The sequence below is a fragment of the Rhizobium ruizarguesonis genome, assembly GCF_017357285.1.
GTDB classification, from domain to species: domain Bacteria; phylum Pseudomonadota; class Alphaproteobacteria; order Rhizobiales; family Rhizobiaceae; genus Rhizobium; species Rhizobium ruizarguesonis.
Genome location: NZ_CP071678.1, coordinates 4,760,687 through 4,816,912, shown reverse-complemented (window position 1 = coordinate 4,816,912; position 56,226 = coordinate 4,760,687). Strand labels below are relative to the sequence as shown.

54 protein-coding genes (2 of these 54 only partly in view) are annotated in these 56,226 nt (G+C 61.3%); 28 read left to right on the top strand and 26 right to left on the bottom strand.

Translation table 11 applies throughout. The features are described 5' to 3' along the window. Positions 1 to 373, top strand: partial view of an aldo/keto reductase gene (locus J3P73_RS23540; RefSeq protein ID WP_075224969.1) — the end only. 458 nt of this gene lie to the left of the window's left edge; only the last 373 of its 831 coding nucleotides appear in the window; the start codon falls outside the window, past its left edge; it ends in the stop codon at positions 371 to 373. A gap of 78 nt (positions 374 to 451) precedes the next feature. Here J3P73_RS23540 and J3P73_RS23535 read toward each other — a convergent pair whose 3' ends face one another. The 10 genes from J3P73_RS23535 to ffh form a co-directional block, all read right to left on the bottom strand. Then, complete coding sequence (locus J3P73_RS23535) at positions 452 to 799, bottom strand: hypothetical protein (RefSeq protein ID WP_018497632.1); 348 nt, start codon at positions 797 to 799, stop codon at positions 452 to 454. Positions 800 to 1,257: 458 nt separating this feature from the next. Beyond that, positions 1,258 to 2,667 carry a 3-isopropylmalate dehydratase large subunit gene (leuC, locus tag J3P73_RS23530; RefSeq protein WP_018481797.1) on the bottom strand — a complete coding sequence of 470 codons (1,410 nt, stop codon included), beginning with the start codon at positions 2,665 to 2,667 and terminating at the stop codon, positions 1,258 to 1,260. A 285-nt stretch (positions 2,668 to 2,952) separates the two neighbouring features. Beyond that, positions 2,953 to 3,765: an amino acid ABC transporter permease gene (locus J3P73_RS23525; protein ID WP_075224970.1), complete on the bottom strand. Its 813-nt coding sequence runs from the start codon at positions 3,763 to 3,765 to the stop codon at positions 2,953 to 2,955. A gap of 16 nt (positions 3,766 to 3,781) precedes the next feature. Further along, on the bottom strand, positions 3,782 to 4,579 hold the full coding sequence (locus tag J3P73_RS23520; protein ID WP_075224971.1) for a basic amino acid ABC transporter substrate-binding protein: 798 nt from the start codon (positions 4,577 to 4,579) through the stop codon (positions 3,782 to 3,784). Between the two features lie 145 nt (positions 4,580 to 4,724). Next, a complete protein-coding gene (rplS, locus tag J3P73_RS23515) occupies positions 4,725 to 5,279 on the bottom strand; it encodes a 50S ribosomal protein L19 (RefSeq protein WP_018072042.1) in 555 nt (184 codons plus the stop codon). 335 nt (positions 5,280 to 5,614) lie between these two features. After that, positions 5,615 to 6,298: a tRNA (guanosine(37)-N1)-methyltransferase TrmD gene (gene trmD / locus J3P73_RS23510; protein WP_075224972.1), complete on the bottom strand. Its 684-nt coding sequence runs from the start codon at positions 6,296 to 6,298 to the stop codon at positions 5,615 to 5,617. Then, on the bottom strand, positions 6,298 to 6,867 hold the full coding sequence (gene rimM / locus J3P73_RS23505; protein WP_029767597.1) for a ribosome maturation factor RimM: 570 nt from the start codon (positions 6,865 to 6,867) through the stop codon (positions 6,298 to 6,300). Before rimM ends, trmD begins: the two co-directional genes overlap by 1 nt. A 113-nt stretch (positions 6,868 to 6,980) precedes the next feature. Continuing rightward, positions 6,981 to 7,352 carry a 30S ribosomal protein S16 gene (gene rpsP / locus J3P73_RS23500; RefSeq protein WP_003543667.1) on the bottom strand — a complete coding sequence of 124 codons (372 nt, stop codon included), beginning with the start codon at positions 7,350 to 7,352 and terminating at the stop codon, positions 6,981 to 6,983. Positions 7,353 to 7,401: 49 nt separating this feature from the next. Next, complete coding sequence (locus J3P73_RS23495; protein ID WP_003543666.1) at positions 7,402 to 7,722, bottom strand: chorismate mutase; 321 nt, start codon at positions 7,720 to 7,722, stop codon at positions 7,402 to 7,404. 16 nt (positions 7,723 to 7,738) lie between these two features. Further along, positions 7,739 to 9,325, bottom strand: a complete 1,587-nt coding sequence (gene ffh / locus J3P73_RS23490; protein WP_018481790.1) for a signal recognition particle protein — start codon at positions 9,323 to 9,325, stop codon at positions 7,739 to 7,741. Positions 9,326 to 9,806: 481 nt separating this feature from the next. Here ffh and J3P73_RS23485 point away from each other — a divergent pair, with 481 nt between their 5' ends. The 6 genes from J3P73_RS23485 to J3P73_RS23460 all read left to right on the top strand — a co-directional run bounded on the left by J3P73_RS23485 (position 9,807) and on the right by J3P73_RS23460 (position 15,175). Then, positions 9,807 to 10,031, top strand: a complete 225-nt coding sequence (locus J3P73_RS23485) for a hypothetical protein (protein ID WP_017989736.1) — start codon at positions 9,807 to 9,809, stop codon at positions 10,029 to 10,031. A 115-nt stretch (positions 10,032 to 10,146) separates the two neighbouring features. Continuing rightward, a complete protein-coding gene (gene dapF / locus J3P73_RS23480) occupies positions 10,147 to 11,052 on the top strand; it encodes a diaminopimelate epimerase (RefSeq protein WP_130692969.1) in 906 nt (301 codons plus the stop codon). Then, positions 11,049 to 12,323, top strand: coding sequence for a tRNA (N(6)-L-threonylcarbamoyladenosine(37)-C(2))-methylthiotransferase MtaB (mtaB, locus tag J3P73_RS23475; protein WP_130692968.1), 1,275 nt, complete (start codon positions 11,049 to 11,051; stop codon positions 12,321 to 12,323). Before dapF ends, mtaB begins: the two co-directional genes overlap by 4 nt. A 16-nt stretch (positions 12,324 to 12,339) precedes the next feature. Continuing rightward, positions 12,340 to 13,872: a signal recognition particle-docking protein FtsY gene (ftsY, locus tag J3P73_RS23470; RefSeq protein ID WP_130692967.1), complete on the top strand. Its 1,533-nt coding sequence runs from the start codon at positions 12,340 to 12,342 to the stop codon at positions 13,870 to 13,872. 74 nt (positions 13,873 to 13,946) lie between these two features. Beyond that, positions 13,947 to 14,591: a septation protein A gene (locus tag J3P73_RS23465; RefSeq protein WP_024320432.1), complete on the top strand. Its 645-nt coding sequence runs from the start codon at positions 13,947 to 13,949 to the stop codon at positions 14,589 to 14,591. After that, entirely contained in the window at positions 14,588 to 15,175 is a 588-nt protein-coding gene (locus tag J3P73_RS23460) for a DUF2585 domain-containing protein (protein ID WP_024320431.1), read from the top strand. Before J3P73_RS23465 ends, J3P73_RS23460 begins: the two co-directional genes overlap by 4 nt. Positions 15,176 to 15,203: 28 nt before the next feature. On the opposite strand, the gene J3P73_RS23455 is transcribed toward J3P73_RS23460, so the two are convergent. Genes J3P73_RS23455 through ccmA form a run of 5 tightly spaced genes read right to left on the bottom strand, consistent with a single transcriptional unit; the run spans position 15,204 to position 18,162 of the window. Next, positions 15,204 to 15,812 (bottom strand): DsbE family thiol:disulfide interchange protein, encoded by a 609-nt coding sequence (locus J3P73_RS23455; RefSeq protein WP_024320430.1) that lies wholly within the window; start codon positions 15,810 to 15,812, stop codon positions 15,204 to 15,206. After that, a complete protein-coding gene (gene ccmD, locus J3P73_RS23450) occupies positions 15,809 to 15,988 on the bottom strand; it encodes a heme exporter protein CcmD (RefSeq protein WP_024320429.1) in 180 nt (59 codons plus the stop codon). The genes J3P73_RS23455 and ccmD overlap by 4 nt, the downstream gene beginning before the upstream one ends. A 4-nt stretch (positions 15,989 to 15,992) precedes the next feature. Beyond that, positions 15,993 to 16,754 carry a heme ABC transporter permease gene (locus J3P73_RS23445; RefSeq protein ID WP_024320428.1) on the bottom strand — a complete coding sequence of 254 codons (762 nt, stop codon included), beginning with the start codon at positions 16,752 to 16,754 and terminating at the stop codon, positions 15,993 to 15,995. Positions 16,755 to 16,802: 48 nt separating this feature from the next. Next, positions 16,803 to 17,462 (bottom strand): heme exporter protein CcmB, encoded by a 660-nt coding sequence (gene ccmB, locus J3P73_RS23440; RefSeq protein ID WP_024320427.1) that lies wholly within the window; start codon positions 17,460 to 17,462, stop codon positions 16,803 to 16,805. 52 nt (positions 17,463 to 17,514) lie between these two features. Further along, positions 17,515 to 18,162 carry a heme ABC exporter ATP-binding protein CcmA gene (ccmA, locus tag J3P73_RS23435; RefSeq protein ID WP_024320426.1) on the bottom strand — a complete coding sequence of 216 codons (648 nt, stop codon included), beginning with the start codon at positions 18,160 to 18,162 and terminating at the stop codon, positions 17,515 to 17,517. A gap of 262 nt (positions 18,163 to 18,424) precedes the next feature. Here ccmA and acnA point away from each other — a divergent pair, with 262 nt between their 5' ends. From acnA to J3P73_RS23420, 3 genes are all read left to right on the top strand, one after another. Next, the gene (acnA, locus tag J3P73_RS23430) at positions 18,425 to 21,115 is read left to right on the top strand and encodes an aconitate hydratase AcnA (protein WP_024320425.1); all 2,691 of its coding nucleotides are present in this window, start codon (positions 18,425 to 18,427) and stop codon (positions 21,113 to 21,115) included. Between the two features lie 233 nt (positions 21,116 to 21,348). Beyond that, the gene (locus J3P73_RS23425) at positions 21,349 to 22,089 is read left to right on the top strand and encodes a DUF1223 domain-containing protein (RefSeq protein ID WP_012759356.1); all 741 of its coding nucleotides are present in this window, start codon (positions 21,349 to 21,351) and stop codon (positions 22,087 to 22,089) included. A 383-nt stretch (positions 22,090 to 22,472) separates the two neighbouring features. After that, positions 22,473 to 22,874 (top strand): DUF2794 domain-containing protein, encoded by a 402-nt coding sequence (locus J3P73_RS23420; RefSeq protein WP_018448249.1) that lies wholly within the window; start codon positions 22,473 to 22,475, stop codon positions 22,872 to 22,874. A 7-nt stretch (positions 22,875 to 22,881) separates the two neighbouring features. On the opposite strand, the gene J3P73_RS23415 is transcribed toward J3P73_RS23420, so the two are convergent. The 5 genes from J3P73_RS23415 to J3P73_RS23395 all read right to left on the bottom strand — a co-directional run bounded on the left by J3P73_RS23415 (position 22,882) and on the right by J3P73_RS23395 (position 28,113). After that, positions 22,882 to 23,439: a GNAT family N-acetyltransferase gene (locus J3P73_RS23415; protein WP_024320424.1), complete on the bottom strand. Its 558-nt coding sequence runs from the start codon at positions 23,437 to 23,439 to the stop codon at positions 22,882 to 22,884. Between the two features lie 121 nt (positions 23,440 to 23,560). Next, the gene (locus J3P73_RS23410; RefSeq protein ID WP_018072059.1) at positions 23,561 to 23,881 is read right to left on the bottom strand and encodes a hypothetical protein; all 321 of its coding nucleotides are present in this window, start codon (positions 23,879 to 23,881) and stop codon (positions 23,561 to 23,563) included. A 75-nt stretch (positions 23,882 to 23,956) separates the two neighbouring features. Continuing rightward, the gene (locus tag J3P73_RS23405) at positions 23,957 to 24,685 is read right to left on the bottom strand and encodes a Bax inhibitor-1/YccA family protein (RefSeq protein WP_011653891.1); all 729 of its coding nucleotides are present in this window, start codon (positions 24,683 to 24,685) and stop codon (positions 23,957 to 23,959) included. 180 nt (positions 24,686 to 24,865) lie between these two features. Further along, complete coding sequence (locus tag J3P73_RS23400) at positions 24,866 to 27,409, bottom strand: ABC transporter permease (protein ID WP_024320423.1); 2,544 nt, start codon at positions 27,407 to 27,409, stop codon at positions 24,866 to 24,868. Next, positions 27,406 to 28,113 carry an ABC transporter ATP-binding protein gene (locus J3P73_RS23395; protein WP_018072061.1) on the bottom strand — a complete coding sequence of 236 codons (708 nt, stop codon included), beginning with the start codon at positions 28,111 to 28,113 and terminating at the stop codon, positions 27,406 to 27,408. Before J3P73_RS23395 ends, J3P73_RS23400 begins: the two co-directional genes overlap by 4 nt. Positions 28,114 to 28,185: 72 nt before the next feature. Between J3P73_RS23395 and J3P73_RS23390 the strand changes: the two genes are divergently transcribed. Next, the gene (locus J3P73_RS23390; RefSeq protein ID WP_018072062.1) at positions 28,186 to 28,830 is read left to right on the top strand and encodes an arylesterase; all 645 of its coding nucleotides are present in this window, start codon (positions 28,186 to 28,188) and stop codon (positions 28,828 to 28,830) included. A 68-nt stretch (positions 28,831 to 28,898) separates the two neighbouring features. Beyond that, positions 28,899 to 29,492, top strand: a complete 594-nt coding sequence (gene thpR / locus J3P73_RS23385; protein WP_003543644.1) for an RNA 2',3'-cyclic phosphodiesterase — start codon at positions 28,899 to 28,901, stop codon at positions 29,490 to 29,492. Here thpR and J3P73_RS23380 read toward each other — a convergent pair. After that, on the bottom strand, positions 29,399 to 29,899 hold the full coding sequence (locus J3P73_RS23380; protein WP_075224977.1) for a low molecular weight protein-tyrosine-phosphatase: 501 nt from the start codon (positions 29,897 to 29,899) through the stop codon (positions 29,399 to 29,401). The genes thpR and J3P73_RS23380 overlap by 94 nt on opposite strands. Positions 29,900 to 29,934: 35 nt before the next feature. Between J3P73_RS23380 and J3P73_RS23375 the strand changes: the two genes are divergently transcribed. Both J3P73_RS23375 and J3P73_RS23370 read left to right on the top strand, forming a co-directional pair. Beyond that, positions 29,935 to 30,240: a 4a-hydroxytetrahydrobiopterin dehydratase gene (locus J3P73_RS23375; RefSeq protein WP_018072064.1), complete on the top strand. Its 306-nt coding sequence runs from the start codon at positions 29,935 to 29,937 to the stop codon at positions 30,238 to 30,240. A gap of 80 nt (positions 30,241 to 30,320) precedes the next feature. Continuing rightward, entirely contained in the window at positions 30,321 to 30,713 is a 393-nt protein-coding gene (locus J3P73_RS23370; RefSeq protein WP_018072065.1) for a YkvA family protein, read from the top strand. Between the two features lie 80 nt (positions 30,714 to 30,793). On the opposite strand, the gene J3P73_RS23365 is transcribed toward J3P73_RS23370, so the two are convergent. Continuing rightward, on the bottom strand, positions 30,794 to 31,354 hold the full coding sequence (locus J3P73_RS23365) for a sigma-70 family RNA polymerase sigma factor (RefSeq protein ID WP_075224978.1): 561 nt from the start codon (positions 31,352 to 31,354) through the stop codon (positions 30,794 to 30,796). A 336-nt stretch (positions 31,355 to 31,690) separates the two neighbouring features. Here J3P73_RS23365 and J3P73_RS23360 point away from each other — a divergent pair, with 336 nt between their 5' ends. From J3P73_RS23360 to J3P73_RS23340, 5 genes are all read left to right on the top strand, one after another. After that, entirely contained in the window at positions 31,691 to 32,200 is a 510-nt protein-coding gene (locus J3P73_RS23360) for an invasion associated locus B family protein (RefSeq protein WP_003543638.1), read from the top strand. Between the two features lie 246 nt (positions 32,201 to 32,446). Further along, on the top strand, positions 32,447 to 33,676 hold the full coding sequence (gene rlmN, locus J3P73_RS23355; RefSeq protein WP_075224979.1) for a dual-specificity RNA methyltransferase RlmN: 1,230 nt from the start codon (positions 32,447 to 32,449) through the stop codon (positions 33,674 to 33,676). Between the two features lie 93 nt (positions 33,677 to 33,769). Continuing rightward, a complete protein-coding gene (locus J3P73_RS23350; protein WP_130692966.1) occupies positions 33,770 to 34,723 on the top strand; it encodes an ABC transporter substrate-binding protein in 954 nt (317 codons plus the stop codon). Positions 34,724 to 34,853: 130 nt separating this feature from the next. Beyond that, on the top strand, positions 34,854 to 35,732 hold the full coding sequence (locus J3P73_RS23345; RefSeq protein ID WP_011653881.1) for an ABC transporter permease: 879 nt from the start codon (positions 34,854 to 34,856) through the stop codon (positions 35,730 to 35,732). Beyond that, positions 35,729 to 36,523: an ABC transporter ATP-binding protein gene (locus J3P73_RS23340; RefSeq protein WP_130692965.1), complete on the top strand. Its 795-nt coding sequence runs from the start codon at positions 35,729 to 35,731 to the stop codon at positions 36,521 to 36,523. Before J3P73_RS23345 ends, J3P73_RS23340 begins: the two co-directional genes overlap by 4 nt. Before the next feature lie 73 nt (positions 36,524 to 36,596). On the opposite strand, the gene J3P73_RS23335 is transcribed toward J3P73_RS23340, so the two are convergent. From J3P73_RS23335 to J3P73_RS23325, 3 genes are all read right to left on the bottom strand, one after another. After that, positions 36,597 to 36,962 carry a hypothetical protein gene (locus J3P73_RS23335; RefSeq protein WP_130682578.1) on the bottom strand — a complete coding sequence of 122 codons (366 nt, stop codon included), beginning with the start codon at positions 36,960 to 36,962 and terminating at the stop codon, positions 36,597 to 36,599. Between the two features lie 276 nt (positions 36,963 to 37,238). Next, complete coding sequence (locus J3P73_RS23330; protein WP_130692964.1) at positions 37,239 to 37,880, bottom strand: LysE family translocator; 642 nt, start codon at positions 37,878 to 37,880, stop codon at positions 37,239 to 37,241. 85 nt (positions 37,881 to 37,965) lie between these two features. Beyond that, positions 37,966 to 38,817 carry an SDR family NAD(P)-dependent oxidoreductase gene (locus J3P73_RS23325; RefSeq protein WP_130692963.1) on the bottom strand — a complete coding sequence of 284 codons (852 nt, stop codon included), beginning with the start codon at positions 38,815 to 38,817 and terminating at the stop codon, positions 37,966 to 37,968. A gap of 177 nt (positions 38,818 to 38,994) precedes the next feature. On the opposite strand from J3P73_RS23325, the gene J3P73_RS23320 reads away from it, so the two are divergent. The 7 genes from J3P73_RS23320 to J3P73_RS23290 all read left to right on the top strand — a co-directional run bounded on the left by J3P73_RS23320 (position 38,995) and on the right by J3P73_RS23290 (position 52,150). Then, positions 38,995 to 40,218, top strand: coding sequence for an argininosuccinate synthase (locus tag J3P73_RS23320; protein ID WP_130692962.1), 1,224 nt, complete (start codon positions 38,995 to 38,997; stop codon positions 40,216 to 40,218). 300 nt (positions 40,219 to 40,518) lie between these two features. Next, a complete protein-coding gene (locus tag J3P73_RS23315) occupies positions 40,519 to 41,427 on the top strand; it encodes a tyrosine-type recombinase/integrase (protein ID WP_130691464.1) in 909 nt (302 codons plus the stop codon). Positions 41,428 to 41,430: 3 nt separating this feature from the next. After that, a complete protein-coding gene (locus J3P73_RS23310) occupies positions 41,431 to 42,624 on the top strand; it encodes an IS91 family transposase (protein ID WP_130691466.1) in 1,194 nt (397 codons plus the stop codon). Positions 42,625 to 43,053: 429 nt separating this feature from the next. Further along, positions 43,054 to 43,962, top strand: a complete 909-nt coding sequence (locus tag J3P73_RS23305; RefSeq protein WP_130691464.1) for a tyrosine-type recombinase/integrase — start codon at positions 43,054 to 43,056, stop codon at positions 43,960 to 43,962. A gap of 3 nt (positions 43,963 to 43,965) precedes the next feature. After that, positions 43,966 to 45,159 carry an IS91 family transposase gene (locus tag J3P73_RS23300; RefSeq protein ID WP_130691466.1) on the top strand — a complete coding sequence of 398 codons (1,194 nt, stop codon included), beginning with the start codon at positions 43,966 to 43,968 and terminating at the stop codon, positions 45,157 to 45,159. Between the two features lie 781 nt (positions 45,160 to 45,940). Continuing rightward, positions 45,941 to 51,265 carry an AAA family ATPase gene (locus tag J3P73_RS23295; protein WP_207579709.1) on the top strand — a complete coding sequence of 1,775 codons (5,325 nt, stop codon included), beginning with the start codon at positions 45,941 to 45,943 and terminating at the stop codon, positions 51,263 to 51,265. Positions 51,266 to 51,508: 243 nt separating this feature from the next. Then, entirely contained in the window at positions 51,509 to 52,150 is a 642-nt protein-coding gene (locus J3P73_RS23290; RefSeq protein WP_012759334.1) for a LysE family translocator, read from the top strand. A gap of 5 nt (positions 52,151 to 52,155) precedes the next feature. On the opposite strand, the gene J3P73_RS23285 is transcribed toward J3P73_RS23290, so the two are convergent. Continuing rightward, positions 52,156 to 52,587, bottom strand: coding sequence for a hypothetical protein (locus tag J3P73_RS23285; protein ID WP_075224988.1), 432 nt, complete (start codon positions 52,585 to 52,587; stop codon positions 52,156 to 52,158). Positions 52,588 to 52,816: 229 nt separating this feature from the next. Between J3P73_RS23285 and J3P73_RS23280 the strand changes: the two genes are divergently transcribed. Both J3P73_RS23280 and typA read left to right on the top strand, forming a co-directional pair. Beyond that, complete coding sequence (locus tag J3P73_RS23280) at positions 52,817 to 54,904, top strand: M3 family metallopeptidase (RefSeq protein ID WP_130673234.1); 2,088 nt, start codon at positions 52,817 to 52,819, stop codon at positions 54,902 to 54,904. Between the two features lie 157 nt (positions 54,905 to 55,061). After that, a protein-coding gene (typA, locus tag J3P73_RS23275; protein ID WP_018072079.1) for a translational GTPase TypA crosses the window boundary here: on the top strand, positions 55,062 to 56,226 show its 5' portion. 656 nt of this gene lie beyond the right edge of the window; 1,165 of the gene's 1,821 nt are visible here — the first part of the coding sequence; its start codon is at positions 55,062 to 55,064; its stop codon lies beyond the right edge, outside the window.

The following is a 56,226-nucleotide window of genomic DNA, read 5'->3' as shown; positions in this document are numbered from 1 at the left end:
GACCGGCGTCGTTCCCGTCATCAACCAGATCGAGCTGCATCCCGATTTCCAGCAGAAGGCGGCGCAGGCGGCTCACCGGAAGCTGAACATTGCCACCGAATCCTGGAGCCCGCTCGGCCAGGGCAAGTTCATCTCGAACGCTGTGATAGGCGAGATCGCCAAAAAGCATCAGAAGACGCCGGCTCAGGTCATCATTCGCTGGCACATCGATACCGGCCTCGTCGTCATCCCGAAATCCGTGACGCCGTCGCGTATCGAGGAGAATTTCCAGGTGTTCGACTTCAAGCTCGATGCCAATGATATGGCTGCGATCGCCAAACTCGACAGCGCCAGCGCCCGCATGGGACCGGATCCGATGACGGCAGCCTTCTGATTAAGCAAGCCAATGAGCGGCCGCGCGAGTGAGATCGCCCGTAGCGGCCGTTTCATCAAGGAGGCATGCAGCCTTCAGTCAATAATTGCAATTGGACGATCCGTTGGTCGGGGCGAAGCCGTAACTGCAGCTATTGCCCAGGCTCTGCGGTCTTCCAATTGAGCCGGTATAATCGTCGAAGGCGCGTGAGGGATACCAATAACCGTTCGCGCTCTTGACATAGCCTGGCCGGCCGCTGCTGTAGCCGCGGTATCCGTTGAGTGACGGTATCTTCTTCTGTGCGACCTGCAGCAGTTGGCCCGAGGCGACCGTGACCGGCGGTATGGCTGGATGCATCGGCGCGGCGCCGACGGCGTCGATCGATGCCAGCGGTGCAAACATGATCAGGCTGGCTCGCAGTAAACTCGCTACTAATTTCTGCCTCATGGCGCTTCCCCGATGGCGCGGTGTTCGCCGAAGCCTGAACGGTATCTGTCGCGTGTCGCGCCTGATTATCGATGAGGCCACAGGAATTTATCGATGTCGATTGCCCGAAAGGATGAAATTGGGAAGGCGGGCGATGCACAAACGGGCTCGCCCGCCACGACTTAGTTAAATCGGAAGCAATTTACAGAATTAGAGCATGTCGCGCAAAAATGTGCAGCGGTTTTGCGACAGCGACATGTGCAAAAACAAAGGCCTAAAGCGCGAGGAGTGAATCTGAAAGATCGCGACGCGCGTTTTGGTGCGGCAATTCAGAGGGCTGGAGAGCACTTTGCGCGTCGGAGAAGGCGCGGGGCTGTGCAGGTCGCAACATCTGGGCGTCGAAGCGACAGACGTCATAAATACAAAGCCGCCCGATGCGCATCGGGCGGCTTTCAATCTCATCCGTTGGCCGGATCAGATCAGTTCCACTCGCGGATATCGACGAAGTGCCCGGCGATCGCGGCTGCGGCTGCCATTGCCGGCGAGACGAGGTGCGTGCGGCCCTTGAAGCCCTGACGACCTTCGAAGTTGCGGTTCGAGGTCGAAGCGCAGCGTTCGCCCGGCTTCAGGCGATCGTCGTTCATGGCAAGGCACATGGAGCAGCCCGGCTCGCGCCAGTCGAAACCGGCGGCCTTGAAGATCTTGTCGAGACCTTCGGCTTCCGCCTGTTCCTTGACGAGGCCGGAGCCCGGCACGATCATCGCGTCGACGGTCGCGGCAACCGTCTTGCCTTCGACGACCTTGGCGACTTCGCGCAGATCCTCGATGCGGCCGTTGGTGCAGGAGCCGATGAAGACGCGGTCAAGCGTGATGTCGGTCATCTTCGTGCCGGGCTTCAGGCCCATATAGTCGAGCGCACGCCACTTGGAGGTGCGCTTGGTTTCGTCCTGGATATCGTCCGGGTTCGGAACGATGCCCTGGACGGAGATGACATCCTCGGGCGAAGAGCCCCAGGAAACGATCGGCGGCAGGCTGGCGGCATCGAGTACGACGACGCGGTCATAATGAGCGCCCTCGTCGGTCTGCAGCGTCTTCCAGTAGGCGATCGCCTGTTCCAGTGCCTCGCCCTTCGGCGCGCGCGGCTTGCCCTTGATGTATTCGAAGGTCTTTTCGTCAGGGGCGATCAGGCCGGCGCGGGCGCCGCCTTCGATCGTCATGTTGCAGACGGTCATGCGGCCTTCCATCGACAGCGCGCGGATCGCTTCGCCGGCAAATTCGATGACGTGGCCGGTGCCGCCGGCGGTGCCGATCTCGCCGATGATGGCAAGGATGATGTCCTTGGCGGTGACGTGCGGCGGAAGCTGGCCGTCGACCCGCACCAGCATGTTCTTTGCCTTCTTCTGGATCAGTGTCTGGGTCGCCAGCACATGCTCGACCTCGGAAGTGCCGATGCCGTGCGCCAGCGCGCCGAAGGCGCCATGCGTCGAGGTATGGCTGTCACCACAGACGATGGTCATGCCGGGCAGGGTGAAGCCCTGTTCCGGACCGACGATGTGGACGATGCCCTGGCGCTTGTCGCTTGCCGAATAATATTCGACGCCGAATTCGGCGGCATTGGTCGCCAGAGCTTCCACCTGGATGCGGCTTTCCTCGTTCTTGATGCCGAGATGGCGGTCGGGCGAGGTCGGAACGTTATGGTCGACGACGGCGAGCGTCTTTTCCGGCGCGCGAACCTTGCGGCCGGTCATGCGCAGACCTTCGAAAGCCTGCGGTGAGGTGACTTCGTGAACCAGGTGGCGGTCGATGTAGAGAAGACAGGTGCCGTCTGGCTGTTCGTCGACCAGATGATCGTCCCAGATCTTGTCGTAGAGGGTACGCGGTGCGCTCATGGCGTTAAGTCCGTTTTTCTAAAGCTTTTGGAAAATCGAGAAATGGCAGATCAGGCTCCGCCGGCCGTCATTCGATCAACGAAGTCGGCTGTTGAGCGCGCCGGACACGCATGCAAAGAACCGCGCCGGCAGGCGATAATGGTCCTGCAGCACGAAAATATGCGCACCAATGCATCTGAACTTGGATTCCATGGCCCTGCATATAGCGATTTTTCGCGGCGGCTTCAATTTGAATCATCAGCAGACGCTCTGCGGCCTCTCAGCGGCGCGGCGGGTATTGATCGCTTACCGCGACTTCATCCATTTCTCCGTCCGCCGCAGCGCCAGTGACAGGCCGATCGTCAGGATCAGGTAGATATAGGTGACGATCGAATAGGTCTCGAAGAAGCGGAAGGAGCCGGCGGCATAGACCTTGCCCATCTGAGTGATGTCGGCGACACCGAGCACGGAGACGAGCGAACTGTCCTTCACCATAGAGACGAAATCGTTGGAGAGCGGCGGGAAGATTACCCGGATCGCCTGCGGGAAGACGACGGAGCGGAAGCGCCGATAGCGCGAGAGACCGAGAGCCTTGGCCGCCTCGATCTGGCCGAGATCGACCGACTGGAAACCGGCCCGGAAGATCTCGGCGATGAAGGAGGAATACCCGACCGTCAGCGCGATGATCGCGCGCCACATCAGCGACAGGTCGCGCACCAGGATGGGCTCGGCCACGCCTGATGTCACCAGCGGCGAAATTAGGAAATTATAGGCTGCGACCAGAGCCGGCGCGCCGACGAAGGCGACGTAGAACAGCAGCACGAGGATCGGTATGCCGCGGATAATCTCGATGTAGAATCGCGCAATCTGACGCAACACCTGGCTGTCAGCCATGCCAAGCAGGCAGATGCCGAGGCCGAGCACGGTGGCGAGCACGAAGGCGACTAGCGTGACGAAGACGGTAATGCCGACACCGTTGACGACGGTGCGGAAAACCTGGGCATAGATATCGTTGGCGACGATGACGGCGGCAAGGACAAGGCCGATCGCGACAAGCGCGACCAGCCACCAGGGATAGTCGTCCTTGACGTGTCTGTCGGGAGATGGTCGCAACGCCATTAGTGGCTGCTCGGCGTCATTCGCCCATCTTGTAGTCGAGGAACCACTTCTTGTTCAGCCCATCCAGCGTGCCATCGGCCTTGAGAGCGGCGATGGCCGCATTGACCGGGGCGACAAGGTCGGACCCTTTCGGGAAGATGAAGCCGAAATCCTCGGTGCCTAGCGGTTCGCCGACCAGCTTCAAGGCGCCGTTCGAGGCATCGACATAGCCCTTGCCGGCGGTGCCGTCGGTCAGCACCACGTCGACGTCGCCGGCCTTCAGGGCCTGGACGGTGGCGCCAAAGGTTTCGAAGAGCTTGATGCGCGGGTTCTGTTCGTTGCCGTCGAGCACTTCGTAGACGGCGGTGTAGAAAGGCGTGGTGCCGGGCTGCGCGCCGACCAGGCCGTCCTTGAATTCGCCGAAGGACTTGGCGTCGGTGAAGCGCTTCTCGTCGCCGCGCACCAGCATGAACTGCTGCGAGCGCATGTAGGGGTCGGAGAAATCCACTTTCTGCTTGCGGTCTTCCTTGATGGTGATGCCGGTCATGCCGATGTTGTACTGGCCGTCGGAAACCGCCTGGATCATCGCGTCCCAGCTGGTGTTCTGGTATTCAACCTTGAAATTCAGCCGCTTGGCGATCTCGTTCATCGCATCATATTCCCAGCCGATCGCCTTGCCGGATTTCGGATCGACGAACTGCAGCGGCGGATAGGCATTCTCGGTCACGACGACGACGCTCTTGCCGCCGAGATCAGGCAGTTCGGCGGCCGATGCGGCCAGGGGCAGAAGAGCAAGGGCGGCGAAGCTCGCAAGAACGGTACGGCGAAACAACATTGAACGGTTCCCTAAAATTGAACGGCAAAAACTGTCACGGAAGATAGGCCTGAGGCAAGGCCGCCGGCTGCGTGCTGAAACAAAAAATAGAAAAGGCGACCCGAAGGCCGCCTTTCCAAGCAAAGAATTTTGCGTAGCGCAGATCTTATTCTGCTGCCGGTTCCGCTGCAGCGGCGGCTGCTTCTGCGGCAGCCTTTTCAGCAGCGGCCTTGGCTTCCGCAGCTTCTGCTGCTGCCTTCTCGGCGGCGAGCGCCTGGGCTGCTGCAACCTTTTCAGCTTCGATGCGTGCCTTTTCCTCGGCAATGGCGGCGCGCTCGGCGTCGTTGAGCTTGCGGGCGCGGACGCCGGTGTCTTCAACGATACGGGCAGACTTGCCGCGACGGTCGCGCAGGTAATAGAGCTTGGCGCGACGGACCTTACCGCGGCGAACGACGTCGACGCTTTCGATCATCGGCGAGTAGACCGGGAATACGCGCTCGACGCCTTCGCCGTAGGAGATCTTGCGGACCGTGAAGTTTTCCTGCAGGCCGCCGCCGCAGCGGGCGATGCAGACGCCTTCATAGGCCTGAACGCGGGTACGGGTGCCTTCCGTGACCTTCACGTTGACACGGACGGTGTCGCCCGGGGAAAATTCCGGAAGCGTGCGCTTGGCTTCGATCTTGGCGGCCTGTTCGGCCTCAAGCTGCTGAATGATGTTCATCGTCTTAACCTTTGGTTCTTCTGAAACAGCCAGAGCGCTCAACACTGATCCTTCGGAACTGGCCTCAGGACTTTGCCCGTCAAGGGCGGGAGCGGATTCGCCATTCTTTGTTTGCTGGCAGACGGGGATAAACCCCATTTCCGCGTGCGCCAATACACGAAAGGCCAGGGCTTGTCATCCCTTGGGCGGCATTTTTGTGAAAGGGGCTGCGAAATCAGCCGTTTTTCTCACTTTACAGCGCCGCGCGCCTTTTCAGACGCGCAAAGGACGCTGTAAAACTTTAAATCTACGTGTCGTGCTTTCCGAAAATCGATCCCGATTTTCGAGTCGATACGCTAGTCCTTTTCGAGCAGATCCGGCCGCCGCTCCCGCGTCAGCCGCACCGCTTCCTGATGCCGCCATTTCTCGATGGCGCCGTGGTTGCCCGAGGTGAGGATCGCGGGGATTTCCCGGCCTTCCCATTCCTGCGGGCGGGTGTAATGCGGATGTTCCAGCAGTCCGCCTTCGAAGCTTTCGTGCAGGCCGGAAAGGTCGTTGCCCATGACGCCGGGCAGGATGCGGACGATCGCATCGAGCACGGTCAGCGCCGCCGGCTCGCCTCCTGATAGCACGTAGTCGCCGATCGAGACCTCTTCCAGTCCGCGCGCCTCGATCACCCGCTGGTCGACGCCCTCGAAGCGGCCGCAGACGATAGTGACGCCGTCGCCGGCCGCGAGCTCGCGCACACGCTCCTGCGTCAGCGGCCGGCCGCGCGGGCTCATCAGCAGCCGCGGGCGGGTATCGTTTTCTGAGGCGCTGTCGATCGCACGTGCAAGGACGTCGGCCTTCAGCACCATGCCGGCGCCGCCGCCGGCCGGGGTGTCGTCGACGGTGCGGTGTCTGTCGGTGGCGAAGTCGCGGATCTGCACCGTGTCCAGCGACCATTGCCCCCGCTCCATCGCCTTGCCGGCGAGCGAGAAGCCCAGATGCCCCGGAAACATTTCCGGATAAAGTGTCAGCACGCTCGCCCGGAAAGCCATCACTTCTTCTTTTTCGGCTTGTCGGGAGTGAATTTAGAAAGCTCTTCCGGATCGTCGACCAGCCCCGCCGCCAGCGGATCGATCAGCAGCGTGCCGGCCTCGAGGTCGATTTCCAGCACCGAGGCTTCGGAGAAGGGGATCAGCACCGGGCGCTTGCCCGGACCTTTGAGCTCCAGCAGGTCGCCGGCGCCGAAATCGAAGACGCCGGTGACCGTGCCATAGCTGACACCCTTGTCGTCTCGCGCCTCGAGCCCTTCGAGATCGGCATAGTAGAACTCGTCGTCCTCCAGCTCCTCGTCCGGCAGGTTGTCCCGCTCGATATAGAGTTCAAGCCCGTTCAGAGCCTCGGCGGCATTGCGGTCGTTGACGCCGCGGAAACGGACGACGACGACATTCTTCATCTCGCGGATTTCGAGGACTTCGAAACTGCGGCCGTCCATGCTGTGCAGATGGCCGTAGTCGCCAAGCGCGCCGGGATCGGCCGTATAGGCCTTGGCGCGCACCTCGCCGCGGAGGCCTTGCGCGCCACCGATCGTCGCCATCAGAACGGGGTTTTCAAGCTTTGTCATGGGTTCCTTCATGTGAAGCCGAAAGACAGGTTTCTCATAAACGAAGTGTGGGCGATTGGAAACGAAAACGGGCGGCATGTCGCCATGCCGCCCGCTCGAAGGGAATGTCGCGATTATTCCGCGGCGTCGGCAGCAGCAGCCGCAGCGTCGGCGACCTTCTGAGCCTTTTCGGCGGCGCGTTCCTGGGCGCGCTTGCCGGGCTTTGCCTTGACCGGGTTGTTCTTGACTTCGCGCTTGGCAACGCCTGCTTCATCGAGGAAGCGCAGAACGCGGTCGGTCGGCTGGGCGCCGTGTTCGATCCAGTGCTTGATGCGCTCGGCGTTCAGCTGAACGCGCTTCTCATCGTCCTTGGCAAGCATCGGGTTCCAGGAACCGAGGTTTTCGAGGAAGCGGCCGTCACGCGGGCTGCGCGCATCGGCGAGAACGACGTGGTAATACGGGCGCTTCTTGGAACCACCGCGGGCGAGACGAATTTTCAGTGCCATGTTCTTTAACTCCTTGGGCTTTTCTTGACCGCTTTCTTGAGCGGTACGGTTATCGGGCTGCAGCGCTTTGTTCAGCGTGATCCGCAGCGATCTGCTCATGATGCCGGATGACTTCCTTGATGACGAAGTTCAGGAACTTCTCGGCGAAATCCGGGTCCAGATTGGCGGCTTTCGCCAGCTGGCGAAGGCGTTCGATCTGGTATTCCTCGCGCGCCGGGTCGGCCGGCGGCAGATTGTATTTGGCCTTCAGCACGCCGACCTCTTTGGTGCAGCGGAAGCGTTCGGCCAGCATGTGCACGAGAGCGGCATCGATATTGTCGATCGACTGACGATAGCTCGCGAGCTGGGCTTTGACGTTTGGATCAATCATGGGGCAAGCGATCCTTTCACTTCTTCTTCGGCAATCCGGGCAACCCCGGGAAACCACCGCCAAGGCCCGGCAGCTTGGCGCCGCCGAGGCCCGACAAACCACCCGGCAGACCGCCGAGACCGGGCATACCCCCACCCGGTTTTCCAAGCCCCGCCGCTTCCGCCTGCTTCTGCAAGGCCTCGAGCTGCCGGGGATCGATATTCGAGAGATCGGGCATGCCGCCACCCATGCCGCCCATGCCGCCGCCGAGCCCCATCTTGCCGGCAAGGCCGCCCATCATCTGCTTCATCATGCCGCCTTTGCCCTTGCCGCCCATCATCTTCATCATGTCCGCCATCTGGCGGTGCATCTTCAGAAGCTTGTTGATGGCGGCGGCATCGGTGCCGGAGCCGGCGGCGATGCGCTTCTTGCGCGAATGCTTGAGCAGGTCGGGATTGGTGCGCTCGGCCTTGGTCATCGACTGGATGATGGCGATCTGGCGACCGAAAAGCTTGTCGTCGAGGCCGGCTGCGGCCATCTTGTCCTTCATGCCGGCCATGCCCGGCATCATGCCCATGATGCCGCCCATGCCGCCCATCTTCTGCATCTGGCGCAGCTGGTCGGCGAGGTCGTCGAGGTCGAACTTGCCCTTGGCCATCTTGGCGGCCATAGCGGCCGCCTTTTCGGCGTCGATGTTTTCGGCCGCGCGCTCGACGAGCGAGACGATGTCGCCCATGCCGAGGATGCGGTCGGCGATGCGGCGGGGATGGAATTCCTCCAGCTCGCTCATCTTCTCGCCGACGCCGATCAGCTTGATCGGCTTGCCGGTGACGGCGCGCATCGAAAGGGCGGCGCCGCCGCGGCCATCGCCGTCCATGCGGGTCAGCACCAGACCGGTGATGCCGACGCGTTCGTCGAAACTGCGGGCGAGGTTGACGGCGTCCTGGCCGGTGAGGCTGTCGGCGACCAGCAGGATTTCATGCGGGTTCGACCGCTTCTTGATGTCGGCCATCTCGACCATCAAGGGCTCGTCGATATGCGTGCGGCCGGCGGTATCGAGGATGACGACATCATGGCCGCCAAGCTTGGCCGCCTGCACGGCGCGGGCGGCGATATCCGTCGGCGACTGGCCTGATATGATGGGCAATGTGTCGATATTGGCCTGCGCGCCGAGCTGGCGAAGCTGCTCCTGGGCTGCCGGACGGCGCGTGTCGAGCGATGCCATCAGCACCTTCTTCTTCTCGCGCGTCGACAGGCGATGGGCGATCTTCGCCGATGTCGTCGTCTTGCCGGAACCCTGCAGGCCGACCATCATGACGACGACCGGGGCCGGTGCATGCAGGTCGATGCCGACGCCTTCGCCGCCCAGCATCTCGATCAGTTCGTCATGCACGATCTTGACGACCATCTGGCCGGGCTTGATCGACTTCAGGATCTCGGCGCCGACGGCCTTTTCACGCACGCGGTCGGTGAAGGAACGCACAACGTCGAGCGCGACGTCGGCCTCCAGCAACGCACGGCGAACCTCGCGCAGCGCTGCGGAAACATCGGCTTCCGAAAGCGCGCCACGGCCTGTCAGTCCATTCAGAATGGATCCAAGACGGTCCTGGAGGTTTTCAAACATCGGCTCTTCCTTGATACGTTTCGGGCGGGTTCTTACCTGCCCGGAAACGTCGTGCTTTTCCTTGACGAAAACAAGACGCAAAGCCAAAAAGCACCCGAGGGCGCGTCGCGCTGTCGGGTGTTGACCTCCGGGATCTCAGGTCCCGGTCGGCGGCTCGGAGTCATGTGGCTCGTCGCGGATTGGGCGCGATAAACAGGAAAGCCGCGCGAAAGTCAAGGCAATGCGGACAAATGACCACATGGCAGCTAGGTGACGAGAGGACGCTAGTGTCTCATCCAGCGGTTGCAGCAAAAGTACATACTCAAACGAAGTGATGTATTGGCTTGCGCAATCTGCCAGCGTTTCGGGTTTTGCCGATAAATATTGCCACTCCGGCGGCCGAATTCGCTGTCAACGCCAGTTGCAAATTATTCTGCTTATGATTCTATTTTTCTACTTAAGTGCGTCCTGTAAAATGATTCGTGAATATCCTTGATGCCGAATGAATCGGCGGAGATATCGAATGCTAAATCCTGATATTGAGAGCTGGGCGCTGGCGCGGGCCCATCATATTGTCCTGAACGAAGGCCTGAATCTTGCGAAGGCGGCACAGGATCTGGATCGCAAGCGGTCCCGCTCGCTGGTCTACGAGCTGAGAAAGGTCATCACCGCAGCTATTGTCGAAGCCCATGCTGCGTCTTTCGATCCCGACGGTGCACAGCGGTAAAAGCCAAACTGCCTCGAAAGGGTCGGCAGACCGCAACGCCTGCCCAGCACTCACCCACTGGTAATTCCTTCGCATTTCCGCCATATACACCGGAAAGACAGACGGAATGATACCCATGAGCGCAACGGTCGAATTCGCGAGGATGAACGGGCTTGGCAACAAGATCCTGGTCGTCGACATGCGCGGCCGGCCGGACAAGGTGACGCCGGCGGCGGCGGTCGCACTCAATGCCGATCCGCAGACTGAGTTCGATCAGATCATGGCGATCCATGATCCGAAGGCCGAAGGCACCGATGCCTTCATCGATATCCTGAATTCCGATGGCTCGAAGGCGCAGGCTTGCGGCAACGGCACGCGCTGCGTCGTGCAGGCGCTTGCTGCCGAGACCGGCAGGAAGGTCTTCACCTTCCAGACGGTCGCCGGCATCCTCAACGCCGTCGAGCACGGGGACGGGACGATCTCCGTCGATATGGGCCGGCCGGTGTTCGATTGGAACAGGATCCCGCTGGCGGAAGAATTCCACGACACCAGCCGCATCGAACTGCAGATCGGCCCGATCGACAAGCCTGTGCTGCATTCGCCGTCGGCGATGTCGATGGGCAATCCGCATGCGATCTTCTGGGTGGACAGGGATGTGATGTCCTATGATCTCGCCCGCTTCGGACCGCTGCTCGAAAACCATCCGATGTTTCCTGAGCGCGCCAATATCACTCTGGCACAAGTGACCTCGCCGACATCGGTGACGACACGCACCTGGGAGCGCGGCGCGGGACTGACGCTTGCCTGCGGTTCGGCCGCCTGTTCGGCTGCCGTCAGCGCTGCGCGCACCGGCCGCACCGGCCGCAAGGTGACGATCAATGTGGCAAGCGCCAAGCCGCCGGGCGTGCTTTCCATCGAATGGCGCGAGCACGACGATCACGTCATCATGACCGGCCCTGCCGAATGGGAATGGTCGGGCAGGCTCGATCCTTCGATGGGTCTCTGGTCGCGCGATGGTACCCGAGAGGCGGAGGCGCAGTGAGCGGCATCGAGGTCATTACCTTCGGCTGCCGCCTCAACACATATGAATCCGAAGTGATGAAGGCGCAGGCTGAAAAGGCCGGGCTCAACAACGCCATCCTGGTCAACACCTGTGCCGTGACCGGCGAGGCCGTGCGCCAGGCCCGCCAGGCGATCCGCCGGGCACGGCGCGACAATCCGCATGCCCGCATCATCGTCACCGGCTGCGCCGCGCAGACGGAAAAGCAGACTTTCGCCGCCATGGCGGAGGTCGATGCCGTGCTCGGCAACGAGGAGAAGCTGACGAGCGCCTCCTATCGCAGCCTGCCGGATTTCGGCGTTTCGGCCGAAGAAAAGCTCCGGGTCAACGACATCATGAGCGTCAAGGCGACGGCGCCGCAGATGGTCAGACACATCGACGGCCATGTGCGTGCCTTCATCCAGGTACAGAATGGTTGCGACCACCGCTGCACCTTCTGCATCATTCCCTATGGCCGCGGCAATTCCCGCTCCGTGCCGATGGGAGCTGTCGTCGACCAGGCTCGCAATCTCGTCGACGGCGGTTACCGGGAGATCGTGCTGACCGGCGTCGATGCCACCAGCTATGGCGGCGATCTGCCGGGCGCGCCGACGCTCGGGCTTTTGGCGAAGACGCTGTTGAAACAAATCCCCGATATTCGCCGCCTGCGGCTTTCCTCGATCGACAGCATCGAGGCCGATGCCCACCTGATGGATCTCATCGCCGACGAGCTACGCTTCATGCCGCATCTGCATCTGTCGCTGCAGCATGGCGACGACATGATCCTGAAGCGCATGAAGCGTCGGCATTTACGCGCCGATGCGTTGCGTTTCTTCGAGGATGCGCGCCGACTCCGCCCCGAGATGAGCTTCGGCGCCGATATGATTGCCGGCTTTCCCACAGAAACCGAAGAGATGTTCGAGAATGCCGTGGGGCTGGCCGAAGAGGCTGGCATCGCCCATCTGCATGTCTTCCCCTACAGTCCGCGTCCCGGCACCCCGGCCGCCCGCATGCCGCAGCTCGACCGGTCGCTGGTCAAGGATCGCGCCGCAAGGCTGCGCGCCACAGGACACAGCCTGCATCAATCCCATCTCGATGGGATGATCGGAACCCGGCAATGGCTGCTTGTCGAAAACAACGGCCTGGCGCATACGGAGAACTTCACGCTGGTCGCGGCACCCGGCCTTCGTCCCGGCGAACTTGTGCCGGTCACGATCACCGGCCACAATGGCAAGCATCTCGACATGCAATTGACGGCCGCAGCAGCGGCCTGACTTTCACGGAATTCCCATGGCGCTCAGTTTCATCAAAAAGGTCTTTACCTTCGGCAAGGACAAGCCGGCGGAGACGAGCGCGGTGGAGGCCGAGTTCGAACAGCAGTCGCCGGACGCGGTCCTGCCGGTCGCCGACGATCCCGTTCTGCCTGAGGAAATGGACATGGCCGGCGGCCCGGCCGCCGATATCGGCGACGGTGGGGTCGAGGCGCCAAGCATCCTTGAGGAAGCCGTGCCACTTCCTCCTGCGGATCAGATGAGCGATTTCGGCCTGGTGCCGCTTTCACTGCTGGAGGCCGAAGCCGAAGTCGAAGAAGTTGCGGGCGAGTTGCCTTCCGGTTCCTCGGTCGATGCCATTGAGGATGAAACGCCCAATGCTGTCGAAGCTGTCGTCGAGATTATAGAGACGTTGCCCGAAGAGATTTTGACGCCGGACGTGGAAGACGACATCTCCATTCCGTCGACCCCTCCCGCTGTGGAGATGCTGGACAAGGCGGAAGACGACATCCTGCCTGCAGAACCCTCCGAGGCGGCGATCGAGGAGCCGAGGCCAGAATCCCCCATCCTCCCCAAAGGCTTCGCCACCGGCCGTTCGGTCGTCGAGCCGGAGCCGGTTATCTTGCAGCCGAAGCTCAGCTGGTTCCAGCGTCTGCGCAACGGCCTTGCGCGCACCTCCTCGCAGTTGACCAGCCAGATCACCGCGCTCTTCACCAAGCGCAAGCTCGATGACGAGACGCTGCAGGATCTCGAAGATCTGCTGATCCAGGCCGATCTCGGCGTCGAGACTGCCATGCGCGTCACCGACACGCTCGCTTCCGAGCGTTATGGCAAGGATGTCACCGGCGAGGATGTCAGCCGGATCATGGCGTCTGAAATCGCCAAGGTCCTGAAGCCGGTCGCCAGGCCGCTGCAGCTCGACCTCTCGCACAAGCCGCATGTCATCCTCGTCGTCGGCGTCAACGGCACCGGCAAGACGACGACGATCGGCAAGCTTGCGGCGAAGCTTTCCGGCGCCGGGCTGAAGGTGATGCTGGCAGCCGGCGATACTTTCCGTGCGGCTGCGATCGAGCAACTGAAGATCTGGGCCGACCGGACGAAATCCGAATTCATCGGCACCAAGCTCGGCGCCGATGCCGCCGGCCTTGCCTATGATGCCTTCGAACAGGCAAAGGCGAAAAAATGCGACGTGCTGATCGTCGATACCGCCGGCCGCCTGCAGAACAAGGCAGAGCTGATGGCCGAGCTCGAGAAGATCGTGCGCGTGCTCGGCAAGCTCGATCCCGATGCGCCGCACACCGTGCTGCAGACCCTCGATGCCACGACGGGGCAGAACGCGCTCAACCAGGTCGAGATCTTCCGCAACGTCGCCGGCGTCAACGGGCTGATCATGACAAAGCTCGACGGCACGGCGCGCGGCGGCATTCTTGTCGCCATCTCGGCCAAGCATAAGCTGCCGGTCTATTTCATCGGCGTCGGCGAGGGCGTCGAGGATCTGGAGCCGTTCGAGGCCGAGGATTTTGCCCATGCCATTGCCGGGCTTGGGCAATGATGCCACAGATATGCCGCCGAAAGCCTGCAAGGCACGGCCGGAACAGTTTCCAGGAAAACAGGTTTGAAGAACGCATGAGTACAGAGAGCGATATCACCCCGACCGCGGCCGACCGGCATCATCCTTTGCTGAAACTGGCGCTGGAACTCGGACCGCTGCTGATCTTCTTCTTCGCCAATCTGCGTGGCCAGTGGCTGGTGGAGACGTTTCCTGCTCTTTCCGAATTGGGCGGACCGCTGTTCGTCGCGACCGGCCTCTTCATGGCGGCGACGATCCTCTCGCTGATCGTTTCGAAGGTCGTGCTCGGCCATCTGCCGATCATGCCTTTTGTATCGGGCATCGTCGTCGTCATCTTCGGCTCGCTGTCGATCTGGCTGCAGAACGAAACCTTCATCAAGATGAAGCCGACCATCGTCAATGCGCTCTTCGGGGTGGCGCTGCTCGGCGGACTGGCCTTCGGCAAGTCGCTGCTCGGCTATGTCTTCAATGCTGCGTTCCAGCTCGATGCCGAGGGCTGGCGCAAGCTCACCATCCGCTGGGGCATCTTCTTTCTCTTCCTCGCCGTGCTGAACGAAGTCGTCTGGCGCAATTTTTCCGACGGTACCTGGGTCGCCTTCAAGGTCTGGGGCACGATGCCGATCACCATCATCTTCACGCTGGCGCAGATGCCGCTGGTGTTGAAGCATAGCATCAATCCAGAAACGGACGGCGAGAAGTGAGCGCTGCAGAGGCCGAATACCGCGTAAGACACCAGACCTTTTGGTTCGCCGCCTGCCTTGCGGTTCTGATCATTCAGATTGCCGCCGAATATATGATGGGCCGCGTGCCGATCTGCGCCTGCGGTTATGTCAAGCTGTGGGAGGGCGGGGTCAATACCAGCGGCAATTCGCAGCATCTGTCGGATTGGTATACGCCGTCGCACATCATCCACGGCTTCCTGTTCTACGGGCTCGCGCATCTCATCCTGCGCCGCAAGCCGCTGGCGGCAAGGCTGCTGCTGGCGCTGGTGATCGAATCCGGCTGGGAGCTGCTCGAGAATTCACCGCTCATCATCGACCGCTACCGCACGGCGACGATCGCGCTCGATTATTACGGCGACAGCATCCTGAATTCGGCGATGGACACTGTCTTCATGTGCGTCGGCTTCTTCTTCGCGCGGCGCGCACCGGTGGCGCTGACGGTAGCGATCGCCATCTTCTTCGAGATTTTCACCGGCTACATAATCCGCGACAACCTGACGCTCAATGTTGTGATGCTGATCTGGCCGGTGGAGGCGATCAAAGTCTGGCAGGGCGGGGGTTAAGGCTTCTTTGTCCTGATAAGACACCTCATTAGGAAACCGGCTTGCCGAGCGCCTTTTCCATCGCTGGAAACAGCCCTTCCTTCAGGCTGATATCGTCGAAGGGTCCGACGCGCTTATAGAGGATCGTGCCGTCAGGCCCGACCAGATAGCTTTCCGGAATGCCGTAGACACCCCAGTCGATCGCTGCCTTGCCGTTCGGATCGACGCCGATCGCACGATAGGGGTTGCCGAGTTCGCCGAGGAAACGCAGGGCGTTGTCGCTCTGGTCCTTGTAATTGATGGCGACGATGTTCAACCGTCCGTCCTTTGCCAGTTCTTTCAATACTGGATGTTCATCCCGGCAGGGGAGACACCATGAGGCGAAGACGTTGACGAGGGTCAGCTTACCCTTGATTGCCGCATCGGTCAGCGCCGGCAGGTTGGCGCCGTCGAGCGGCGGCAGGTTCAGCGCCGGCGCCTTGGTGCCGATCAGGGCGGAGGGAATTTCGGCGATGTTCTTGCCATGGAAATCCTGGTCGTAGAGCATCTTTGCGGCCGTGGCAGCGATGCCGCCGAAGACGACGAGCGGCAGCAGCGCCAATGCGTAACGGCTAAGCCCGCGCGGCTTGGCGGCGGTGTTTTCCGGCGTGTCGTTCATTCGCCATCCCCCACACTGTTCTTGGGGCGCGCCGAACGGCGGCGGATGCCGGCAGCCTCAAGGGCGGCAAGTTCCCTGCGGCGGGCGCGGCCGTCGGCCCAGGTCCAGGCCGTGACGGCGATCGTCACCAGGGCTGCAAAGCCATAGGAAGCGTAGACGTAGAAGTCATGCGTCACGGCTCTATTCCTCCCGGCTCGCCATGCGGGCGGCAAGACGGCGCTGAGCGGCAATGCGGCGGCGCCAGATCTCGTTCCTCATCGCCATGATGTGCAGCGTGAAAAAGAGCAGGGTGAAGGCGATCGCCATGATGAAGAGCGGGCGCAGGAATTCCGGATCGATCGCCGGGCCGTCGAGGCGCAGCACGCTTGCCGATTGATGCAGCGTGTTCCACCACTCGACGGAGAATTTGATGATCGGAATGTTGACGAAGCCGACAAGGATGAGCACGGCGGTGACGCGCGCGGCCTTCGACGGATCGTCGATGGCGCGGCCGAGTGCAATCAGCCCGAGATACATCAGGAAGAGAACGAAGACGGAGGTCAGCCGCGCATCCCAGACCCACCAGGTGCCCCACATCGGCTTGCCCCAGAGCGAACCGGTGACGAGTGCAAGCAGGGTAAAGGCGGCGCCGAGCGGCGCTGCGGCCTTGGCGGAGACATCGGCCAGCGGATGGCGCCAGACCAGCGTGCCGATCGCCGAGACGCTCATGATCGTATAGCACATCATCGAAAGCCAGGCCGAGGGCACATGCACATACATGATGCGCACGGTCTGGCCCTGCTGGTAATCGCCTTCGGTGGCGAAGCTCAGATAGAGGCCGACCGCGAAACAGAGGGCGGTGATGCCAGCCAGCCACGGAATGGCGCGCGCCGCCAGCGCCAGAAACCGCGTCGGGTTGGCGAGATCGCTGAATTTGCTGATGGCAAGGCTCGTTTCGCTCATGATCGTTTCCTTACCTTGATCCGGCTTTTCCCGCAATCGAACGCCCCATCAATCCGCTGTGTTTCGTAGCGCCAGGGCCGCGGCTGCCGGGCCGATGACCGCGAAGAAGAGTGTCAGCGCAATGAGGATCAGGAAGGGTGGCAGGAACGGGGCGGGATCCTCGACTGCAGCATAGGTGGCGCTGACGCCGAAGATCAGCACTGGGATGGTCAGCGGCAGCACGAGGATCGAGACCAGCAGGCCGCCGCGGGGCAGCGCCACGGCAACGGCGGCGCCGACGGCGCCGATGAAGGTGATGGCGGGCGAGCCGACCAGCAGCGTCAGCATGGTCGCGCCGATCGCTGTCTCGTCCATGTTCATGAAGAGGCCGAGCAGCGGCGAGGCGATGACGAGCGGCAGGCTGGTGGCCGTCCAATGGGCAAAGCATTTGACCAGCACGGTCAGGACGAGCGGCGTTTCCTGCATCAGCATCAGGTCAAGCGATCCGTCGTCGCGCTCGGCCTGGAACAGGCGGTCGAGGCCGAGAAGGGCGGCGAGCAGCGCCCCGATCCAGACGATGGCGGGGCCGATGCGCGAAAGCAGCTTGAGATCGGGGCCGACGCCGAAGGGAATGACGGCGACGATGGTCAGGAAGAACAGCACGCCGATCAGCGCACCGCCGCCGGCGCGGATGGAAAGTTTCAGGTCGCGGAGGAAGAGGGCGGTCATGCGAGGCAGCTCTCTAGATATGCGGTTGACGGGGTAGCTACGTCGAGAAGCATCAACCCCATACCCCATGATCGACCCCGGCAAAGCCCGTCATCTTCAATTCCTGCGAATTCCTCAGCCGCAGCGGCTGATGCGTCGCCGCCAGCACGATGCCGCCCTTTTCCAGATGCGCCGTTATCAAATCGGTAAACAGCCGGTAGGCGCTGGCATCGAGTGCCGCGGTCGGCTCGTCGAGGATCCAGACCGGGCGGTGGGCAACGAGCAACTTGGCGAAGGCGAATCGGCGCTGCTGGCCGGCGGAGAGATAACCGAAGGGAAGGTGAGTGATTCCCGAAAGACCGACCGCTTCGGCGGCGTCCTCGACGGCGAGGCTGGCAGCGCCGCCTGTGTCACCGAGAAAGACACGCCAGAAATCGAGATTTTCTGCAACCGTAAGTTCATTCTTCATCGCGTTTCGATGGCCAAGGTAGTGGCTGACCTCGCCCGGATGGCTACCTCCCGGGCTCCCTTCGTCGTGAAATATGACAGTGCCTTTTTCCGGCCTCAGCAGTCCGGCGGCCACACGCAGCAAAGTGGACTTTCCCGATCCATTTCTACCCGTGAGGACAAGCGCCTCGCCGGCCGCCAAGTGAAAGGAAATGTTAACGAAAATGAGATCCTCACCGCGCCTTGCAGCCAGATTTTCGGCGGTGAGATGCATGCGTCGGCTCTTTCTCGGTTTCGGCTTCCGGCGGGGTCAAAAAATGTCCGATTTTGACTGTCCTCGGGTATGGCAAGTTTTTAGGAAATTATCTATAAGACCTGCAACCACGCCAGCGGTCGGCGTGAATTTCATCCTTGCGCCGAACTTGGAGCGTCTGTTCCACGTGCGGACAGCGGAAATGGCCGTACCCGCATCCTGATGTGCATTAAGTGCATAGGCGTTCGCACGACTGTGTTGGCTATCAGAAACGGGGTCTCTCGTGTCTAAATCTCTTGACAGTTTCAATTGTCGTTCCACGCTCTCCGTGAACGGGAAGGACTATGTCTATTACAGCCTGCCCAAGGCTGAGGCAAACGGTCTGGCCGGTGTGTCGAAGCTTCCCTATTCGATGAAGGTGCTGCTTGAAAACCTGCTGCGCTTCGAAGACGGCCAGTCGGTCACCAAGGAGCACATCCTGGCCGTTGCCGAATGGTTGAACAATAAGGGCGCGGTCGAAAACGAGATCGCCTATCGCCCGGCGCGCGTGCTGATGCAGGACTTCACCGGCGTTCCCGCCGTCGTCGATCTTGCCGCTATGCGCGACGCGATGGTGTCGCTCGGCGGCGATCCCGAGAAGATCAACCCGCTCGTTCCCGTCGATCTTGTCATCGACCACTCCGTCATCGTCGACGAATTCGGCACGCCGCAGGCCTTCGCGCGCAACGTCGAGCTGGAATACCAGCGCAACGGCGAGCGCTACCGTTTCCTGAAGTGGGGCCAGCAGGCCTTCAAGAATTTCCGCGTCGTGCCTCCCGGCACCGGCATCTGTCATCAGGTCAATCTCGAGTATCTCGGCCAGACCGTCTGGACCAAGGAAGAAGACGGCGAGACGATCGCCTATCCGGATACTTGCGTCGGCACCGACAGCCACACGACGATGATCAACGGTCTCGGCGTTCTCGGCTGGGGTGTGGGCGGTATCGAAGCGGAAGCTGCGATGCTCGGCCAGCCGGTCTCGATGCTGCTGCCCGAAGTCATCGGCTTCAAGCTGACCGGCAAACTCAAGGAAGGCGTCACGGCGACCGACCTCGTTCTCACCGTCGTGCAGATGCTGCGCAAGAAGGGCGTCGTTTCGAAGTTCGTCGAATTCTTCGGCCCCGGTATGGACAACATGCCGCTCGCCGACCGCGCGACGATCGGCAACATGGGTCCGGAATACGGCGCCACCTGCGGCTTCTTCCCGGTCGACGGCGAAACCATCAACTACCTCACCATGTCCGGCCGCACTCATGACCGGATCGCCCTCGTCGAAGCCTATTCGAAGGCGCAGGGCATGTGGCGTGAGGGCGACGGTTCCGAGCTCGTCTTCACCGATACGCTGGAACTCGATCTGAACGACGTCGTGCCGTCGATGGCCGGCCCGAAGCGTCCGGAAGGCCGTATCTCGCTCGAGAATATCGCGACCGGTTTTGCCGGCTCGATGGATGCCGACTACAAGAAACCCGGCCAGTTGAACAACCGCTATGCGGTTGAAGGCACCGACTTCGATCTCGGCCACGGTGACGTGGCGATCGCTGCTATCACGTCGTGCACCAACACCTCCAACCCGTCAGTGCTGATCGCCGCCGGCCTTCTTGCCCGCAACGCCGTTGCCAAGGGCCTGAAGACGAAGCCGTGGGTGAAGACCTCGCTGGCACCGGGAAGCCAAGTCGTCGGCGAATATCTCGCCAAGTCGGGCCTGCAGGCCGATCTCGACAAGCTCGGCTTCAACCTCGTCGGTTTCGGCTGCACCACCTGCATCGGCAATTCCGGCCCGCTGCCGGCGCCGATCTCGAAGACGATCAACGACAAAGGCCTTATCGTTTCCGGCGTTCTCTCCGGCAACCGTAACTTCGAAGGCCGCATCTCGCCCGACGTGCAGGCGAACTATCTCGCATCTCCGCCGCTGGTTGTCGCTTATGCGCTTGCCGGCACGGTGCAGACGGATCTGACCAAGGAGCCGATCGGTGAGGACCAGAGCGGCAACCCTGTTTATCTCAAGGACATCTGGCCGACCTCTAAGGAAGTCCAGGAATTCATCCTGAAATACGTGACGCGCGAACTCTACGAATCCAAGTACGCCGATGTCTTCAAGGGCGACGTCAACTGGCAGGCCGTTCAGGTTCCGCCGGGTCAGACCTATGCCTGGGACGACAATTCGACCTACGTGCAGAACCCGCCCTACTTCGTCGGCATGGGCAAGAAGGGCAGCGGCGTCTCCGACATCAAGGGCGCCCGCGTTCTCGGCCTGTTCGGCGACAAGATCACCACCGACCACATCTCGCCGGCCGGTTCGATCAAGGCGGCATCGCCCGCTGGCGCCTACCTCATCGACCACGACGTCGCCGTTGCCGATTTCAACCAGTACGGCACGCGCCGCGGCAACCATGAAGTGATGATGCGCGGCACCTTCGCCAATATCCGCATCCGCAACCACATGCTCGGCCCGAACGGCAAGGAAGGTGGCTACACCATCCATTACCCGTCGAAGGAAGAGACCTCGATCTACGACGCCGCGATGCAGTACAAGCAGGAAGGCGTGCCGCTCGTCATCTTCGCCGGTGTCGAATATGGCAACGGCTCCTCGCGCGACTGGGCTGCCAAGGGCACCAACCTGCTTGGCGTCAAGGCAGTGGTCGCCCAGTCCTTCGAGCGCATCCATCGCTCGAACCTGGTCGGTATGGGCATCATTCCCTTCGTCTTCGAAGAGGGCACGACCTGGCAGAGCCTCGGCCTCAAGGGCGATGAACTCGTCACCATCGAAGGTCTGGAAAAGATCAAGCCGCGCGAGAAGAAGATCGCCAAGATCACCTATGGCGACGGCACCGTGAAGGAGGTTCCGCTGCTGTCGCGCGTCGATACGCTCGACGAGGTGGTCTACCTCAACAACGGCGGCATCCTGCAGACGGTTCTGCGCGATCTCGCTGCCTGATTTTTAAGACACTTAGCTGACAATGGCCGCCGGAGAGCAGTTTCCGGCGGTTTTTCTTTGCGGCGACGGTCTTTAAACGGGGCTCACGATGATTTGTTTGCGCAAGTTCCCGTCGAGCTAGGTCTCACCCGTTCGTGACTTTTCGTTTGGACCCGGAAGGATTATTCGTACGTTCATATGTCAGAGCCTTCGGTTCCAACATGCCGTCGGCGCTGAAAAAGAGGTGCAGGTGAATGTCCCCCCGTTTTTTGATTCCGCTGATCGCCGGCGTTGTTCTCTCAGGCCCGCTGCAGGCCGAAGACGGCACGCCGAAAGGTGTCGTCGAACTCTTCACGGCGCAGGGCTGCTCTTCCTGTCCTCCCGCTGATGCCGCTTTCCGCAAGCTGGTGAACCAGGGCGATGTCATCGCGCTCGCCTATCATGTCGATTACTGGAACTATCTCGGTTGGGCCGATACGCTGAGTTCCAAGGAAAATACCGAGCGGCAGTATGGCTATGCCAAGACAATGGGCCGCAGCAACGTCTACACGCCGCAGGCCATCGTCAACGGACGTGGTCATCTGGCTGGCGCCGATCTAAATGGCATCAACAGCCAGATCGACACCTATAGCAGCGAAGGCAATGGGCTGACCGTTCCGATCAGTGCCGCTATGCGCGGCGACGAGCTGGAGATCAAGATCGGCGCGGGACAGGGCAAAGCCAATGTCGTGATGGTCTATTTCGACAAGGAAAAGACCATCGACGTCGAAAAGGGCGAGAACAGCGGCCAGAAGATCTCCTATCTGCACAGCGTCACCAATGTCGAAACCGTCGGCATGTGGGACGGCAAGGCGACCAGTCTGACGCTGCCGGCCAGCGTGTTGCAGAGGCCGCAGCTCGAGGGCTGCGCCATTCTGCTGCAATCGGCGACCGCAGACGGCGACCCGGCTGCGATCCTTGGCGCGACCGTGGTGATGGCTGGCAAAAATATTTGAAATTTCATCCGGGTACGGATGAAATGCTGGGGCGGCCCGGCCGAGCGTATTCGGGGCTGGGGTTAAGGTCGATACGCTCCGCCGGGCCCTTTGGCGCGCTGGCGCCAAACTGGAATTCATAAATCTCCTGCAAATGAGGCGCTGTTTTGACTGAAATGCGGCGCTGCGGAGAAAGCGTTAGCCTGCCCAGCGCATCATGCCTTCCGAAAATCGGACCAACTTTCGGAAGGCATGATGCGCAGACTCAAAGTGCTACAGCGTCCTTGCGCGAGAGACGCGCGGCGCTGTCGTGCGGCTGAATGTGACGGCCGGCACTCTTGCAATTTGCGGCGGCTCGGGCAAACTGTCACTCTCCTGTCACATGTGGAGGCCTTGTGAGACTGATGACAGATCAGCCGGATTTGCGACACGGCGAAAGCCGTTCCGTCGACCATAGTTCCTCAGTCGTCGTCGATCTCAGGGAATACAAGCAAAGCAAGGACCCGCTTCCGGTGACCTTCCACCGGCGTGAACTGGATGCGATCCTCTGGATCTACGGCCGGATGGTCGGTGACGGTGAATGGCGCGACTACGCCATCGATCACCTGAAGGACAGGGCGGTTTTTTCCGTTTTCAAGCGTTCCGGCGAAATGCCGCTCTTCCGCATCGAGAAAAACCCGAAGCTCGCCGCGAAGCAGGGCGCCTATTCCGTGATCAACACCAACGGCACCATCCTGAAGCGCGGTCACGAGCTGAACCAGGTGCTGAAGGTGTTCGACAAGGCCCTGAAGCTGGTCGACAAATAAACCCGCATCAGCCGGCAAACAGCGTGCCGGGATAGACGGACGGATCCGGATCGCTCGTCATGGCTTCGCCGAGCGCGCGCTGCATGAACATCGTGTCCAGCCAGCGGCCATGCTTATAGCCGGTGCCCTTCATCAGACCGACCTCCTCGAAGCCGGCTGCTCGATGAAGCGCGATCGAGGCGGGGCTGGCGCCGCCGATGACGGCTGCCATCTGACGGAAACCGAGTCCGGTGCAGCGGTCGATCAGTTCAGCAAGCAGCGCCTTGCCGATGCCCCGGCCGCGGGCCTCAGGCGCCAGATAGATCGAATCCTCGACCAGCCAGCGATAGGCGGGACGCGTGCGAAACGCCGAGACATAGGCGTAGCCGAGCAGGACGCCGCCCGCATCGACGGCGGCGATATAGGGATATTGCTGGCTGACGATGGCCGCAAAACGTTGCGCCAACTCGGCCTCGGACGGCGGTACGATCTCATAGCTCGCGACGCCGTTCAGGACGGATTCGCGGTAGATATCGGCGATGGCGGGAATATCGGCTTGCGAGGCTTTGCGCAGGAGGAAGGACATCGGCGGCTGGTCCAGCGGGAGGGCAGGGCTCCTCTAAAACCATTCCTGCAAAGCCGGCGCAACAAAAAAAGCCTATGCAAGCCCATGTGCAGATGATCATCAACGACATGCCCTGCCGCAGCTACTCTAGAATTTGGATCCTCAACCTTTCGGCTTGCTTGCGCGCCTGGCGCCTCACATACAGGACCAGCAATGGCGAGAAGACGAAAGCCATGACGACGTGCACCACAGCAGAGAGCACCAGGTCACTTCCTCTAATCGGGTCGATAGGTATCAGGTGCCAGTAGTCGATAGCCAGAACCCCTAAAATTGCGCCGGCCAAGGCGGCAATGGTGGCGCTGAGCCAAACAACGACCGAATAGAGCAGGCTATCAGGCAGTCGCTTCGCAAATAGTACTGCAACGACAATGCACGGGATGAAAACAAATCCTTGCAGTAGCATGCCCTACCCCCTCCGGCATTCACCCACAACAATAAAGGCGGCCGAAGCCGCCTTTTCGATCTCAGTCTGCCCTGCTTATTTACGGTTGCCCATGAACTGCAGCAGGAACATGAAGAGGTTGATGAAGTCGAGATAGAGCGTCAGAGCGCCCATGATCGCCTTGCGACCGGCCACGGCAACGTCATCAGCTTCCAGGTACAATTCCTTGATCCGCTGGGTATCGTAGGCGGTGAGGCCTGCGAAGATCAGAACGCCGAGCACCGAGATGGCGAACTGCACGGCAGACGACGCCAGGAAAATGTTGACCAGCGAAGCGATGATCAGGCCGAACAGACCCATCATCAGGAACGAGCCCATCGCCGACAGGTTACGCTTCGTCGTGTAGCCGTAAAGCGACAGCGCGCCAAAGGAGGCGGCGGTGACGAAGAAGGTCTGAACGACGCTCTGACCCGTGTAGATCAGGAAGATCGATGAGAGCGACAGGCCGACGAGCGCTGCGTAGACCGCAAAGGTCGTCTGGGCGGCAGCCACCGTCATCGTATTGATCCGGAAGCTCAGGAAGAACACCAGAGCGAGCGGCGCCAGAATGACCACCCACTTCAGCGGGCTCACATAGATCGCCTGACCGAAAGCGGTCAGCTCGCCATTGGCGAAGGCGAATTGGAACGACAGATATGCGGCCACACCGGTGATCGCCAGACCCAGCGCCATCAGGTTGTAGACCTTGAGCATATAAGCGCGCAGGCCTTGATCAATCATCTCGCCGGTCTGAGCGCGGCTTTGATAGTTACGAAGATCAGCCATAGTTTCCTCTTACAAGCTCCGATGGAAATACGGTGTCGGGGTTTTCGACCCGGGCGCCGCTGCGGAGCTCCAGCATGCCTGCGAACAATATGAGGCTTTCGCCCATTGCAAACAAGAGGCTTGCAAAGCCTCGGCCGGTTAAATCGCCGTAAGGTGAAGGGTTTGAGTGCCGCGGCTTGATCAAAGTTCGCGCAAAACGGGGGCCGCCTTCTGCCCAAGGATGCGCCAGGTGCCGATGAGGCCGATGCCGACGGTGAGGACGAGTGCTGTGACGAGCGTCAGTCCCGCCACGTCGGGCAGAAAGGTCGAGGGCAGGCGCATGATGCGGGCGACGATGAACCAGGCGGCAACGCCGCCGGCGATCAGCGCGAAGATCGCGGTCGCAAGCCCGAGGATCAGATATTCGTAGCTGAAGGCGCGGATCAGCATGGCGCGCGTGGCGCCGAGCGTCTTCAGCACCACCGCATCGTGGGTGCGCGCCCGGTTTCCGGCGGCAAGCGCCCCGGCAAGGACGAGGATCGAGGCGATGAGGGCGACCGAGGCCGCAGCACGGATCGCGGTCGCAAGCTGCGCGACCAGCTGGTTGACGATATCGATCGCGTCCTTGACGCGCACACTGGTGATCGTCGGATAGGTATTGGTGACGGATTTCAGGATCGCCGCATCTTCGGCCGGTGTCGAAGACGGATCGGTCAGCGTCGCGAGCCACGCATGCGGGGCGCCGCGGAAGGTATTCGGCGAGAAGACCATGACGAAATTGATCGACAGCGATTCCCACTCGACGCGGCGCAGATTGGCGATCTTCGCGGTGATGTTGCGGCCGAGCACGTTGACGGTGACCGTATCGCCGATCTTGAGGCCCAGCTCATGCGCCTCTTCCGAGGAGAAGGAGACGAGTGGCTCGCCGCTGTAATCCTTGTCCCACCATTTGCCTTCGGTGAGGGCGGCGTTCTCCGGCAGGGTTTCGGCATAGGTGATGCCGCGATCGCCGTTCAGCACCCAGCGGCCGGCCGCCGGCACGTTCATCTTGGTGACGTCCTCGCCGTTGAAGGCGATGATCCGGCCGCGCAGCATCGGCACTTCGACAAGCTTGCCCCGGGGCGCCTGCGCCTGGACGAGATCGCGGAAGGCATCGACCTCGGCGCTCTGGATATCGACGAAGAAGAAGTTCGGCGCCCCCTCGTTCATCCGGCCGGTCAGCTGCTGGCGCAGGTTCCCGTCGATCAGGGTGAGCGTCACCAGCAATGCCAGGCCAAGGCCGAGCGAGAGCACGACCGAAGGGGTCAGTGCGCCGGGGCGGTGGATGTTGCCGATTGCCAGCCGCAGCGCTGGCGAATTGACGCGCGGGCTGCGGCGCGCGAGCCAGGCGATCAGCGCGGCGACCAGACGCAGGACGACGAAGGCGAAGACGATCGCGCCGACGAAGACGACGGCGATGAAGCGATCATAGGCGGTGAGGATGGCAAGCCCGGCAAGGGCGACCATGAACAAGGCGGCAAGCAGGATGTAGGGCCAGGAGGGCAGGCGGCGGGCCTCGAAGCCCTGCTCGCGGAACAGTGCGGTCGCCGGCACTTCGCGGGCGTGGCCGAGCGGCAGGATGGCGAAGGCGAGCGTCGTCAGGATGCCGAAGAGCGTGGCGAGCAGCAGGGCGCCGGGGTAGAGGGTCGGCGTCGTGGAGACCGGCAGGAATTGCGCCAGGAACTGCGCGGCGAGCATCGGCGACAGGGCGCCGATGACGAGGCCGATCAGGATGCCGCCGAGAGCGATGATGGCGATCTGGATGAGATAGATCAGGACGACGACCTGCGCCGGCGCACCGAGACATTTGAAAGTGGCGATGGTGGTGCGTTTGGAATCGAGGAAGGCGCGCACCGCATTGGCGACACCGACGCCGCCGACGATCAGTGCGGTGAGGCCGACCAGCGTCAGGAACTGCGAGAAGCGGGTGATGTTTTCGGTGAGCGACGGCGCGGCACGGTCGCTGGTGCGGATCGCCCAGCCGGCGGAGGGGAATTCCTTGGAGGCGCGCGCCTGGATGCCCGACATCGCGGCCTTGTCTTCCAGCCGGATCTTGTAAGCGTGTTCAACCAGGCTTCCCGTCTGGATCAGCCCGGAGGCTTGAAGCGCCTGGCGGCTGACGAGGAGACGCGGCGCAAAGCCAAAACCTTCCGACAGCGCATCCGGCTCGGTTTTCACCGTACCGGTGATGCTGAGCTTGACGTTGCCGAGCAGCAATTCGTCGCCGACCGCAAGCCCGAGCCGATCGAGAAGCAGCGGCGCTGCGACCGCGCCATAGGTGCCGCCTTGGCCCGAAAGCAGTGCTGCAAGCGGATAGTCCGGCTCGGCCACGAACTTGCCGTAGAGTGGGTAGGCGTCGTCGACGGCCTTGACCTCGACCAGCGCCTGATCGGACCCGTCGGGCTTGCGGGCCATCGAGCGCAGGCCTGTCGACACCGAAACGGTGCCGAGGCCTTCGAGGAAACCGATTTCCTGAGACGTGGCTTCGCGGTTGTTGAGTTCGAAACGGACGTCGCCGGCCAGCAGTTCCTGCCCCTGCGAGGCGATCGTATCGGTGATCGACTGCGAAACGGAATTGACGGCGGCAATCGCGCCGGTGCCGAGCGCGATGCAGGCAAGGAAGATGTAGAAGCCGCGAATGCCGCCGCGCAGCTCGCGCAGTGCCAGGCGAAAAGCGAGCGAGACGCGTGGCGTGATGATCCTCATGCGATCGCCGCTTCGGTGCGGCGGGCGGCGCTGTCGCCTTCGATCCGGCCGGAGCGGACGCGAATCTGGCGCGAGCATCGGTTTGCAAGCGAGACGTCGTGGGTGACGAGAAGCAGGGTCATGCCGCGTTCGGCCTGCTTGGAGAACAGAAGGTCGGCGATCTGGCGGCCGGTCTCGGTATCGAGATTGCCGGTCGGCTCATCGGCGATCAGCAGGGCCGGCGACGGGGCGAGCGCCCTGGCGATCGCCACGCGCTGCTGTTCGCCGCCGGAAAGCTGACCGGGATAGTGGTTCAGCCGTTCGCCGAGGCCGACTGATTTCAGCTCGCGATGAGCGATCTCGAAGGCGTTGCCGACATTGGCGAGTTCGAGCGGCACGGCGACGTTTTCCAGCGCCGTCATGTTGGCGATCAAGTGGAAGGATTGGAAGACGATGCCGATGTTGCGGCCGCGGAAATCGGCGACCTGGTCCTCAGTGAGGCTATGGAGCGGCGTGTCATTGATGTTGATCTCGCCGCTGTCGAGCTTCTCCAGCCCGGCAAGCACCATCAGCAGGGTGGATTTGCCGGAACCGGAAGGGCCGACGATGCCGACGGATTCGCCGGCCGCAATATCGAGATCGATGCCCTTCAGCACATGGACGGAGGCGGCTGCGCTGCCAAGGGTCAGATCGGCGCCCTTCAACTCGATAATGGTTTTTGCCAACAGAAATCGCCCTATATAAGTCCGTAATCGAATGGCCGCATAACGGCACTTCGCCAATCTAGGGAAGCCAGCATGAGATTTAAAGTTGCCGCCCTTCAATTCACCGTCATCGCCGTCTCGCTGATCCTTGCCACTGGAGCCAATGCCCGGACAATCAATCTCGTCGGTTTCGGGGACAGTTTGATGGCGGGCTATCAGTTGCCGCCCGGCGACGGCTTTCCGGAAAAGCTGCAGGCGGCCCTGAAAGCGAAGGGGCTCGACGTCACCATCGCCAATGCCGGGGTCTCCGGCGACACGACGACAGGGGGCCTTGCGCGCATCGACTGGTCGGTACCCGACGGCACCGATGGCGTCATTCTCGAGCTTGGCGCCAATGATGCGTTGCGCGGCATCCCGCCGGAAGAGAGCGCGAAGAATCTCGATCAGATGATTATCCGGCTAAAGGAGCGTGGGATTGCCGTGCTGCTCGCCGGTATCATAGCGCCGCCGAACATGGGAGCGGATTATGCCGCACGATTCAACCCGATCTACCAGAAGCTCTCGGAAAAACATGGGCTTCCACTCTATGCCTTCTTCCTCGACGGCGTCGCGCTGGAGGCTGGGTTGAAGCTTGACGACGGCATGCATCCAAATACGAAAGGCGTCGACGTCATGGTCGAAAAGATGGAGCCTGCTGTCACAAATTTCGTCGAAACGATTTCTTCTGTGAAGAAATAGGGGCTTGCGCGGTTATTGATTGCATGATTCCGTGTGAGCACCTGCAAAAGATTCGGGGAGTGCTCGTGATGCCGAGACTGTTTACCGCCCTCGAAATTCCGCGCAATGCGGCGATGAGTCTTTCATTGCTGCGCGGTGGCCTCCCCGGAGCACGATGGATCGATGTGGAGAATTACCACATCACCCTGCGCTTCATCGGTGATGTCGACGGCCGCACGGCCGATGAAATCGTTGAACGTCTCGACCGGATCGACCGGCCGGAATTCCAGTTCCGGCTGGAAGGCATCGGTTCGTTCGGTTCGAAGAAACCACATTCGGTCTGGGCCGGCGTCTCGCAATCGCCTGAAATGTATGCCCTGCAGGGCGAGATCGAGCGGATCTGCCAGCGCATCGGCCTGCCGCCGGATCCCCGCAAATTCATGCCGCATGTGACGCTGGCGCGGCTCAAGTCCTCGCGGCTCGACGACGTCGTGCAATATCTGGCCGGACGCGGCAACTTCCACACCGCAACCTTCACCGCACCGCGCTTCGTGCTGCTTTCGTCACGCGAATCGGTCGGTGGGGGGCCTTACCTCACCGAGGAAGTGTTCCCGTTGCACGAGGCACGCTCGACGCCCAGCGTTTCGAGCAGCCTGCAGCAGCCGGTCAAGAGCCTGGTGTAGACCAGCTCGAAACCTTCAGGGCCGCCATAATAGGGATCGGGGATATCCTCTCCGGTTCCCAGCGCGATATCACCGAAAAGGTGGATATTCGCCCCATGCGGCGCGCTCTTTTCGAGCACCGCCAGATTATCTCGGTCCATGGCGAGAATCAGATCGAAATCCGTGAAATCCCTCGGCCGGACGCGGCGGGCGCGCTGCCCCGATATGTCGATGCCGTGGCTTTTCGCCGTGGCGATCGAACGCTGGTCCGGCGGGTCGCCTTCATGCCAGCCGCCGGTGCCGGCGGAAGCGATCGTAAAATCGTCGGTCAAGCCGGCCTCGGCGACGAGATGGCCAAAAATTCCCTCCGCGAGCGGAGAACGGCATATATTGCCCATGCAAACGAAAAGGATGCTGATGCGTTTCATCGGTAAACCTGTCGGACAGATGAGAGGAGCATGGCATGAAAATGGAAAGACTGGAACGGACGGCAGCCGAGGCGCAACTGACCGAGCTTTCGGGCTGGGTGCTCAATGATGCGGGTTCGTCGATATCGAAGACGTTCAAGTTCGCAAATTTCGTCGAGGCTTTCGGCTTCATGACGCAGGCAGCGCTCGTGGCCGAGAAGCTCAACCATCATCCCGAATGGTTCAACGTCTATTCCAGGGTGGATGTGACGCTGAACACGCATGATGCCGGCGGACTGACGGAGCTGGATTTCAAGCTCGCCAAAGCAATGGAGAAGGCCGCGGCGCGCGGTGGCGTTTGAAAGCGGAGCCGATTGAAAGGGGCCGATTGAAAGACTGGGCGCCGTCACCATATGTTCGCTTGGACGAAAGGGATGCAGGGATGGACGAGGTCAAATTCGGGGAAATCCTCTTGCCGGGCGACGAGGATACGCAGAGCCGGCGCGAGAAGACCGTCAGGCAGAAATTCTGGCCGACGTTTCGGCGGGCGGTGCGGCAGATCCCGTTCTCACGCGATGTGGTCGCAGGTTTCTATTGCGCGCTCGATCCGCAGACGCCGACGAAGGTGCGCGGCGTGCTGCTTGCGGCACTCGCCTATTTCGTCATGCCGATCGACATGATCCCGGATGTTTTCGCGGTCATCGGCTTTTCCGATGACATCGCCGTGCTCTCGGCCGCCTTCGCGATGGTGCGCGGCCACATCCGGCCGGGCCACTACGAAGCGGCCGACCGCGTTCTCGCCGATCGGCCGGAAGAAGCCATGAAGACGATCTAAAGGCTCCAGTCACGCTTTAGGTCTTTGATTTTCCGCATGTCGTCCTCCCAAAACCGCTGCACACTTTTGGGCGACATACGTCAGGCGATTTCGCGTTCCAGCACCTTGCGGAGCTTGCCGAAGGCAAGCCGGATACGCGACTTCACCGTGCCGAGCGGCAGGCCGGTCGATTCGGCGATCTCCGAATGCGATTGACCGAGGAAGAAGGCGGCGCGCAGCATGTCGCGCTGTTCCTCCGGCAATTGACCGACGGCGGCGCGTATCTTGGCGTCGCGATCGTCATTGGCGATGATTTCTTCCGCGCCGATATCGCCCGGCGGCTGCAGGGCCGGATCAGTCTCATCGAAGATGCGGGTATTGGCGCGGCGTTGCATGTCGATGCGGCGATTGCGGGCAATGCGGAAAAGCCAGGTCGAAAGTGAAGATCGCGTGGCATCATAGAGGTCTGCCTTGTGCCAGAGCACGATCATGATCTCCTGGACCAGTTCCTCAGCCTCGCCTGGTGTCATCCTCTGGCGCATCAGCCAGGCCTTCAGGCGGGGTGCGAAATAGTCGAACAGGATGGAAAAGGCCTGCTGGTCGCGATCGTTCGCGACGGCCTTCGCGAGGGCAGCGAAACGCTGTCTTTCCTCGGCATCCATGTCCCCTCACCAGCCCCCTGCGGCAATAATTTCGTCCCGGATTTCCAAGTCTTAATGAGGTACAACGGATTTGGGAAAGGTCAAACTCTTGCCTGAATCTTTGTGTCTTAAATTCAGCCGAACGGACGGCCAGTGCCATTGGGGCACGGTGTCGCGGTCGATACCGTCAAAGGGGCGAAAATTGACACTCGAGCTGAAATGACACAGGCACATACAAATCGCAGCTATTGTTGACCATTTGGTAACCTGAATTAAGTCAAAATAAAGCAGATCGTGATTATGCGGCGCCCGCTATGATCGCTTCGGGCCTTGAATCGCAAGAACCGGCAGGAATCCATGTTTGTAAAAAGTATCGTATCCGCTCTCGCACTCACCCTTGTTATGGCCGGAGTTGCGACAGCGCAGCAGGCCGCGCCGAACCGCATCCAGCAGTTCCAGGCATGGGGCGCTTACTCCTACAAGTCGGGCAGCAGCACCGTCTGCTATGTGCTGTCCGTTCCGACGGCAAAGCAGCCGGCAAGCGTCGACCACGGTGACAATTTCTTCATCGTCTCCCAGCGTCCGGGCCAGAACATCTCCTACGAGCCGCAGGCGATGATGGGCTACACGGTCAAGGAAAATTCGAAGATCAACGTCGTCATCGACAACAAGACCTTCGTAATGTTCACCAAGGACAAGGCCGGCTGGGTCGAGAACGCGGCGCAGGAGCCGGCCCTCGTCGCCGCGATGAAGACCGGTCATTCGATGACGGTCAATGCCGTTTCGCGCAAGGGCACCGGTACCTCCTACAGCTATTCGCTCTCGGGTATCTCGGCTGCGCTGAAGCAGATCGAAACCTGCAAGTAAGCTTTTTTTGTTGTCAGAGCTTCGAGGGCCGGCCTTGCGCCGGCTCTTGTCGTTTCCATCTATAGTGACGTGCGGGCAAAATGATGCTAAAGGCCGCGCAACAGCGGACAGATCGCGATTTCAGTCGCCGTTCCGCCATTCAATTTCTGCCAATGTGCCGTCATGCACCCGCCAGTCTTCCGGCTTAGCCCTGAAGTTCGCAGGGTTTGCGGGGCGGTTACGTGTTCGAATTCGGGATGAAAGACTATGTCCGTCATGGATGCGATTGATGTCATCAAGCCTCAGGCGCCCCGCGCCGCTTCCGGCGTCGAGAAGCCGTCGTTGATCGGCCTGTCGCGCGAGGAGATGGGGGCGGCACTCCGGGAAAAGGGTGTGGGCGAGAAACAGATCAAGATGCGCGTCTCGCAGCTCTGGAACTGGATCTATGTGCGAGGGGTCTCCGACTTCGACCATATGACGAATGTCGCCAAGGACATGCGGGAGATGCTGAAGCAGCATTTCACCATCGAACGTCCCGAGATCGTCGAGGAGCAGGTCTCCAACGACGGCACGCGCAAGTGGCTGCTGCGCTTTCCCGCCCGCGGCGCCGGGCGTCCCGTCGAGATCGAGGCCGTCTACATTCCGGAAGAGGGCCGCGGCACGCTCTGTCTTTCCAGCCAGGTCGGCTGCACGCTCACCTGTTCCTTCTGTCACACCGGGACGCAGCGTCTGGTGCGCAACCTGACGGCGGAGGAAATTCTTTCGCAGCTGCTGCTTGCCCGCGACCGGCTTGGGGATTTCCCGGACCGTGAAGCGCCGCAGGGCACGATCATGCCTGCCGAGGGCCGCAAGGTCAGCAACATCGTCATGATGGGCATGGGTGAGCCGCTTTATAACTTCGATGCCGTCAAGCAGGCATTGCTGATCGCCACGGATGGTGACGGCCTGTCGCTGTCCAGGCGCCGCGTGACGCTTTCCACCTCCGGTGTCGTGCCGGAGATCTTCCGCACCGGCGAGGAAATCGGCGTCATGCTGGCGATTTCGCTGCATGCGGTGCGCGACGATCTGCGCGACATTCTCGTGCCGATCAACAAGAAGTACCCGCTGAAGGAGCTGATCGAAGCCTGCCGGACCTATCCTGGCCTTTCGAACGCGCGGCGCATCACCTTCGAATATGTGATGCTGAAGGATGTCAACGACAGCCTGGAAGATGCCAAGGGGCTGATCAAGCTCCTGAAGGGCGTGCCGGCGAAGATCAACCTCATTCCGTTCAATCCCTGGCCCGGCACCAATTATCAGTGTTCCGACTGGGAGCAGATCGAGAAGTTCGCCGACTTCATCAATTCGGCAGGTTATGCCTCGCCGATCCGCACGCCGCGCGGCCGCGACATTCTCGCCGCCTGCGGCCAGCTGAAATCGGAATCGGAACGCATGCGCAAGACCGAACGTCTGGCCTTCGAGGCGATGATGATCGCCAATCACGGCGCCGACGACTGATCAGCAAGTTTGATCCTCGCTACAATTCTCCGCGATTGATTTCAGGGGGCGCTTTTCCTAAAAGTGCCCCCAAAATCATTCAGGAGGATCCCCATGCGCCCGATTTTGCTCGCTCTTGCCGCCACTTTGGCCCTTTCCCTGCCGGCAAAGGCTGATGATGTCACCGTCGCCGTGACGGCGATTGTCGAACATCCGGCGCTGGATGCGGCGCGCAAGGGTGTTCTCGATGCGCTGACAGCTGCGGGCTACAAGGAAGGCGAGAACCTGAAATTCGTGTTCGAATCGGCGCAGGGCAATCCGGCGACGGCGGCCCAGATCGCCCGCCAGTTCGCCGGCGACGAGCCCAATGTCATCGTGCCGATCTCGACGCCCTCGGCCCAGGCCGTCGTCTCCTCGACGCGTGACATTCCTGTCGTCTTCACGGCCGTGTCCGATCCGCTGGGCGCCCAACTCGTCAAGAACATGGACAAGCCCGGCGGCAATGTCACCGGCCTTTCCGATATGTCGCCGGTCGCCGAGCACATTGCGCTGATCAAGGAAATCCTGCCTGATGTGAAAACCATCGGCTATCTCTACAATTCCGGCGAGGCGAATTCCGTTTCGCTGCTCGCCGTGCTGAAGGCTGAAGCCGAAAAGGCTGGCCTGAAGGTGGTCGAATCGGCCGCCACCAAATCGGCCGAGGTCCAGGGTGCGGCACGCGCACTCGTCGGCCGCGCCGATGCGATCTACATTCCGACCGACAACACCATCATCTCCGCGCTTGAAGGCGCTGTCGCGGTTGCCGAGGAGAGCAAGCTGCCGCTCTTTACCGCCGATACGGATTCGGTTTCGCGCGGCTCGATCGCCGCCCTCGGCTTCAACTATTATGATGTCGGCAAGCAGACCGGCGAGATCGTCGTTCGTGTGCTGAAGGGCGAGAACCCGGGCGACATCGCCGTCAAGGCTGCCGCCGGCAGCGACCTCGTCGTCAACAAGGCGGCGGCCGAGAAGATGGGGGTCACACTGCCGCAGAGCGTGCTTTCCCGCGCTACCAAAGTCATCGAATAAACAAGGCGACTGCCGTCGCTGATCGAGTTTGCAGCCGCTTCCGTTCCACACGGGGGCGGCTGATGGTATTAAAAGCCTGATGTTTTGCGCAAGGCGCGGAGCGGAAGCGGACAGAAGAGGGGCGGAAGCCTTGAGCCAAATCGCATTCTGGGGGGCCGTCGAACTCGGACTGGTCTATTCCTTCGTCGCCCTTGGGGTCTATCTCGCCTTCCGTGTTCTGGATTTCCCCGACCTGACGGTCGATGGCTCCTTTCCGCTTGGCGCGGCGGTGACGGCCGTGCTGATCATTGCCGGCGTCAATGCCTGGCTTGCGGCGCTGATCGCCATGGCGGCCGGTGCCGCCGCGGGCATGGTGACGGCGCTGCTCAACGTGCGCTTCAAGATCCTCAACCTCCTCGCTTCGATCCTGACGATGATCGCATTGTTTTCCGTCAATCTGCGCGTGATGGGAAAACCCAATGTCGCGCTTATCAATGCCGACACGATGATCAGCCCGTTCTTCGGCCATGGCCTTCGCGATTTCTACGTGCGGCCGCTCTTCGTCGGTGTTCTCGTCGTCATCGCGCTCATCCTGGTCTGGCGTTTCCTCGAGAGTGATGCCGGCCTGGCAATGCGGGCGACAGGCGCCAATGCAAGGATGGCGCGGGCCCAGGGTGTCGATACCAGCCGGCAGATCTATCTCGGCATGGCGATCTCCAATGCGCTGGTGGCGCTCGGCGGCGCGCTGTTTGCCCAGACGAACGGCTTTGCCGACGTCACCTCGGGCGTCGGCACGATCGTCGTCGGTCTGGCCGCCGTTATCATCGGCGAGACGCTGCTCGGGCGGCGTGGTCTGCTGATCGCGCTAATCGGCTGCGTGCTCGGCTCGATCCTCTATCGCATCGCGATCCAGCTGGCGCTTTCGAGCGACGTCATCGGCCTGCAGGCGTCCGACCTCAATTTCGTGACGGCCGTGCTGGTGACCGTGGCGCTCATCCTTCCCCGTTTGCGCGGAGGTGCCGCGTCGTGATCAACCTCAAGAACATCAAGGTCGTTTTTGGGCGCGACACGCCGCTGCAGAAGCAGGCGCTTTCGGGTGTCAGCCTGACGATCGAGGAAGGCTCCTTCGTTACCGTCATCGGCTCGAACGGCGCCGGCAAATCGACGCTGCTCGGTGTGCTCGCCGGCGATGTGCTGGCAAGCGAAGGGCAGGTGCTGATCGGCAATGCCGACGTGACCCGCAAGACGACGGCGGCGCGCGCCGGGCTGGTTGCCCGTGTCTTCCAGGACCCGCTAACCGGAAGCTGCGGTGCGCTGTCGATCGAGGAGAACCTGGCGCTTGCGGCGCGCCGCGGCGAACGACGCGGGCTCGTCTCGGCGCTTGGCGCAAAACGGCGCGACCATTTTCGCGCGAGGATCGCCGAGCTCAATCTCGGGCTGGAGAACCGCATGAAGGACCGCATGGACCTGCTTTCCGGTGGCCAGCGCCAAGCGGTCTCGCTCGTCATGGCGACGCTGGCGGGCTCGGAAGTGCTGCTGCTCGACGAACATACTGCGGCGCTTGACCCCGGCATGGCAGAATTCATCATGGGTCTGACCCAGAAAATCGTTTCCGAGCGCAAGCTGACAACGCTGATGGTGACGCATTCGATGCGCCAGGCGCTCGATTATGGCCACCGCACGGTGATGCTGCATGGCGGTGAGATCGTGCTCGATGTCGCCGGCGACAGCCGCAAGACATTGCAGGTCGAGGATCTGATCGCGATGTTCCGCAAGATGCGCGGCCAGACGCTGGATGATGACGCCTTGCTGATCGGCTAAGGCCTACAGCGAGCTGATCGGTTAGCGGGCAGCTGATCGTTTCACGACTCCTCAGAGGCCAGGGGGACCGTCATCAAGAGCAGACTTCCACCAGTACGCGATGGCCGTACTGGTTGAGCCATTCCGGCTGGCACTGTTCCGGGTCATAGTCGTCATCGCCGAACAACAGGCGATTTCTATCATGGAAGGCGAAACGGCCGTCGCGGTGTCCGCCAAAATGGCCGGCTCCGCCGAAATGATGCGCTTCGAACCCGCGATCGGCGAAAGTGCCGCCGCCCATATGGGAACCGTCGCCGAAATGGCCGCCGTCCCGCGAGAAGCCGCCACCGCCATGGCCTCCGCCGCCGTGAGCTAAGGCAGGTGTTGTCGCTGTAAGGGACGTGGCGGCAAGCGTCAGCGCAACAACTCCTGCTGTTATGATATTGCGGAACATAATCATGGGCTTATCCTTTCAAGGTCGCTCTTCGTGAGCCGTAAAGGATATGTGGGCAGCGAAGGTGGCGTGGCCTAGCCACAATTGCCGACTTACGATCATATGTTGATCACAAGTAATCGCGCGAAAGGCACGGAATAATTTTGGAAGATGACGAAATTCGCGGTCAATGCCTGCTCCGGCTCGGCGTCTCGCGAATATTGGTGTAGCTGGCGGCGGATCGTTTCACGACCGCGGGCGGATCAATCAACCGACCGCGGGCGGATTGCTGCGCAACCGCGGCTATCTCGCCTGGGTGAGCAGGATCTTTGCGGCGAAGATCGAGAAGACGCCGGCGAAGGTGTAGTCCATGCCGCGCAGCACTTTCTTGTTGTTCTGCAGCCATGAGGCCAGCCAGTCGGCGGCAAAGACGACGCTGGCGTTGACCGGCATGCCGATCAGGATGAAGCAGAAGCCGAGAAAGAGCAGCTTTTGGGTGACGGCCGGATCGCCGGCGCTGACGAATTGCGGCAGGAAGGTCATAAAGAAGATGATGACCTTCGGGTTCAGAAGATTGACCCAGAAGCCCGAGGAGATGTTGGAAAGTGGCGTGCCCTTCTGCTCCTCGACCTTGGCGACGGTGAGCTTCGAGCCGAAGCGGATAGCCTGCACCGCCAGCCAGAGCAGATAGGCGGCACCGCCAGTCTTCAGGATCAGGAAGGCGGTCGGCGAGGCGGTGATCAGCGCCGAAATGCCGAAAGCGACCAGCATGGTGTGGACGACGATGCCGAGGCTGGTGCCGACGACAACGAAGAGCGCCGCCTTCTTGCCCTGAGCCAGCGCGCGGCTGATCGACAGCGTCATGTCGGGGCCTGGGGTTGCCGCAAGCAGCAGCGTCGCGGCGGCAAAGGCGAGAAGGGTCGGCAGGTTGGGCAGAAAATCCATGACACACTCTGAAAGCCGGAAAGGATCTGGGGATCTCCTACCCGGCTTTCAGAAAATTACCAATCAAACCTTCTGATGGTACCGATTACTTCTGTTCGAGGAAGGCCTTGAACTTGTCGGCGTAGTCCTTGTGCCAGCGTGACAGCGGCGGACGGTTCTCGATGATATCGCCGGCCGCCCAGGCCATCCGGCGCTCGTCGACCGGACGCGCCACATCATTGTCGGGGCAGAGAATATAGAAATCGCCGCGTTCGAGGCTTTCGACCATGAAATCGACGGTCTGTTCCGGCGTCCAGGCCGCGGCCGGTTTCTCCGCGCGGTCGCCCTTGGTGAGGCCGGTGAAGACGAAGCCGGGGATCAGAAGATGGGCGGAGATCTTTCCGCCTTCGGTGTTGCGAAGCTCATGCTGCAAGGCTTCGGTGAAGACTTTCACACCAGATTTGGAGATGTTGTAGGCGGGGTTGCCGGGCGGCGTGGTGATGCCCTGCTTGGAGCCGGTGTTGATGATCAGGCCGGGCTCGCCGTGCGACAGCATCTTCGGGCCAAAGGTGCGCGTGCCGTTGATCACGCCCATCAGGTTGACGGCGAAGATATGGTCCCAGTTCGCCTGTGGGCTGAAGATCGAGGTTTCCGGGCCGATGCCGGCGTTGTTCACCAGCACGTGCACACGGCCGAAACGCTGGAGCACGGCTCGTTCGAGCGCCTCCAGGGATTCCTTGACTGCGACGTCGGTCTCGACCGCCATCACGTTTTCCTCGCCGGCAATGGCCTTGAGTTCATTGGCGGCGTCGGCCAGCCGATCGCCGCCGAGATCGGCGATGGCGACGCTCATGCCGCGTCCGGCGAAATATTTCGCCGCGGCAAGACCGATACCGGAGGCGCCGCCGGTGATGACGGCAACATTGGACTTCTTGAAAATGTCTTGAATATTCGTCACGGGGCAGTCTCTCCTCGAGCATTTGCGGACGCTGGCGAATATGGGCTCCGCTTTCGCGCTGTCAAACGCTATCGGCACCATCAGCGTCGCACTTGGTCTTGCGTCACGCGCCAATCTCGCTAAAAGTGCCGCGACACCGGGTTTTCGCCGGCCTTTTATGCAACGGACCTCATCATCATGGCATCATACAAAGACGTGAAGAAAGTCGTTCTCGCCTATTCCGGCGGCCTCGACACCTCGATCATCCTGAAGTGGCTGCAGACGGAACTCGGCGCCGAAGTCGTCACCTTCACCGCCGATCTCGGCCAGGGCGAAGAGCTGGAGCCGGCGCGCAAGAAGGCCGAGATGCTCGGCATCAAGGAGATCTACATCGAGGATGTGCGCGAAGAATTCGTGCGCGATTTCGTCTTCCCGATGTTCCGCGCCAATGCCGTCTATGAGGGCGTCTACCTGCTCGGCACCTCGATCGCCCGTCCGTTGATTTCCAAGCATCTGATCGATATCGCCAAGAAGACCGGCGCCGATGCGATTGCCCACGGCGCGACCGGCAAGGGCAACGACCAGGTCCGTTTCGAGCTCTCCGCCTATGCCCTGAACCCCGACATCAAGATCATCGCGCCGTGGCGCGACTGGGCGTTCAAGAGCCGCACCGACCTGCTGGCCTTTGCCGAACAGCATCAGATCCCGGTTGCCAAGGACAAGATGGGCGAGGCGCCGTTCTCGGTCGACGCCAACCTTCTGCATTCCTCTTCCGAAGGCAAGGTTCTCGAGGACCCCTCCAAGGAGGCGCCTGAATATGTGCATATGCGCACCATTTCGCCTGAGGCCGCACCCGACAAGGCAACGACCATCAAGGTCGGCTTCGAGAGGGGTGACGCGGTTTCGATCAACGGCGTGCGCATGAGCCCGGCGACGCTCTTGGCTGCGCTCAACAATTACGGACGTGACAACGGCATCGGCCGTCTCGACCTCGTCGAGAACCGCTTTGTCGGCATGAAGTCGCGCGGCGTCTACGAGACACCAGGCGGCACCATCCTGCTTACGGCGCATCGCGCCATCGAATCGATCACGCTCGACCGCGGCGCCGCCCATCTCAAGGACGACATCATGCCGCGTTACGCCGAGCTGATCTATTACGGCTTCTGGTTTTCGCCGGAGCGCGAGATGCTGCAGGCGCTGATCGACAAGAGCCAGGAACATGTCGACGGCGAAGTAACGCTGAAGCTCTACAAGGGCAATGTCATGGTCATCGGCCGCGAAAGCGAAAAGTCGCTCTATTCCGACAAGCTCGTAACCTTCGAGGACGATCAGGGCGCCTACGACCAGAAGGATGCGGCCGGCTTCATCAAACTCAATGCGCTGCGCCTGCGCACGCTCGCCAAGCGCAACCTCGTGAAGTAATCACGGTTCGCCTTCGAACCGGATGTGAGCCCGCCGGCAATATTTGCTGTGCGGGCTTTTTGGTGGAATGAGGTAGCGAATGCCACCAAATTCATAGAGCGTTTTGGATGGCCGGATTGCACGAACAACGGACATCGGCTCGGCTTGAATAGATGACCGCTACAGGGCCGGAGAACGAACCCGCTGCGCGGGAGGGCGCCTGCGGTTGAGGTAGAGGGCACAGGCCGGACGTTGCGCCTGCATTGAGCGTCGTCCGGCAACGGCAGAGCATGACGGGCTTCTTCAACAAGGAGCCTGACCATGCAGCACCCCCATCTCGATACGCCCGTCAGCCCGCTGCGCCAGCGGTTGATCGACGACATGAACATGCGGCGTTTCTCACGCGAAACGCAACGCAACTATCTCCGCGACATCGGACGCCTGGCGACCTTCCTCGGGCGTTCACCAGACACGGCGACCGCCGACGACCTGCGCCGGTTCCAGATCGAGCAGCAGGAGGATGGCGTTCCCGTTCCGACGATGAACAGCGTCGTGTCGGCGCTACGCTTCTTCTTCACCCAGACCCTCGACCGCCCGGACCTGGCGCGCAGGCTCATCCGGCTGGCGCATCCGCGTAACCTGCCCGTGGTGCTTAGCCGCGACGAGGTTGCCCGGTTGCTCAATGCCACCACCTGCCTCAAGCACCAGGCGGCATTGTCGGTCGCCTATGGCGCGGGCCTACGTGTCGCGGAGGTGTCGATGCTGAAGGTCGCCGACGTCGACAGCGAGCGCATGCTGCTGCGCGTCGAGCGTGGCAAGGGCGGGCGCTATCGCAATGCCATGCTTTCGGAGGACCTGCTCACCCTGCTGCGCCAGTGGTGGAAGGTGGGCCGGCAGCAGGGTGTGATGCATCGCGACGGCTGGTTATTCCCTGGCCAACACGCAATGAAGCCGATCAGCACGCGGCAGCTCTATCGGATCGTCGTTGAGGCGGCCCAGGCCGCCGACATCGCCAAGCGGGTCGGGCCGCATACGCTGCGCCACAGCTTCGCCACCCACCTGCTGGAGGACGGCACGGACATTCGGATCATCCAGGTCCTGCTCGGGCACGCAAAACTCAACAACACCGCCCTCTACGCCAAGGTGGCGACCAGGACGGTCCGCACAGTTACGAGTCCGCTCGACAAACTCGGCCTGTTCAAGCCGGAAGAAGCCTTCCCCGACGGTTGAGCCTTGCGTGCCTCGATCGAGGTCGCCGACATCTTCCGTGCTGCCGGCGCGGCGTACCGGCGCGCGCATGCTGAACATATGAGCCTGCCGCAACTGAAGGTGATGTCGGCGATCGAGAACTGCCGCACTGCGGCCCTCGGCGGTCACGTCGAGGCCTGCGAGGACTGCGGCCAGTGGCGGATCGCCTACAACTCCTGCCGCAATCGGCACTGCCCAAAGTGCCAGGGCGCGGCGGCACGGACATGGCTTGCCGAACGCGAGGCCGATCTGCTTCCGGTCGGCTACTTCCACGTCGTATTCACCCTGCCGGCCGAGGTCGCCGACATAGCGTTCCAGAACAAGGCGCTCGTCTACGACCTGCTGTTCAAGGCGGCGTCGGAGACGATGCTGACCATCGCGGCCGATCGCAAGCATCTCGGCGCGCGCATCGGCATCACCGCCGTGCTCCACACCTGGGGATCGGCGATGACGCACCATCCGCATGTGCACATGATCGTTCCGGGCGGCGGCATCACGCCAGACGGAAGTCGATGGATCTCGTCGCGCCCGGCCTTCCTGCTTCCCGTACGCGTACTCGGCAAACTGTTCCGACGACTGTTCCTCACCCGGCTGGTCGCTCTGCACGACGCCGAGCGGCTCTGCTTCTTTGGCGCACTTGCTCATCTCACCGAGCGGCAGGCATTCTTGCGGCATCTATCGCCGGTCCGAAAGAAACGCTGGGTGGTCTATGCGAAGGCGCCGTTCGCGGGTCCTGAGGCCGTTCTTGCCTATCTGTCGCGCTATACCCACCGGGTCGCAATCTCGAACCGCCGCCTGATCACCTTCGACGAAACTGGCGTCACCTTCCGCTATAAGGACTACCGCCGCGACGGCCGCGACCGGCAGCAGATCATGACGCTCGCGGTCGATGAGTTCATCCGCCGCTTCCTGCTCCATGTCTTGCCGCGCGGCTTCCATCGCATCCGGCACTACGGCCTGCTCGCCGGCTCCGCCCGCAAGGCCAATCTGGCGCTCGCCCGCGAACTCCTGGACGTCGCCGCACCGGCCGATGACAACACACCAGGCGAACCGGATGACTTCCGCCCGCCATGCCCCTGCTGCGGCGGACGAATGATCGTCATCGAGGTGTTCGAACGCCGGAGGCAGCCGCGCGGACCGCCGGATGCGACGGCGACGAACCGGGAGACTGCTTCATGACCCGGCATGGCATGATCCAGACCTCAGCCGCGGGCGCCCCGCCTCCGGCAACCGACCCACGCGCGTTCATGGTGATTATCGCCGCCAACAGGGTCGCGTCGAGCCGGCTGCCGGGCCGGCTAAACCGCGCGGAGGCGCAACGAAGCGGCCTGTCCGCATCCAGCACCCCACTTCCTGGCCGCGGTCGCGCCATCGCCGATATCAGCCCCAGATCGAAATCCCCATAGCCTCCGACTGTGGCCCGCGGGTTCCTTCCTCGGGGACTTTCGTACGCCTGCCGGCGCCCGAAACTCTTCACGGAGAACGAACCCGCTGCGCGGGAGGGCGCCTGCGGTTGAGGTAGAGGGCACAGGCCGGACGTTGCGCCTGCATTGAGCGTCGTCCGGCAACGGCAGAGCATGACGGGCTTCTTCAACAAGGAGCCTGACCATGCAGCACCCCCATCTCGATACGCCCGTCAGCCCGCTGCGCCAGCGGTTGATCGACGACATGAACATGCGGCGTTTCTCACGCGAAACGCAACGCAACTATCTCCGCGACATCGGACGCCTGGCGACCTTCCTCGGGCGTTCACCAGACACGGCGACCGCCGACGACCTGCGCCGGTTCCAGATCGAGCAGCAGGAGGATGGCGTTCCCGTTCCGACGATGAACAGCGTCGTGTCGGCGCTACGCTTCTTCTTCACCCAGACCCTCGACCGCCCGGACCTGGCGCGCAGGCTCATCCGGCTGGCGCATCCGCGTAACCTGCCCGTGGTGCTGAGCCGCGACGAGGTTGCCCGGTTGCTCAATGCCACCACCTGCCTCAAGCACCAGGCGGCATTGTCGGTCGCCTATGGCGCGGGCCTACGTGTCGCGGAGGTGTCGATGCTGAAGGTCGCCGACGTCGACAGCGAGCGCATGCTGCTGCGCGTCGAGCGTGGCAAGGGCGGGCGCTATCGCAATGCCATGCTTTCGGAGGACCTGCTCACCCTGCTGCGCCAGTGGTGGAAGGTGGGCCGGCAGCAGGGTGTGATGCATCGCGACGGCTGGTTATTCCCTGGCCAACACGCAATGAAGCCGATCAGCACGCGGCAGCTCTATCGGATCGTCGTTGAGGCGGCCCAGGCCGCCGACATCGCCAAGCGGGTCGGGCCGCATACGCTGCGCCACAGCTTCGCCACCCACCTGCTGGAGGACGGCACGGACATTCGGATCATCCAGGTCCTGCTCGGGCACGCAAAACTCAACAACACCGCCCTCTACGCCAAGGTGGCGACCAGGACGGTCCGCACAGTTACGAGTCCGCTCGACAAACTCGGCCTGTTCAAGCCGGAAGAAGCCTTCCCCGACGGTTGAGCCTTGCGTGCCTCGATCGAGGTCGCCGACATCTTCCGTGCTGCCGGCGCGGCGTACCGGCGCGCGCATGCTGAACATATGAGCCTGCCGCAACTGAAGGTGATGTCGGCGATCGAGAACTGCCGCACTGCGGCCCTCGGCGGTCACGTCGAGGCCTGCGAGGACTGCGGCCAGTGGCGGATCGCCTACAACTCCTGCCGCAATCGGCACTGCCCAAAGTGCCAGGGCGCGGCGGCACGGACATGGCTTGCCGAACGCGAGGCCGATCTGCTTCCGGTCGGCTACTTCCACGTCGTATTCACCCTGCCGGCCGAGGTCGCCGACATAGCGTTCCAGAACAAGGCGCTCGTCTACGACCTGCTGTTCAAGGCGGCGTCGGAGACGATGCTGACCATCGCGGCCGATCGCAAGCATCTCGGCGCGCGCATCGGCATCACCGCCGTGCTCCACACCTGGGGATCGGCGATGACGCACCATCCGCATGTGCACATGATCGTTCCGGGCGGCGGCATCACGCCAGACGGAAGTCGATGGATCTCGTCGCGCCCGGCCTTCCTGCTTCCCGTACGCGTACTCGGCAAACTGTTCCGACGACTGTTCCTCACCCGGCTGGTCGCTCTGCACGACGCCGAGCGGCTCTGCTTCTTTGGCGCACTTGCTCATCTCACCGAGCGGCAGGCATTCTTGCGGCATCTATCGCCGGTCCGAAAGAAACGCTGGGTGGTCTATGCGAAGGCGCCGTTCGCGGGTCCTGAGGCCGTTCTTGCCTATCTGTCGCGCTATACCCACCGGGTCGCAATCTCGAACCGCCGCCTGATCACCTTCGACGAAACTGGCGTCACCTTCCGCTATAAGGACTACCGCCGCGACGGCCGCGACCGGCAGCAGATCATGACGCTCGCGGTCGATGAGTTCATCCGCCGCTTCCTGCTCCATGTCTTGCCGCGCGGCTTCCATCGCATCCGGCACTACGGCCTGCTCGCCGGCTCCGCCCGCAAGGCCAATCTGGCGCTCGCCCGCGAACTCCTGGACGTCGCCGCACCGGCCGATGACAACACACCAGGCGAACCGGATGACTTCCGCCCGCCATGCCCCTGCTGCGGCGGACGAATGATCGTCATCGAGGTGTTCGAACGCCGGAGGCAGCCGCGCGGACCGCCGGATGCGACGGCGACGAACCGGGAGACTGCTTCATGACCCGGCATGGCATGATCCAGACCTCAGCCGCGGGCGCCCCGCCTCCGGCAACCGACCCACGCGCGTTCATGGTGATTATCGCCGCCAACAGGGTCGCGTCGAGCCGGCTGCCGGGCCGGCTAAACCGCGCGGAGGCGCAACGAAGCGGCCTGTCCGCATCCAGCACCCCACTTCCTGGCCGCGGTCGCGCCATCGCCGATATCAGCCCCAGATCGAAATCCCCATAGCCTCCGACTGTGGCCCGCGGGTTCCTTCCTCGGGGACTTTCGTACGCCTGCCGGCGCCCGAAACTCTTCACGGAAGCGGTCAGTCCGCTCCTAGCCATGGCGCTATCGAAGCAGCCGTTCGGCCTAAGATTGTGCCCGTAGCTCATTTGACCGAATGCGGACAGTGGTTCGAGTTTGGTTTGCCTGAAGCCGACCACCTCCCAATCACTCCCACCTCAGCACCAACGGTCAGCCGGCTGGTTGCTGAATTAGCGCGCCTAACTTCCAAGGGGACATATACGCCGTTGATCCAGTCGATCTCTCCAATTTGAGATCACGACGGGGCCTCGCAGCGCATTAACCTCACATATTCTTGGAGCTAGCCCGCGCCAGGGTGCAGCTCTCGCGATGCGGAAAGCGACGGCCGGTAGACCGCCACTTTCGTCTTTTTCAAGGAGTACTGGTGGTTAAGTGCGATCTTTGAGCACTAATATGTTCCATCATTGTTCTACCATAGGTACAATGTGCTCGGTCGAGTCCACTAGAGCAAAGACCATGCGGCCAGGGATAGATATATGAACGCATCGGCACCATCAACAGAGCTGACAGGGGGGACAGGATTCACATTTGAAGACACTGTTGCGGCATACTATCTCGCGCTGCTGCTTATGGAGGGGCGTGGCGCCGGCCAATCGGGTCGCGTGACAAGCGTAGCCGTCCAGCGCGCAGGCCACCGTGAACCGCTAGACGACGTCATTATCGATTTCGAAGAAGATGGTCAGAACCGTCGACTGAGCATTCAAGCCAAGCGCGAAGTCACCATCAGTGCTGCGGCCAGCAACAGCGATTTCCGTGCGATCGTCGCCGCCTCAGTGGCGACGCGCGCCAAGTTAGACTTCACCGAATTTGACGCCTACGGTTTTGCCGTTGAGCACATCACAGTCGATCGTCTTCGTTCACTACAGCGGCTAATCGATTGGGCGAAAGCGAGCCCAACTGACCGAGAGTTCAATGAGCGCTTCGGACCGGGCGGGGTGGCGGGCGCAGATGAAAGAACTATGCGTTCCGTTCTAGCGCCTCTCATCGGCGCGGGAGATGCCGGGGCTGACCGAACCTTCTATCAGCAGTTCGTCGCGTTGCACCTACCGGGACTGACAGAAAACGGCGCCATCCGAACAATGATCATCAATCAGCTCCAAGAACTGGTGGCGACGAACTTGGATGGGCAGGACATTCTGCTCTTTGATAGGCTTTGCAGGATCGTGCGAGACGGAGAAGGCTCTGCGTATCGCTGGTCACGCGCCACACTTTTGAACCAGCTGCGAGGGACGGTCCGTCTCAACATCGCCCCACGATTCCAACGCGACCTCGATGCGTTGAAACAGTTCTGCGAAACCGGATTGGCCGAAGTCGCTGATGCTGTCGAAGGCTTCCACGTTCCTCGCCCAACGTTTGATGCGAAAGTCGAGGCAAAACTCGCCTCCCACAGACTGGTCAACATCAGCGGTCTGCCAGGATGCGGAAAGTCCGCTATCCTCAAGAGAGCGGCGCAGCAAGCGGCTAACGCAGGACCGATTCTCTTTATCAAGGCAGATCAGCTAGAGGGTACTAACTGGCAAATGTTCGCCGGCAGGCTGGGCCTCGAACATCGGTCTGCGGCGACGCTGCTCGCCGAAATCGGATCAGCCGGTACGGCTGTTCTCTTCATCGATGGCATCGATCGCGTTCGCCCTGATCAGAAAGCCATCATCACCGACTTGCTTCGCGCGATCGAGACGAGCGACGAGCTCCGCCATTGGAAGGTCCTCGCCACCTCCCGAGATCAGGGCCTCGAAGCCTACCGCACATGGTTCCCGAAGACCTTCATTGGAGAACAAGGCATCGGCGATGTGGCGGTGACGCCCTTCTCTGACGAAGAAGCCGCCGCGCTAGCAGCTGAGCGGCCAGCTCTTCGCAGGCTGCTGATCGGCAGTGGTCCGAATGTTCAAGAGATCGCGCGCCGACCGTTCTTTGCAGCGGTTCTTGCGAGTTCACTTCCTGCCGACATTGAAGCCCCCCAAACCGAAGTCGACCTTATTAATGCGTGGTGGTCACGTGGTGGCCACGATGCAGCCCAAGACACCATTCGGCAGCGCCAACGCGCTATGATCGACCTCGCGGAAAATGGATCGCGGTCCATTGGTAAGAGCGTAGCCGCGCGCGACCTTGCTACTGCAACAGTTTCGCAGCTGAGCGATTTTGAGCGCGATCTCGTCATAAGGCCATTGCGAAACGGCGCTGCATTTTCTTTCACTCACGACATCTTTTTCGAGTGGGCGTTCTTTCGCTTGCTGCTGGACCTGGGCGATGCGTGGCCGAACGGGTTGATCAATGCGGGCGAGCCCCCGCTTCTCGGCCGAGTGGTGGGCTTAGTCGCGCAGAGCGCGCTTGAGACCGCTGGCGAGTGGACAAGGGGGCTACGCGCACTGGAGGCGGTTGCACTGCGTCCCCAATGGCGCCGTGAGTGGATTACCGCTCCACCTTTCAGCCAATCATTCACCGCGCGGCTACCGGAGTTCCAAACGGAACTTTTCGCCAATGACTGTGCGGTGATGGAAAAGCTGCTGGTCTGGTTTCAGGCCCAGCACACCATTCCCAGCCCCGTCATTCTGCAACAGTCTGCGACCGAGGGCGTCGACCGTATGCGCGTGGCCGACCTGCTCGGGTGGCCATCCGACTTCCCAAGTTGGGGCCGCTTGGTCGACTGGCTCGTGTCGATAGCCGACACGCTTCCAACCCGACTCTATCCGCTTTTAATCGAAGCATTAGGGGTTTGGCAGAATGCGATCGCGGATTATCGCAACGCTCGATCGCGAGCCATTGTTGATCTGGCCAATAGATGGCTGATCGAGATAGAGGGCTTCGTCTATCGCGAGGAGCTAAGCTTTGATCATGGCCGGTGGGAGGGGCTTCGCAGTCAGAGCCGCGAAGAGTTTGAAGGCACTTTAAGGCGGCTGATCTTGCGCGCTGCAAGAGCATTTCCGGATCCAAGCCGCGGACTTTTGGATCGAGCCATTGCGAACCAGCAGATGCGCGAGCACGCTTACAGCGACATAATGCTATATGCGCCGATACTGACGGAAGTAGCACCGGAGAAACTGATCGAAGTCACGAAGGCCGAAGTGCTTGACGAGCTGCCGCAGGATCGCATCGACCGTATCGAGCGAGAGGAAGACGAGCGTATCGAGGCACTACGCCAGGCACGCGCTACCCCCGAGGCTGAGCGCACCGAGCAACAACGTCGGAGTCTGGAGCATATCTCCTTTGCGATGGGCCGCAGCTCACTCGAACTAGAAGCGATTGGCATCCAGAAGTACGGTAGACACTACTTCCCTACGTCAGCGCGTGAACAGCCCTTTGCCGCGCTTTTCGACGGACGTCCCGACCTCGCGCTGGGCCTCGTTAAGGACCTTATGAATCACGGTACGGAAGGATGGCGTCAGCGCGAAAGGCTGAGCCATCGCCGTGGTGGTACGGCGCTTCCTATCGTAGTCGAGTTCCCTTGGGGAAAGCAGGAGGTCTGGGGCGACTGGACCGTATACAGCTGGTTCTTGGGTCATTTTGCACCGCAGCCGCTGGAATGCGCCGTGCTAGCCCTTGCCCATTGGGCGCACAGGGAACTCGAGGCGGGTAAGCATGCCGATGATGTTATCAGGTCGGTCGTAGAGGGGAGTCATTGCATCGCTTCACTCGGCCTTGCTCTGACGCTTGCGCTTGAGAAAAACGTTGTCTCCGAGACGACCTTGCCATTAGCGAGCTGTCAGCGCTTGTGGCAGTTCGACATTGCTCGAAGCACCCAATCGCCTACTCGCGACATTGAGATTCCCGCGTTCGGACTCTTCAACCGGCTGAAGAGTGACAAAGCAGACGCCGCGGCCTTCCTTCGCAATCGCGAGAGCGAGAAGCGCGAAGTGCGACAGCTGGCAATGCTCTTTGCGCTGAGTCCCGATGAGGCTCTCCGTGAAAAGTTCAAAGCACGGCTAGCGGATTATCCAAAGAACCTGCCCTTCGAGTTTGAAGGTGACCACTCGGAGGCCGGCTCGGAAGCCGCGCTGCGTGAAAAGGCGGAGCGCTGGTCCGGACTCGGAGATATCGCGAACTATCGTAGGCACGATACAGACGATGGGCAGATGCTCATCGGATATGAGCCGCCCGTTCCTTTATCACCAAGCCAGCAACGATCCCTCGACGCGTCGTCGGATTACTTGCGCACAATAGGAATCTTGGGGTGGGCAACGCGATCATTAGAAAAAGGAGCGCCCGATGCTGGTCTCACTCTGGCGGATGCGGTGCGCTTCGCTCAGGACTGTGACAACCCTTCAATTTTCAAAGTCCGAACGGAGGCGGGTGGGGACTCCGCACAAAGCGCGATCTCGGCGATCGCCGCCTGTGTCATCAAGCTTGGTGCTCTTTCTCCTGCCGACACGAAGTGGGCGCTAGGCATCCTGAAGCGCGTCGAGAAAATGGAAGAGCGGCCAGACGCCTTTCCTGGCACGCGCAGCCCACGGCACCCGACCAACCACCTTGTCGTCGCGCTTCTTGAGCTGCGAAAGAAGGATGTAAAGGACGAGGGGCCTGTTACTCGGCTGTTCGGGTTGACGCTTCACCCTATGGAAGAAGTTCATCAGCTGGCCTTCGTTGCCTTGTTGCGAGACCCCGATCAGGTGGTTCAGTGGATCGCGGCACAGCACGCCTTCGATCTGGCCTTGAGCTACCGGTTCAAGATCGAGGACGACGGAACCAGGGACAATTCGGAAGAACGTGCCGCGAAGAAAGCGAGCTTGGCACGTGCATTGAAGCGCCTGAGAGGCAAGAGAGTCGATGCGTTCGATGCGCTACCCGGTCCTTGGGTCAAGGGCGGAACGCGTCGCGGCCGCAAAAGTGACGATGAAGAATACTGGAAAGAGCCAGATCCCTCGTTCTTCTCGCGAGACGCCGCTGGGTTGCTTTCGGAGTTCCCCGTGGAGGCGTGGTGTCAATCGCCGCAACTCAAAGAACTTTTCAGGCTTGCCCTGAAGCAATGGGTGGCGTGGACCGCCGAAAAGGTTATGCCACCTTGGTCGGATCATCGTCAGGACCGTAGGGTAGCGGAAACGATGGAATGGGCACATGCGCTCGGTGATCTTGTAGCGCGCGCAGCTCCATTCTTCGAACTGGAGTTCGTAAGAGAGGTGCTGCTTCGCCCGTTCCTATCGAAAGATGAGGAAGGACTCCTCTTCTTGGCGCCGTTCGGAACTGCGATCGTCTGTCGGCACGTGCTGGACGCGCCAGTTGTTCCCGCCGGCACGTTTGAGCTTTTGGATGCTTGTGTGGAGCGAGTATTCATAGATCGCGCTTTCAATCCAAACAGTCACCGAGCGGGCGAAGTACACGGGTCCGAAATGCCTCGGCTCATACGAGCGCTGCTATTCGTGAATGTTGAGCGGGCGGACGGCGCAGCGAGATTTGTGAACGGAAAATGGGACGAGCTGCCATTGATCCTGCCTACGGTAGCAAAGGTTGTTTCGCGGATAGGTTGGTCGTCGTTCGTTGCGGACTGCTACTTGACCTTGTGCGAACGTGCTGGCGTAGCCTTCCCAATCGACGCGTTTGCGGAGCAAGCAGGGACAATTCTCACCCAGGTCAACCCGGTTCGGAACAGCTGGTCGGGAACGCTTATCCCTGCCCGTCTCGCAGCGATCGTACAGCGCCTAGCAGCCGCCAACTTCCCTCTTACACAGGATGCCGCGCAGCAGCTCTTGCGTATCCTCGACGAGTTGATCGATCTGGGCGATCGGCGAAGTGCGGCGCTCGAACAGGACGAGACGTTCAAGAACGTTCAGCGCACTTCTCGGCGGCCGGAGGAAAGGCAGGCTTCCTAGACGACACGCAGGAGCGTCGTTTCCCCTCATGGCAGCTTTTGGGACGCCGACGAGGTTGGCTGAACGGCAGGAATGAGGGCGCAAAGCAGCCGCATCCTTCAACAACGAACCGATGTCCGCCTCGGGCCAAAAGCCGCCTCCGGTAGCGTTTGCTACCTGATCCCACTCTCCATGGCAGTGCACCACCCTTGACGGATGGCCGTGAACGCTTAGTCTGCTGTCATCATCCTCCGGAGCATTTCCATGACGCAGTCTTTGCTCTTCGGCGCCTTTCTGGCGGCGCTCTTCTACGTGCTCATTCCGGGACCCGCCTTTTTGCAGCTGCTCGGCATCGGCGCCGGGCAGGGCCGCAAGGCCGGCGCCTTCTTCATGATGGGGCATCTGGTCGGGGATCTCATCTGGTCGTCGCTGGCGCTGATCGCGATCGTCGGCGCAAAGACGATCGGAACCTTCGTCTTCGACCTGCTCGGCCTTGCCTGCGGCTTCTATCTCGCCTGGATCGGCTGGAGCGCTGTCAATGCCAAGCCGAAAGCGGAGGGGCAGGCGCTTGTTGTGGTCGAGCGGCCGTTTCGCCGTGGTCTGATCTTCGGCGTCACCAATCCGAAGGGTTATCCGGTGGCGCTCGCCACTTTCACAGCACTGGTTGCAGGCTCGGCCGGCGCGCTCGATTTCGAGGCGTTGCCGGTGCTGCTCGTCGTGTCGTTCGTCGGTTTCGTGACTGCCGACATCATCCTGATCGGCATCATCGGCGCCGGTACGGTGCGGCGCTTCTATCGTGCCCATGAGCGATTGATCGTGCGCTGCTCCGGCGTGCTTTTCATGGGATTTGCCGCCCAGGCGCTCTGGCACGCAACGCCCGGCCTGCTCGGCTGGCGCAAGGCCTGATTAGATCAGCCATCCAGGAAGTTGACGATCGATTTCAGCGTCTGGACCTCGTCAGCATCGCCGATCGACATGGCGACCTGCAGTTGGTTCTTGTAATAATCGAGGAAATTGAAGCTGGTGCCGTCGGTGACGCTGGAGAGATCGACGATGTTGCCGAGCGGATCGATCGCATGCATCGGCAGCGGTTCTGAGATCGCGGCGTAGGTGTTCTGATCGATCAGGCCGCTGTCGAAACTCTGGCGCGCGTAATTGCGCAGCTCTCCAGGGCTGACCGCGGTGAAATCCGGGCCTTCGCCAACTTCGTCTTCGATCTGGAACGAGGCCGGGGCGGGAGCTCTGGTCTCGATTTGAATATCAGAGGTCTTCGAACTTTTTGCGTTATTAGGATTGTTTTTAAAAAGCAAACTCTGAGAAGACCGCACAGAAAAAATTTCCATGGCGCATGTCCCCTTACAAGAAGAACATCAGAAAACTAGCGCCTGCGCCTGATTCGCGTCAATCGTTAACGATTGGTTAATTTTCACGTATCAATTGTTGTCCACCAGATTTGGCTGGCGCCCGCCAAATTTGGCAGGCGAGGCAAAAGGTCCTTCCCGGTAACATACCAATTCTATGGCGGCTCTCCTATATTGCCGATTCACTTGCATGCCAAAAAGGAATTCTCCGATGCCTTCTCCACATGATTTTAATCCGGCGCTGGTGACCTGGGACGGTCTTCACGGCCTGCCGCGTTTCGATGCCCTGGATGACGGTGATTTTGCCGCTGCCTTCGAAGCCGCACTTGCCGCGCATGAAAGGGAGATCGACGAGATCGCCGGAAACGGCGATGCGCCGACATTCGACAATACGGTCGTGGCACTGGAGATTGCCGGCGACGCGCTGTCGCGCGTTTCGGCGCTGTTCTGGAACAAGGCAGGCGCGCATACCAATGATGTGATCCAGGCGCTGGAGCGGGAGATCTCGCCGAAGATGTCGCGCCACTATTCGAAGATCGGGATGAATGCCGCACTTTTTGCCCGCATCGACACGCTCTGGGAGAGCCGCGAGAGCCTTGGCCTGACGCTCGAACAGACGCGCGTGCTGGAACGCCACTGGAAAGGCTTCGTCAAATCGGGCGCCAAGCTTGAAAAGGCCGAGCAGGAAAATCTTGCGGCGATCAATGAAAAGCTTGCCGGCCTCGGGACGCAATTCGGCCAGAACGTGCTGGCCGACGAAAAGGCCTGGGCACTGGTGCTTTCCGATGGCGCCGAGCTCGAGGGCTTGCCGGAATTCCTTCGCGACGCGATGGCGGGGGCAGCGCGCGAACGCGGCGAGGAGGGCAAATATGCGGTGACGCTGTCACGCTCGATCATCGAGCCGTTCCTCACATTCTCGGAGCGCCGCGATCTGCGCGAGCAGGCTTTCAAGGCGTGGGTGGCGCGCGGTGAAAATGATGGTGAGACGGACAATCGCGCTGTCATCAGGGAAACGCTGGCGCTGCGCCATCAGGTGGCGACGCTGCTTGGCTACGGCAATTTCGCCGAGCTGAAGCTCGACAATACGATGGCGAAGACGGCGGAAGCCGTGAACGGCCTGCTGAGGGCTGTCTGGGCGCGGGCGGTGAAACGCGCCGGCGAGGAGGAGGCCGATATTGCGGCGCTGATCGCCGAGGAGGGCCGGAACCACGAGGTCATGCCCTGGGACTGGCGCCACTATGCCGAAAAGATCCGGGCGCGGAAGTTCGATTTCTCCGAAACTGAACTCAAGCCCTACCTGCAGCTCGAGAAGATTATCGAAGCCTGCTTCGACGTCGCCGGCCGGCTGTTCGGCATCCGGGCCGTCGAGAAGAAGGGCGTGGCCGCCTATCACCCTGACGTTAGGGTGTTCGAAATCAGGGACCGCGAAGACAAGCTCGTCGCCCTGTTCCTCGGCGATTATTTTGCCCGCAGCTCGAAACGATCAGGCGCCTGGATGAGCTCGCTGCAATCGCAGCACCGGCTGGAGCTGAAGAACGGCCGCCATGGCGAATTGCCGATCATCTATAATGTCTGCAACTTCGCCAAGCCGGCGGAAGGCAAGCCGGCGCTGCTGTCGCTCGACGATGCCCGTACGCTGTTCCACGAATTCGGCCATGCGCTGCACGGCATGCTTTCGAACGTCACCTATCCCTCGGTTGCGGGCACCGGCGTCTCTCGCGATTTCGTCGAACTGCCGTCGCAGCTCTATGAGCACTGGTTGACGGTGCCCGCTATCCTGAAGCGTTACGCCGTGCATGTCGAAACCGGCGAGCCGATGCCGCAGGCCCTGCTCGACAAGGTGCTTGCCGCCCGGACCTTCAATGCCGGCTTCAATACCGTCGAGTTCACCTCGTCGGCGCTGGTCGACATGGCGTTTCACACGAGAACGGCCGTCGAGGACCCGATGGCGGTGCAGGCCGAGGTACTGGCCGAGATCGGCATGCCGAAGTCGATCGTCATGCGCCATGCGACGCCGCACTTCCAGCACATCTTTTCCGGCGGCTATTCGGCCGGCTATTACTCCTACATGTGGTCGGAGGTGCTCGACGCCGACGCCTTTGCCGCCTTCGAGGAGACGGGAGACGCCTTCAACGGCGAGATGGCGCGTAAGCTCAAGGAGAATATCTATTCGGTCGGCGGCTCGGTCGATCCGGAGGACGCCTACACGGCCTTCCGCGGCAAGCTGCCGAGCCCGGATGCAATGCTTGTCAAAAAGGGACTTTCGACCTTCGAGGAATTGACAGGCAGCGACGCCTAAGACAATTTGATGACACGCTATGATGCGGCGGGGCGACAGCCTTGCCGCAGCTTTTGCGCGTTCCCCCCTTTCGCAAACGCAAAAAAAACTGTATGGACGCCCCAAACTAATAGGCGCGTCCTCTAGAGCGTGCGCCCCAGCCTCAGAGATTTCACATATGTCACTTCGCAATATCGCGATCATCGCGCACGTTGACCATGGCAAAACGACCCTGGTGGATGAGCTTCTCAAGCAGTCCGGCTCGTTCCGCGAAAATCAGCGTGTCGCTGAACGCGTGATGGACTCGAACGATCTCGAAAAAGAACGCGGCATCACCATTCTCGCCAAGGCGACCTCGGTGGAATGGAAGGGTGTCCGCATCAACATCGTCGACACCCCTGGCCACGCCGACTTTGGTGGTGAAGTCGAGCGCATTCTCTCAATGGTGGATGGCGCGATCGTTCTCGTCGACTCCTCTGAAGGCCCGATGCCGCAGACGAAGTTCGTTGTCTCCAAGGCCTTGAAGGTCGGTCTTCGTCCGATTGTCGCGATCAACAAGATCGACCGTCCTGATGGCCGCCACGAAGAAGTCATCAACGAAGTCTTCGACCTCTTTGCGAACCTCGACGCGACCGACGAGCAGCTCGACTTCCCGATCCTCTACGGTTCCGGCCGCGACGGCTGGATGAACGTCAATCCGGAAGGTCCGAAGGATCAGGGTCTTACGCCGCTTCTCGACCTGGTGCTCAAGCATGTTCCGGAGCCGACCGTCCACGAAGGTCCGTTCACGATGATCGGCACGATCCTCGAAGCCAACCCCTTCCTCGGTCGCATCATCACCGGTCGTATCAATTCCGGTTCCATCAAGCCGAACCAGGCAGTGAAGGTTCTCCACGCCGACGGCAAGACGATCGAAACCGGCCGTATTTCCAAGATCCTCGCCTTCCGCGGCATCGAGCGCACGGCGATCGAAGAAGCGCATCAGGGCGATATTGTCGCGATCGCCGGCCTTTCCAAGGGCACGGTCGCCGACACCTTCTGCGATCCCTCGATCACCGAGCCGCTGCAGGCGCAGCCGATCGATCCGCCGACTGTCACCATGTCCTTCATCGTCAACGACAGCCCGCTGGCCGGCACCGAAGGCGACAAGGTGACGAGCCGCGTCATCCGCGACCGTCTCTTCAAGGAAGCGGAAGGCAACGTCGCCCTGAAGATCGAAGAAGCCGAAGGCAAGGATTCGTTCTACGTGTCCGGCCGTGGCGAACTTCAGCTCGCCGTTCTCATCGAGACCATGCGTCGCGAAGGCTTCGAGCTTGCCGTGTCGCGTCCGCGCGTCGTGATGC

What these genes read in the sequence shown, in the direction of transcription:
- rlmN (WP_075224979.1), top strand. Translation starts at nt 32,447, where the DNA reads ATGTCCGTCATGGATGCGATTGATGTCATCAAGCCTCAGGCGCCCCGC.
- J3P73_RS23495 (WP_003543666.1), bottom strand. Translation starts at nt 7,722, where the DNA reads ATGATTGATCCAAACGTCAAAGCCCAGCTCGCGAGCTATCGTCAGTCG.
- J3P73_RS23280 (WP_130673234.1), top strand. Translation starts at nt 52,817, where the DNA reads ATGCCTTCTCCACATGATTTTAATCCGGCGCTGGTGACCTGGGACGGT.
- ffh (WP_018481790.1), bottom strand. Translation starts at nt 9,325, where the DNA reads ATGTTTGAAAACCTCCAGGACCGTCTTGGATCCATTCTGAATGGACTG.
- J3P73_RS23445 (WP_024320428.1), bottom strand. Translation starts at nt 16,754, where the DNA reads ATGAGCGAAACGAGCCTTGCCATCAGCAAATTCAGCGATCTCGCCAAC.
- J3P73_RS23305 (WP_130691464.1), top strand. Translation starts at nt 43,054, where the DNA reads ATGCAGCACCCCCATCTCGATACGCCCGTCAGCCCGCTGCGCCAGCGG.
- J3P73_RS23415 (WP_024320424.1), bottom strand. Translation starts at nt 23,439, where the DNA reads ATGTCCTTCCTCCTGCGCAAAGCCTCGCAAGCCGATATTCCCGCCATC.
- J3P73_RS23335 (WP_130682578.1), bottom strand. Translation starts at nt 36,962, where the DNA reads ATGATTATGTTCCGCAATATCATAACAGCAGGAGTTGTTGCGCTGACG.
- J3P73_RS23410 (WP_018072059.1), bottom strand. Translation starts at nt 23,881, where the DNA reads ATGCTACTGCAAGGATTTGTTTTCATCCCGTGCATTGTCGTTGCAGTA.
- J3P73_RS23455 (WP_024320430.1), bottom strand. Translation starts at nt 15,812, where the DNA reads ATGAACGACACGCCGGAAAACACCGCCGCCAAGCCGCGCGGGCTTAGC.
- ftsY (WP_130692967.1), top strand. Translation starts at nt 12,340, where the DNA reads ATGGCGCTCAGTTTCATCAAAAAGGTCTTTACCTTCGGCAAGGACAAG.
- J3P73_RS23295 (WP_207579709.1), top strand. Translation starts at nt 45,941, where the DNA reads ATGAACGCATCGGCACCATCAACAGAGCTGACAGGGGGGACAGGATTC.
- J3P73_RS23290 (WP_012759334.1), top strand. Translation starts at nt 51,509, where the DNA reads ATGACGCAGTCTTTGCTCTTCGGCGCCTTTCTGGCGGCGCTCTTCTAC.
- thpR (WP_003543644.1), top strand. Translation starts at nt 28,899, where the DNA reads ATGCCGAGACTGTTTACCGCCCTCGAAATTCCGCGCAATGCGGCGATG.
- J3P73_RS23350 (WP_130692966.1), top strand. Translation starts at nt 33,770, where the DNA reads ATGCGCCCGATTTTGCTCGCTCTTGCCGCCACTTTGGCCCTTTCCCTG.
- J3P73_RS23520 (WP_075224971.1), bottom strand. Translation starts at nt 4,579, where the DNA reads ATGTTGTTTCGCCGTACCGTTCTTGCGAGCTTCGCCGCCCTTGCTCTT.
- J3P73_RS23380 (WP_075224977.1), bottom strand. Translation starts at nt 29,899, where the DNA reads ATGAAACGCATCAGCATCCTTTTCGTTTGCATGGGCAATATATGCCGT.
- rimM (WP_029767597.1), bottom strand. Translation starts at nt 6,867, where the DNA reads ATGACAAAGCTTGAAAACCCCGTTCTGATGGCGACGATCGGTGGCGCG.
- J3P73_RS23405 (WP_011653891.1), bottom strand. Translation starts at nt 24,685, where the DNA reads ATGGCTGATCTTCGTAACTATCAAAGCCGCGCTCAGACCGGCGAGATG.
- J3P73_RS23485 (WP_017989736.1), top strand. Translation starts at nt 9,807, where the DNA reads ATGAATCGGCGGAGATATCGAATGCTAAATCCTGATATTGAGAGCTGG.
- J3P73_RS23375 (WP_018072064.1), top strand. Translation starts at nt 29,935, where the DNA reads ATGAAAATGGAAAGACTGGAACGGACGGCAGCCGAGGCGCAACTGACC.
- ccmB (WP_024320427.1), bottom strand. Translation starts at nt 17,462, where the DNA reads ATGACCGCCCTCTTCCTCCGCGACCTGAAACTTTCCATCCGCGCCGGC.
- leuC (WP_018481797.1), bottom strand. Translation starts at nt 2,667, where the DNA reads ATGAGCGCACCGCGTACCCTCTACGACAAGATCTGGGACGATCATCTG.
- J3P73_RS23320 (WP_130692962.1), top strand. Translation starts at nt 38,995, where the DNA reads ATGGCATCATACAAAGACGTGAAGAAAGTCGTTCTCGCCTATTCCGGC.
- J3P73_RS23330 (WP_130692964.1), bottom strand. Translation starts at nt 37,880, where the DNA reads ATGGATTTTCTGCCCAACCTGCCGACCCTTCTCGCCTTTGCCGCCGCG.
- J3P73_RS23400 (WP_024320423.1), bottom strand. Translation starts at nt 27,409, where the DNA reads ATGAGGATCATCACGCCACGCGTCTCGCTCGCTTTTCGCCTGGCACTG.
- trmD (WP_075224972.1), bottom strand. Translation starts at nt 6,298, where the DNA reads ATGGCTTTCCGGGCGAGCGTGCTGACACTTTATCCGGAAATGTTTCCG.
- J3P73_RS23285 (WP_075224988.1), bottom strand. Translation starts at nt 52,587, where the DNA reads ATGGAAATTTTTTCTGTGCGGTCTTCTCAGAGTTTGCTTTTTAAAAAC.
- J3P73_RS23420 (WP_018448249.1), top strand. Translation starts at nt 22,473, where the DNA reads ATGACAGATCAGCCGGATTTGCGACACGGCGAAAGCCGTTCCGTCGAC.
- rpsP (WP_003543667.1), bottom strand. Translation starts at nt 7,352, where the DNA reads ATGGCACTGAAAATTCGTCTCGCCCGCGGTGGTTCCAAGAAGCGCCCG.
- J3P73_RS23425 (WP_012759356.1), top strand. Translation starts at nt 21,349, where the DNA reads ATGTCCCCCCGTTTTTTGATTCCGCTGATCGCCGGCGTTGTTCTCTCA.
- J3P73_RS23535 (WP_018497632.1), bottom strand. Translation starts at nt 799, where the DNA reads ATGAGGCAGAAATTAGTAGCGAGTTTACTGCGAGCCAGCCTGATCATG.
- J3P73_RS23390 (WP_018072062.1), top strand. Translation starts at nt 28,186, where the DNA reads ATGAGATTTAAAGTTGCCGCCCTTCAATTCACCGTCATCGCCGTCTCG.
- rplS (WP_018072042.1), bottom strand. Translation starts at nt 5,279, where the DNA reads ATGAACATCATTCAGCAGCTTGAGGCCGAACAGGCCGCCAAGATCGAA.
- J3P73_RS23365 (WP_075224978.1), bottom strand. Translation starts at nt 31,354, where the DNA reads ATGGATGCCGAGGAAAGACAGCGTTTCGCTGCCCTCGCGAAGGCCGTC.
- J3P73_RS23360 (WP_003543638.1), top strand. Translation starts at nt 31,691, where the DNA reads ATGTTTGTAAAAAGTATCGTATCCGCTCTCGCACTCACCCTTGTTATG.
- ccmA (WP_024320426.1), bottom strand. Translation starts at nt 18,162, where the DNA reads ATGCATCTCACCGCCGAAAATCTGGCTGCAAGGCGCGGTGAGGATCTC.
- J3P73_RS23370 (WP_018072065.1), top strand. Translation starts at nt 30,321, where the DNA reads ATGGACGAGGTCAAATTCGGGGAAATCCTCTTGCCGGGCGACGAGGAT.
- J3P73_RS23315 (WP_130691464.1), top strand. Translation starts at nt 40,519, where the DNA reads ATGCAGCACCCCCATCTCGATACGCCCGTCAGCCCGCTGCGCCAGCGG.
- J3P73_RS23525 (WP_075224970.1), bottom strand. Translation starts at nt 3,765, where the DNA reads ATGGCGTTGCGACCATCTCCCGACAGACACGTCAAGGACGACTATCCC.
- dapF (WP_130692969.1), top strand. Translation starts at nt 10,147, where the DNA reads ATGAGCGCAACGGTCGAATTCGCGAGGATGAACGGGCTTGGCAACAAG.
- J3P73_RS23465 (WP_024320432.1), top strand. Translation starts at nt 13,947, where the DNA reads ATGAGTACAGAGAGCGATATCACCCCGACCGCGGCCGACCGGCATCAT.